The sequence below is a fragment of the Bovifimicola ammoniilytica genome (assembly GCF_025567085.1).
Taxonomy (GTDB): Bacteria; Bacillota; Clostridia; order Lachnospirales; family Lachnospiraceae; genus Bovifimicola; species Bovifimicola ammoniilytica.
On the sequence record NZ_JAOQJN010000003.1, the window covers coordinates 145,723 to 203,393 of the forward strand.

General features: G+C 39.6%; 61 protein-coding genes and 1 pseudogene (2 of these 62 only partly in view). 10 read left to right on the forward strand and 52 right to left on the reverse strand.

Going from position 1 to position 57,671, the window contains the following annotated elements; genetic code table 11:
• On the forward strand, positions 1-150 hold the 3' portion of the coding sequence (locus OCV48_RS04480; protein WP_005602875.1) for a transposon-transfer assisting family protein. It extends 99 nt beyond the left edge of the window; 150 of the gene's 249 nt are visible here — the last part of the coding sequence; the start codon falls outside the window, past its left edge; the stop codon is at positions 148-150.
• Positions 151-232: 82 nt separating this feature from the next.
• On the opposite strand, the gene OCV48_RS04485 is transcribed toward OCV48_RS04480, so the two are convergent.
• Positions 233-658 (reverse strand): LptM family lipoprotein, encoded by a 426-nt coding sequence (locus OCV48_RS04485; protein WP_005602876.1) that lies wholly within the window; start codon positions 656-658, stop codon positions 233-235.
• A gap of 15 nt (positions 659-673) precedes the next feature.
• Positions 674-1,783, reverse strand: a complete 1,110-nt coding sequence (locus OCV48_RS04490) for a hypothetical protein (RefSeq protein ID WP_005602877.1) — start codon at positions 1,781-1,783, stop codon at positions 674-676.
• Between the two features lie 441 nt (positions 1,784-2,224).
• Between OCV48_RS04490 and OCV48_RS04495 the strand changes: the two genes are divergently transcribed.
• The 5 genes from OCV48_RS04495 to OCV48_RS04515 all read left to right on the forward strand — a co-directional run bounded on the left by OCV48_RS04495 (position 2,225) and on the right by OCV48_RS04515 (position 5,732).
• The gene (locus OCV48_RS04495; protein ID WP_015561002.1) at positions 2,225-2,758 is read left to right on the forward strand and encodes an RNA polymerase sigma factor; all 534 of its coding nucleotides are present in this window, start codon (positions 2,225-2,227) and stop codon (positions 2,756-2,758) included.
• A 4-nt stretch (positions 2,759-2,762) separates the two neighbouring features.
• Positions 2,763-3,695, forward strand: a complete 933-nt coding sequence (locus OCV48_RS04500; RefSeq protein ID WP_015561001.1) for a DUF4367 domain-containing protein — start codon at positions 2,763-2,765, stop codon at positions 3,693-3,695.
• A gap of 48 nt (positions 3,696-3,743) precedes the next feature.
• Positions 3,744-4,355 (forward strand): GNAT family N-acetyltransferase, encoded by a 612-nt coding sequence (locus tag OCV48_RS04505; RefSeq protein ID WP_005602880.1) that lies wholly within the window; start codon positions 3,744-3,746, stop codon positions 4,353-4,355.
• Between the two features lie 137 nt (positions 4,356-4,492).
• A complete protein-coding gene (locus OCV48_RS04510) occupies positions 4,493-4,924 on the forward strand; it encodes a hypothetical protein (protein ID WP_005602881.1) in 432 nt (143 codons plus the stop codon).
• Positions 4,925-5,207: 283 nt separating this feature from the next.
• The gene (locus tag OCV48_RS04515; protein WP_005602883.1) at positions 5,208-5,732 is read left to right on the forward strand and encodes a hypothetical protein; all 525 of its coding nucleotides are present in this window, start codon (positions 5,208-5,210) and stop codon (positions 5,730-5,732) included.
• A gap of 437 nt (positions 5,733-6,169) precedes the next feature.
• Here OCV48_RS04515 and OCV48_RS13960 read toward each other — a convergent pair.
• The 15 genes and pseudogenes from OCV48_RS13960 to OCV48_RS04595 form a co-directional block, all read right to left on the reverse strand.
• A pseudogene (locus OCV48_RS13960) lies at positions 6,170-6,546 on the reverse strand (DUF6483 family protein).
• Positions 6,547-6,634: 88 nt separating this feature from the next.
• Positions 6,635-6,940 (reverse strand): hypothetical protein, encoded by a 306-nt coding sequence (locus OCV48_RS04530; protein WP_015568725.1) that lies wholly within the window; start codon positions 6,938-6,940, stop codon positions 6,635-6,637.
• A 37-nt stretch (positions 6,941-6,977) separates the two neighbouring features.
• Positions 6,978-8,684, reverse strand: coding sequence for a methyl-accepting chemotaxis protein (locus tag OCV48_RS04535; RefSeq protein WP_242648057.1), 1,707 nt, complete (start codon positions 8,682-8,684; stop codon positions 6,978-6,980).
• Between the two features lie 117 nt (positions 8,685-8,801).
• Positions 8,802-8,951, reverse strand: coding sequence for a hypothetical protein (locus OCV48_RS04540; RefSeq protein ID WP_172704798.1), 150 nt, complete (start codon positions 8,949-8,951; stop codon positions 8,802-8,804).
• A gap of 210 nt (positions 8,952-9,161) precedes the next feature.
• Positions 9,162-10,058, reverse strand: coding sequence for a DUF6674 family protein (locus tag OCV48_RS04545; protein ID WP_005602903.1), 897 nt, complete (start codon positions 10,056-10,058; stop codon positions 9,162-9,164).
• A 51-nt stretch (positions 10,059-10,109) separates the two neighbouring features.
• Positions 10,110-10,793 (reverse strand): SpoVG family protein, encoded by a 684-nt coding sequence (locus OCV48_RS04550; RefSeq protein ID WP_005602904.1) that lies wholly within the window; start codon positions 10,791-10,793, stop codon positions 10,110-10,112.
• An 18-nt stretch (positions 10,794-10,811) separates the two neighbouring features.
• On the reverse strand, positions 10,812-11,201 hold the full coding sequence (locus OCV48_RS04555; RefSeq protein WP_005602905.1) for a hypothetical protein: 390 nt from the start codon (positions 11,199-11,201) through the stop codon (positions 10,812-10,814).
• Positions 11,202-11,212: 11 nt separating this feature from the next.
• Positions 11,213-11,554, reverse strand: coding sequence for a hypothetical protein (locus OCV48_RS04560; RefSeq protein ID WP_005602906.1), 342 nt, complete (start codon positions 11,552-11,554; stop codon positions 11,213-11,215).
• Between the two features lie 12 nt (positions 11,555-11,566).
• Positions 11,567-17,713 (reverse strand): helicase-related protein, encoded by a 6,147-nt coding sequence (locus tag OCV48_RS13965; protein WP_306769665.1) that lies wholly within the window; start codon positions 17,711-17,713, stop codon positions 11,567-11,569.
• 155 nt (positions 17,714-17,868) lie between these two features.
• Positions 17,869-18,300, reverse strand: a complete 432-nt coding sequence (locus OCV48_RS04570; protein ID WP_306723541.1) for a TnpV protein — start codon at positions 18,298-18,300, stop codon at positions 17,869-17,871.
• A gap of 726 nt (positions 18,301-19,026) precedes the next feature.
• Positions 19,027-19,395, reverse strand: a complete 369-nt coding sequence (locus tag OCV48_RS04575) for a hypothetical protein (protein WP_005602908.1) — start codon at positions 19,393-19,395, stop codon at positions 19,027-19,029.
• A complete protein-coding gene (locus tag OCV48_RS04580; protein WP_005602909.1) occupies positions 19,392-19,610 on the reverse strand; it encodes a DpnD/PcfM family protein in 219 nt (72 codons plus the stop codon). Before OCV48_RS04580 ends, OCV48_RS04575 begins: the two co-directional genes overlap by 4 nt.
• A gap of 29 nt (positions 19,611-19,639) precedes the next feature.
• The gene (locus OCV48_RS04585; RefSeq protein ID WP_006859557.1) at positions 19,640-20,530 is read right to left on the reverse strand and encodes a hypothetical protein; all 891 of its coding nucleotides are present in this window, start codon (positions 20,528-20,530) and stop codon (positions 19,640-19,642) included.
• A 47-nt stretch (positions 20,531-20,577) separates the two neighbouring features.
• Complete coding sequence (locus OCV48_RS04590) at positions 20,578-22,524, reverse strand: C40 family peptidase (RefSeq protein ID WP_394803235.1); 1,947 nt, start codon at positions 22,522-22,524, stop codon at positions 20,578-20,580.
• Positions 22,525-22,599: 75 nt separating this feature from the next.
• Positions 22,600-24,978, reverse strand: a complete 2,379-nt coding sequence (locus OCV48_RS04595; protein WP_008116395.1) for a VirB4-like conjugal transfer ATPase, CD1110 family — start codon at positions 24,976-24,978, stop codon at positions 22,600-22,602.
• A 185-nt stretch (positions 24,979-25,163) separates the two neighbouring features.
• On the opposite strand from OCV48_RS04595, the gene OCV48_RS04600 reads away from it, so the two are divergent.
• Positions 25,164-25,427 carry a type II toxin-antitoxin system prevent-host-death family antitoxin gene (locus tag OCV48_RS04600; RefSeq protein ID WP_014081285.1) on the forward strand — a complete coding sequence of 88 codons (264 nt, stop codon included), beginning with the start codon at positions 25,164-25,166 and terminating at the stop codon, positions 25,425-25,427.
• The gene (locus OCV48_RS04605) at positions 25,424-25,756 is read left to right on the forward strand and encodes a type II toxin-antitoxin system RelE/ParE family toxin (RefSeq protein WP_015560996.1); all 333 of its coding nucleotides are present in this window, start codon (positions 25,424-25,426) and stop codon (positions 25,754-25,756) included. The genes OCV48_RS04600 and OCV48_RS04605 overlap by 4 nt, the downstream gene beginning before the upstream one ends.
• A gap of 27 nt (positions 25,757-25,783) precedes the next feature.
• Here the strand turns inward: OCV48_RS04605 and OCV48_RS04610 are convergent, their stop codons facing one another.
• The 31 genes from OCV48_RS04610 to OCV48_RS04760 all read right to left on the reverse strand — a co-directional run bounded on the left by OCV48_RS04610 (position 25,784) and on the right by OCV48_RS04760 (position 53,824).
• A complete protein-coding gene (locus tag OCV48_RS04610; RefSeq protein ID WP_005602918.1) occupies positions 25,784-26,296 on the reverse strand; it encodes a PrgI family protein in 513 nt (170 codons plus the stop codon).
• Positions 26,297-26,310: 14 nt separating this feature from the next.
• A complete protein-coding gene (locus OCV48_RS04615; protein WP_005602919.1) occupies positions 26,311-26,721 on the reverse strand; it encodes a DUF4313 domain-containing protein in 411 nt (136 codons plus the stop codon).
• A 12-nt stretch (positions 26,722-26,733) separates the two neighbouring features.
• Positions 26,734-27,576 (reverse strand): hypothetical protein, encoded by an 843-nt coding sequence (locus OCV48_RS04620; protein ID WP_015520989.1) that lies wholly within the window; start codon positions 27,574-27,576, stop codon positions 26,734-26,736.
• 54 nt (positions 27,577-27,630) lie between these two features.
• Complete coding sequence (locus OCV48_RS04625) at positions 27,631-28,008, reverse strand: hypothetical protein (RefSeq protein ID WP_005602927.1); 378 nt, start codon at positions 28,006-28,008, stop codon at positions 27,631-27,633.
• A gap of 301 nt (positions 28,009-28,309) precedes the next feature.
• The gene (locus OCV48_RS04630; RefSeq protein WP_118413431.1) at positions 28,310-30,475 is read right to left on the reverse strand and encodes a VirD4-like conjugal transfer protein, CD1115 family; all 2,166 of its coding nucleotides are present in this window, start codon (positions 30,473-30,475) and stop codon (positions 28,310-28,312) included.
• 6 nt (positions 30,476-30,481) lie between these two features.
• Positions 30,482-31,600, reverse strand: a complete 1,119-nt coding sequence (locus tag OCV48_RS04635; protein WP_054356194.1) for a PcfB family protein — start codon at positions 31,598-31,600, stop codon at positions 30,482-30,484.
• Positions 31,600-32,004 carry a hypothetical protein gene (locus OCV48_RS04640; protein ID WP_005603511.1) on the reverse strand — a complete coding sequence of 135 codons (405 nt, stop codon included), beginning with the start codon at positions 32,002-32,004 and terminating at the stop codon, positions 31,600-31,602. The genes OCV48_RS04635 and OCV48_RS04640 overlap by 1 nt, the downstream gene beginning before the upstream one ends.
• A gap of 9 nt (positions 32,005-32,013) precedes the next feature.
• Positions 32,014-33,207 carry a hypothetical protein gene (locus tag OCV48_RS04645; protein ID WP_118092894.1) on the reverse strand — a complete coding sequence of 398 codons (1,194 nt, stop codon included), beginning with the start codon at positions 33,205-33,207 and terminating at the stop codon, positions 32,014-32,016.
• 30 nt (positions 33,208-33,237) lie between these two features.
• Positions 33,238-34,686 (reverse strand): relaxase/mobilization nuclease domain-containing protein, encoded by a 1,449-nt coding sequence (locus OCV48_RS04650; RefSeq protein ID WP_243442207.1) that lies wholly within the window; start codon positions 34,684-34,686, stop codon positions 33,238-33,240.
• The gene (locus OCV48_RS04655; RefSeq protein ID WP_008116418.1) at positions 34,673-35,005 is read right to left on the reverse strand and encodes a plasmid mobilization protein; all 333 of its coding nucleotides are present in this window, start codon (positions 35,003-35,005) and stop codon (positions 34,673-34,675) included. The genes OCV48_RS04650 and OCV48_RS04655 overlap by 14 nt, the downstream gene beginning before the upstream one ends.
• 4 nt (positions 35,006-35,009) lie before the next feature.
• Positions 35,010-35,540 carry a multidrug transporter gene (locus OCV48_RS04660; protein WP_118413432.1) on the reverse strand — a complete coding sequence of 177 codons (531 nt, stop codon included), beginning with the start codon at positions 35,538-35,540 and terminating at the stop codon, positions 35,010-35,012.
• A gap of 370 nt (positions 35,541-35,910) precedes the next feature.
• The gene (locus tag OCV48_RS04665) at positions 35,911-36,894 is read right to left on the reverse strand and encodes a DUF3991 and TOPRIM domain-containing protein (RefSeq protein WP_118092891.1); all 984 of its coding nucleotides are present in this window, start codon (positions 36,892-36,894) and stop codon (positions 35,911-35,913) included.
• A gap of 4 nt (positions 36,895-36,898) precedes the next feature.
• Complete coding sequence (locus OCV48_RS04670) at positions 36,899-37,438, reverse strand: JAB domain-containing protein (RefSeq protein WP_008116423.1); 540 nt, start codon at positions 37,436-37,438, stop codon at positions 36,899-36,901.
• Positions 37,410-37,538 carry a hypothetical protein gene (locus OCV48_RS04675; RefSeq protein WP_008116427.1) on the reverse strand — a complete coding sequence of 43 codons (129 nt, stop codon included), beginning with the start codon at positions 37,536-37,538 and terminating at the stop codon, positions 37,410-37,412. Before OCV48_RS04675 ends, OCV48_RS04670 begins: the two co-directional genes overlap by 29 nt.
• 9 nt (positions 37,539-37,547) lie before the next feature.
• Positions 37,548-38,546: a DUF5688 family protein gene (locus tag OCV48_RS04680; protein ID WP_015520973.1), complete on the reverse strand. Its 999-nt coding sequence runs from the start codon at positions 38,544-38,546 to the stop codon at positions 37,548-37,550.
• A gap of 247 nt (positions 38,547-38,793) precedes the next feature.
• A complete protein-coding gene (locus OCV48_RS04685) occupies positions 38,794-38,967 on the reverse strand; it encodes a hypothetical protein (protein ID WP_022154432.1) in 174 nt (57 codons plus the stop codon).
• 5 nt (positions 38,968-38,972) lie between these two features.
• Positions 38,973-39,413: a hypothetical protein gene (locus OCV48_RS04690; protein ID WP_005603533.1), complete on the reverse strand. Its 441-nt coding sequence runs from the start codon at positions 39,411-39,413 to the stop codon at positions 38,973-38,975.
• An 11-nt stretch (positions 39,414-39,424) separates the two neighbouring features.
• A complete protein-coding gene (locus tag OCV48_RS04695) occupies positions 39,425-40,345 on the reverse strand; it encodes a ParM/StbA family protein (RefSeq protein ID WP_014081288.1) in 921 nt (306 codons plus the stop codon).
• 509 nt (positions 40,346-40,854) lie between these two features.
• Positions 40,855-41,313 (reverse strand): flavodoxin, encoded by a 459-nt coding sequence (locus OCV48_RS04700; protein ID WP_262559057.1) that lies wholly within the window; start codon positions 41,311-41,313, stop codon positions 40,855-40,857.
• Positions 41,314-41,358: 45 nt separating this feature from the next.
• Complete coding sequence (locus OCV48_RS04705) at positions 41,359-41,991, reverse strand: flavodoxin family protein (RefSeq protein ID WP_006427000.1); 633 nt, start codon at positions 41,989-41,991, stop codon at positions 41,359-41,361.
• Positions 41,992-42,009: 18 nt separating this feature from the next.
• Entirely contained in the window at positions 42,010-42,897 is an 888-nt protein-coding gene (locus OCV48_RS04710) for an aldo/keto reductase (protein ID WP_262559061.1), read from the reverse strand.
• A 117-nt stretch (positions 42,898-43,014) separates the two neighbouring features.
• The gene (locus OCV48_RS04715) at positions 43,015-43,941 is read right to left on the reverse strand and encodes a prolyl oligopeptidase family serine peptidase (protein WP_147591269.1); all 927 of its coding nucleotides are present in this window, start codon (positions 43,939-43,941) and stop codon (positions 43,015-43,017) included.
• A 17-nt stretch (positions 43,942-43,958) separates the two neighbouring features.
• Entirely contained in the window at positions 43,959-44,420 is a 462-nt protein-coding gene (locus OCV48_RS04720; RefSeq protein ID WP_262559064.1) for a DUF4405 domain-containing protein, read from the reverse strand.
• A gap of 135 nt (positions 44,421-44,555) precedes the next feature.
• Positions 44,556-45,446 (reverse strand): LysR family transcriptional regulator, encoded by an 891-nt coding sequence (locus OCV48_RS04725; protein WP_147591377.1) that lies wholly within the window; start codon positions 45,444-45,446, stop codon positions 44,556-44,558.
• Between the two features lie 23 nt (positions 45,447-45,469).
• Positions 45,470-47,134, reverse strand: a complete 1,665-nt coding sequence (gene rlmD, locus OCV48_RS04730) for a 23S rRNA (uracil(1939)-C(5))-methyltransferase RlmD (protein WP_147591270.1) — start codon at positions 47,132-47,134, stop codon at positions 45,470-45,472.
• 238 nt (positions 47,135-47,372) lie between these two features.
• The gene (locus OCV48_RS04735) at positions 47,373-47,834 is read right to left on the reverse strand and encodes a 2-keto-3-deoxygluconate permease (RefSeq protein ID WP_147591271.1); all 462 of its coding nucleotides are present in this window, start codon (positions 47,832-47,834) and stop codon (positions 47,373-47,375) included.
• 141 nt (positions 47,835-47,975) lie between these two features.
• Positions 47,976-48,221 (reverse strand): DUF4366 domain-containing protein, encoded by a 246-nt coding sequence (locus tag OCV48_RS04740; RefSeq protein WP_147591272.1) that lies wholly within the window; start codon positions 48,219-48,221, stop codon positions 47,976-47,978.
• A 107-nt stretch (positions 48,222-48,328) separates the two neighbouring features.
• Positions 48,329-50,542, reverse strand: a complete 2,214-nt coding sequence (pcrA, locus tag OCV48_RS04745; RefSeq protein WP_147591273.1) for a DNA helicase PcrA — start codon at positions 50,540-50,542, stop codon at positions 48,329-48,331.
• A gap of 32 nt (positions 50,543-50,574) precedes the next feature.
• On the reverse strand, positions 50,575-51,645 hold the full coding sequence (locus OCV48_RS04750) for an SPFH domain-containing protein (RefSeq protein ID WP_147591274.1): 1,071 nt from the start codon (positions 51,643-51,645) through the stop codon (positions 50,575-50,577).
• A gap of 188 nt (positions 51,646-51,833) precedes the next feature.
• Complete coding sequence (locus OCV48_RS04755) at positions 51,834-53,033, reverse strand: hypothetical protein (RefSeq protein WP_262559068.1); 1,200 nt, start codon at positions 53,031-53,033, stop codon at positions 51,834-51,836.
• 104 nt (positions 53,034-53,137) lie between these two features.
• A complete protein-coding gene (locus OCV48_RS04760) occupies positions 53,138-53,824 on the reverse strand; it encodes a PspA/IM30 family protein (RefSeq protein ID WP_021983841.1) in 687 nt (228 codons plus the stop codon).
• 213 nt (positions 53,825-54,037) lie between these two features.
• On the opposite strand from OCV48_RS04760, the gene OCV48_RS04765 reads away from it, so the two are divergent.
• Positions 54,038-54,673 carry a DUF1836 domain-containing protein gene (locus tag OCV48_RS04765; protein ID WP_147591275.1) on the forward strand — a complete coding sequence of 212 codons (636 nt, stop codon included), beginning with the start codon at positions 54,038-54,040 and terminating at the stop codon, positions 54,671-54,673.
• A gap of 104 nt (positions 54,674-54,777) precedes the next feature.
• Here the strand turns inward: OCV48_RS04765 and OCV48_RS04770 are convergent, their stop codons facing one another.
• Positions 54,778-55,065 carry a YerC/YecD family TrpR-related protein gene (locus OCV48_RS04770; protein WP_021983839.1) on the reverse strand — a complete coding sequence of 96 codons (288 nt, stop codon included), beginning with the start codon at positions 55,063-55,065 and terminating at the stop codon, positions 54,778-54,780.
• 35 nt (positions 55,066-55,100) lie between these two features.
• The gene (locus OCV48_RS04775) at positions 55,101-55,841 is read right to left on the reverse strand and encodes a phosphatase (protein ID WP_147591276.1); all 741 of its coding nucleotides are present in this window, start codon (positions 55,839-55,841) and stop codon (positions 55,101-55,103) included.
• Positions 55,842-56,109: 268 nt separating this feature from the next.
• Here OCV48_RS04775 and OCV48_RS04780 point away from each other — a divergent pair, with 268 nt between their 5' ends.
• Complete coding sequence (locus tag OCV48_RS04780; RefSeq protein ID WP_021983837.1) at positions 56,110-56,310, forward strand: cold-shock protein; 201 nt, start codon at positions 56,110-56,112, stop codon at positions 56,308-56,310.
• Positions 56,311-56,533: 223 nt separating this feature from the next.
• On the opposite strand, the gene hslO is transcribed toward OCV48_RS04780, so the two are convergent.
• Both hslO and OCV48_RS04790 read right to left on the reverse strand, forming a co-directional pair.
• Positions 56,534-57,412 carry an Hsp33 family molecular chaperone HslO gene (gene hslO, locus OCV48_RS04785; protein WP_147591277.1) on the reverse strand — a complete coding sequence of 293 codons (879 nt, stop codon included), beginning with the start codon at positions 57,410-57,412 and terminating at the stop codon, positions 56,534-56,536.
• 162 nt (positions 57,413-57,574) lie between these two features.
• Positions 57,575-57,671: the 3' portion of a class I SAM-dependent DNA methyltransferase gene (locus OCV48_RS04790; RefSeq protein WP_147591278.1), read on the reverse strand. 662 nt of this gene lie beyond the right edge of the window; the window shows 97 of its 759 coding nt (coding positions 663-759); the start codon falls outside the window, past its right edge; it ends in the stop codon at positions 57,575-57,577.

Below are 57,671 nucleotides of genomic sequence, written 5' to 3' on the forward strand. Positions count from 1 at the left end.
AGAACGATTGCGGCGATTTCCGACGCACTGCCGGATATGGACGCAGCTATGCGTCCGCTGGCAGAGCAGACGATCCATAAACTGCAAAACATAACCGACGCAGCATTTGAGGAAGCGCAGTTCACCATGACGCTTTCAGACGCAGAGTAAAAGATGACGCGGGCGCGGCAGCCGATGATGACTGCTGCGCCCCGCGTTTTTTGTGCTAAGCTGTTTCCAATCGTAGGGATTGTTAAAAGTCAAGCCGCATCTTAGATAAGTTTGCCCAAACACCAATGATGTCAGAAGATGTAAAATAATAAAAATCAGAAGTTTCAGATTGTAGGTATCCCTTTTTTGTTGCAATACCAATGTAAACAAGTTCGTAATTCGTCCCATCTGAAAGATCAAACACGAATTTTATTGTACTACCGTCGTTAGTAGAATCTGAATTTGCATCTTTCACAGGCAGCTCAGAAAAAAACGTATATAGGTAGTCAATATCCGCTTCTTCTGTTAGCGTTTTTTCCTTGGTGTCTGCCTCTGAGTTAGAATAGTACGTTTCAATTTTCACAACATCTGATGCAGAAAAAGGAAAAACAATATATTCTTTCTTTCCACAACCAGAAATTCCAAATATAATTGCCATTGCGAGAAAAAATGTAAAGACTTTCTTCATACTTAACTTCCTTTTTTAATTTAATACAAACTGTGTACTTGAACCGACTAAACCACCGTCTAATGTGACGTGACTGTAACCAGACCATCCGTAATGGACAATTAGTTTAGTAACAAGCCCGCTTGTTGATGTTCCATAAGCGGTAACTGCATGAAATACTTTTCCACGACTTTGAACTTGCCCAGGAGAATCAGGAAAATATCCGAATACAATTACTGGACGGTTTCGACCAACTTCTGCAAAAATATCGAAATTTGTTACATAGTATGTTGAAGTTGCCGCAACTCCATACTCATTGCAATAGTCGATTAAGACATCTCGAATAGTTAATCCCCAAGAGGAATTCGATTTTCCATAAGAGAGTAACTTGTCTTGCAAAGTGTTTCCAGTAGTTTTTAAATTACCATTAGAATCAAGGAATGAACTGTCAATGACATTTCCCTTAACTTTATGCCAGTAATTCAAAATCAAACACGCTGCTGTATATCCACAGGTGTTATTCTCGTTTGCAGGATAAATTGCATTTTTGATATATTTGTAGTTTGGAATATACTTATTTGTTGCACGTGCTGAAAAATGAGATTGCAGTCTATTAACACTTGCCCTCGAATTTAGATTCGTTTGCATAAGGGCTAATACTTCTGTATCTTTCTGTGTACGAGAGTTTTGTAATGCCGTATCAAATGCAGATTGTAAAGAACGGCATTCAGCAAAAGACATATCGTATTCGTTATGAATTACTGTGTGAACAAATTTATCACCCGACAGTTGATAATAGTTAAGGGGTCCAAAGTAGTATAAGTTTTCTGAAAGTCCCAAATATGGAGAAGGCGAATCTAATGCTTCTTCCAAATACTTGCCTGATTGTGGGTCGAAAATCATATATCCTGTATCACCCACTTCGACAAGTTCAAAATGATTATCACTTAGATCCGACAGAATCTTTGTTGTCAGAGTAACATTTTGACCTGTTTCTGCAGCAATCTTAGCGTTATGAATGATTTGATGCTGATTCGCACTGACCAACCAATTATCTGCATTAGTCTCAGTTTCCATAGCAAAAGCGGTGGCACTTGTCGAAAGCAATAATAAAGAAGCAAGCAAAACACTTAATATCTTTTTCATTATAAGTCTCCTTTCACTTAATTATCTGAAAACATCCTGCTTTGTCTTTCCTAAATATGCGCATAGCAATATTTCATGTATAAACTATGCGCCTATCCTGCTGATTTTAAGTCGCAGCCTCCATAGTGGGCAGGAGAAATAAGCAGCCCCGCGCATAATCCTATGCAGAGTAGTAACCTGTGTCATCGCTTATTTCACCTCCTGTCGTGTCCTTTTACTCATATAACGGTCAAGATCAAAAAAAGGGACAAACTTTTTTGAAATTATTTTTGATTATTTTTGATTCATACCTTGTTAATGGGTTGCCACTTTCCTGCGCAACATTCTTGTGGTATAATTTGAAACAAGCAGACGCTGTAACGAATACCCATAATGTGCAAGAATAAATTTACTTGCTCACTTAGAATGGATGGCTGCAGGGCTATCCATGAGGAAACTTATATGATGATACTCCTATTTAGTGTTTTGAATGATGAACAACGTGCGCTGGTAGAGCGGATATTCCATGAGCATCATATCCACTTCCAGCGCATTTCGTTTAATATTGTGAAGTCAGAGGAAGCCGCAGAGGATGTCGTGTCCACTGCATTTATAAAAATCATGGACAACATCGAAAAAATTTCTGATTTACCCTGTCCCCAAATGACCGCTTTCTGCGTTACCATAGTGAAAAATGCTTCTATTGACGTACTACGTCAATTACAACAGAGTGTTCACATTGATTACTGGGACAATATTTCGGACGAGGACACGGACGATATTGAAGATGAATGTATTCACAATGCAGATGTACATAGGCTGACTGAGGTAATAGATCAGCTTAATCCCGATGATCGGCATTTTATCTATCTTCGCTATACGCTGGAAATGGGATATAGAGAGATTGGTGAATTGCTGAACATTTCGGAGGATGCCGCAAAAAAACGTGGGCAGCGGCTCGTCAAGAAGCTCCAAAAACTGTATGAGGAAAGGTGACGATATGGATATGAATTGGCAAACCATGCTGCATGAAGCAGCAAATGCCAGCTTTGAAAAGGATATAGAAGTTCGCTCTGCCGCCGATAATGACGCCTACTCCTGTGTAGATTTACCGAAAGCAAAGATCCGAGAATTAAGCGAAAAGATTCTGCACTTGCCGCATCAGGGAATTGTTCTATTATTTAGTAGATACTGCTTCCGGCTATCTCCCCAAGAAACTGAAAAGTTTTTCCAAATGAAAAATGCAAAGGGTCGCTTCCGCTTTTACCGTGAACTACTTTCTACAAGCATGGGGCTTAGCTCGGAGCAAGTGATTTCGGATGCTTCTCTCAATCGCGCCTGTAAAATTGCTATGAAAGACTATTTACGCACGGAGCTAAAAGAGGATGCTGCTGTAAGTAGTACCGGAAAGAGCCGAACGCATATTGTGTTCAGACGGTTCGGCAAAGCTGTTGCAGTCGCAGCAATTACCATAACCCTGTTGTTCTCAACGGCTATGGTAACTAATGCAAAGATCAGGGAAAAAGTGATTGCGTGGATAGTCGAGACATTTGAAAAATACAGTATCTTTGAACTGCAAAGCGACGGGGAAAACACAAAGCCCGATTTGCAGAGCTATAAGCCTACCTATCTTCCCGACGGGGCGGAATTGAAGAATACGGTTGAACAGCCGGAAATGCTTGCCTATGAATATGCCATCAACGAATCGAGTTATTTTAATATTCTTCTTAGTAAATCAGATACAAGGATTTACGCCGACGCAGAAAATACAGAAATTGAATCGTTTGACAAGGATGGTGTGATTGGCTACTACTTCAAGAAAGATGATTTGAATTATATTTGCTATGAGCGGGATGGCGATTTCTTTTCTATATATGGCTCTATTGATATGGACGAACTGATAAAAATTGCCGCTGGTATAACAACAGAATGATATACTCATCTTAGCTGAACAAATCAAAATTTCAGGAGGTATAATAAAATGTCAGACGTATATGAAAACTGTCCAGCTTTTGAAAATGATAAATTTCTACTGAGGTTTTCGCAACTTGATGATGCCGAGGATCTTGTAAGCGTGTATAGTGATAAAAATGCACTACCGTTTTTCAACAGCGATAATTGTCATGGAGATAATTTCTATTATCCAAATGAAGATCGAATGAGACAAGCTATTAAGTTTTGGCTTAGTTCCTATTCATCCAAATGGTTTGTCAGGTGGACAATTATTGACAAAGAAAAGCATGAAGCTATCGGCACGATTGAAGTGTTTCATCGTAGTGCAAACGACAACTTTAATCATGTGGGTGTTCTTAGACTTGATTTGAAAAGTGAATATGAAACTTCAGAAGAAATTTTTACAATTATGAATCTTATTGTACCACCTACATTTGATTTGTTTGAGTGCGAGGAAATAATTACAAAAGTTCCTGTTTATGCAGTTGAAAGAATTGAAGCAATGAAAAGAGTAGGATTTAAGAAGTCAACGAAGCTGTTGGTTGGGACAATGGACGGTTACGCTTATAAGGATTATTGGACAATTAACAGAGGAGTATATATCCCTCTGGATGATTTGGAAGCAAAAGAAAAGGCGTGACCGAAGTCGCGCCCAATCTTCCCCATTGCGGGAGCATTTGCAAATACTGTTTTATGGGAACACGAAAGCATTGTCCCTTTTTTCCTCCTTGTGCGTTATATGGGTGATACCAATAATGCACAAGGAGGATTTTATTTATGAAGAAAAAAGAAATTGTCACATTGGCACTAACTACCGCTCTACTGATGACCGCTCATGCCGTACCCGCATCGGCGGCATCAAATGCGCCTGAGAGTATGTCGCAAACAGGTTCGATACAAACCATTACTCCCCGATGGGAAAGCACCAATGTTGTTGTCCCGTCTATCTCAATCTCTGGCAAGCAGATTTCTGTGTCGGTATACATTTCACCAAAAAAATCGACGACATCATCCGTAGGTACCCTCTATCTGGAAAAGAAAGTTGGGAATGGTTGGACACCCGTCACCTCATGGTCGATTGATGGAACTGGATCGGTTAGCATTACCAAAACTTACACCGGCACAATGGGTATTACATACCGCACCAGAGTAGTTGTCACAACTGGGGTAGACAAGATTGATGCAACTTCTACCGAACGCACCGTCTAAAAAATTTAGAAAAAGATTGTCCCTTTTTCTGTGTCTGTCCGTTATACAAGTAAATCCACAAAACAGGAGGTGAAATAAGCGATGGCAACGGTAAATACTTTATGGGAGCATTTGTGTGGGTCTGCTTATTTCTCTTGCCCACTATGGAGGCTGCGACTTAAAATCAGCAGGACAAGCGCATAGCTTATATAGTCGATGTTTAGGTTATGCGCTGCCGATGGTTTTATCTACTAATTTTCCATGCTCTCAATGGGCATTGATACCAAACGAAAGGAGTTAATCTATGAAAAAAGCATTATGTGTCCTGTTATCCGTTGTTATGCTACTCTCCATGAGTGTTACCGCCTTTGCCGCAGATACAAAAGGAGCACCGTCGCAAACATTACCATCTTGGCTGCCTGATGATGCACCTGCGCCTGATCCAAACTCCGAGATTTCTATTGTTCACTTTTACATCAATGAGGATGGCGAAACTATTGTTTATGATCCAGAAACGGAAGTCATTCCTTATTCAACAGCATACGGTGATGCAGGAACAGCAGCCATTTATTGGGTTAACCGTTCACAAATTTATTGGGGCATTACTTCTTATACCAAAGGACTTATGACTTTTGCAGGAGATGTTACCACGAATCGTGGAGGATTTTACTTGCTTGGAGATATTGAGTTTGACGGAAGTGCTTCTGGCAACATCATGGGAGTAACAACAAAGCGTGGAACCAATACGGCAACACTCAGCGGTTTTATGATTGATGCTAAAGGAGTTTCTTTTACCGCACCTGATGTATCATCTTCTCTGACTTATTGATTATGTCTGTACTTATTATCGAGGAAAAGCCACCTCATTTTACAGATGTGGAGTTTGAATACAAAGGAATTGAATTTAAAGCACAAATCTGTCTGTTAGACACCGGAAAAGTGATGATTTCTTTTCGTGTACCCAAAAATGAATTAGAGCAAAACCTGTGTAAAGGTTTGCTTAATTCTCGTGGTACAAAATTGGATATAAAAATAAATCATTTACCAATGTGTGCAAACGTAGATACTTGCTCCTTTGCAATTCTCAAAGGCTCATCATTATTCTCCGATTTCAGCATTACTGTCGAGAACAATCTGATTCTCAGAGAGGATAGTATCTGACCTCAAATTTGTAATCTTCCCTCTGGCAGAAAAAGGCTACGCCCGTATCAGCAGTAATGCCGATACGGGCGTTTTTAAAAAGGTGAATTTTTATAATATTACTCATCATTTGAGCAAATAAAGCAAATCGCTATATCCCGACTTCATAAGTAATTGTTTGAAACCAGAAAGCACTTCTTCTTTTGTATAATTGTTGTTTTCCAAAAACTTATTATCTTTTTCACTAAGGTACTGATAAAAAAGAGCCACCTCTATTACCTCGTTATTGTTTGTATAGTCAATGCTATCTAAAAGTATGTTCTCTGCTTCGTTAATTTTTCCTAAATCAATCATATCAAGAAATTTTTTCCCGATACTTCATACTTGTTTTCTTTTTCAAGTTCAACAGAAACATACTCTTTCCCAAAGGCTAATGAAAATAATACTCTAACCATTTCTTTTATCATTCGCATGATGTAATCTTTCTCATCGGTAAAATTCATTTTTCCATCTCCTTAAATGCCATTCTAATTGTTTGGGACATATAAACTAACTGTATTGTAAATATAAGTCGACTTATAAAACTGAAATTTACGAAAATCTCTTTTGAATCTTATACAACCATATCCCAGCGACAACAGCTATAAATAATATAAACACAACCGCAATAGAAATGGCATAATCTTTCGGTAATACAACTGCAATTACTCCAGATAACAAAACACAAATTCCTATCAACAAAACAGGCTTTCCTAATGCTTTCGCATATCCATTTTTGTCATTTGTGGTTTCAAATACTTTACCATGAACAGAAGAGTAATTTCCTTTTAACAGAGAAATACTAAAAAATATGAGAAGAGCAGAACTAAACCACATCATTATACTAAAACCTATCATAATATATTCCTCCATCAATTATTTGTTTCGGGAATTCTTATTGTCTTAATTTAAATACCGAAACCATACCGCTAAGTGTTGTAGCCTGAGCTGTAAGTTCTTCACTCGTCGCTGATGTTTCCTGTGCCGCAGCCGAATTATTCTGAACAACTTCAGCAATTCTTTCTGCGGTTGCCTCTACCTGTTCCATACTGTCTGCCTGTTCAATGGAAATTTCTTTTATCTTTTTCGCACTGTCTGCAATCGCCTGTATGCCATCCACAACTTCTCTCAATGAAGTTGAGGCTTTCTCTGCATACATATTTCCATCTCCAACCTCATGAATAGCCGCTTCAATAAGTGCTTTTGAATCCACCGCTGATTTTGCACTCTGTTCTGCAAGGTTTCTGATCTGATCCGCAACAACAGCAAAACCTTTTCCGGCTTCTCCAGCTCTTGCTGCCTCAATCGAAGCATTTAATGAAAGAAGATTTGTCTGGCTTGCAATATCTTCAATCTGTGTGATAATTGCTCCTATCTTCTCAGAGGTTTCATTTATGCGTGACATAGCCTGCACTAATACTTCCATATCTCCACGACTGCCTTCTGCAATCTCCGCATACTTATAGGCTTCATCGTAAGCTGTTCCTAATTCTTCTGCTGTTGTTTTTATTCCGCTTGTAAGTTCATTGATAGTTGCCTGCATTTCCTCAACCGATGCCGCCTGATCCGTTGCGCCTTCTGCTAAAGACTGTGCCGCTTCTGCAAGGTTTGTGGAACCTGTAAGAACCTGCCCCGATGCATCATCTACCCCTCTTACAGTTGTATCAATCTCCTCATTCATTTTTCTTATGCCTGTCAGCAAATCGGTAAATGCTCCTGTATATACTTCCTCACACTCTGTATCAATCGCAAAATTACCTTCTGACATTTCATTTAACATTCTGCCAGAATCTTTAATTATAACTCTAATTCTGTCTGACATTGCAGATACACCAGATACAAGTTCCTTAATTTCATCCTCAGACTCAACCGTTGGAAGTGGAGAATCTATGTCACCCTCTGCAAATGTAATAAATCTGTCCTTTAATTCATTTAATGGTTTTTCAATGCTCTTTGATATTGCAACGGAAAGACTGTTTGAATAAATCGTTGATACTGCAATTACAATTATTATAATTGTCAATGCAGCTATCATAACCGTTCTCAACTGTGCACGTTTAGCGTTTCCAAGTGAAATATTCAAAGCCATAAGTTTCTGTAAAGCATCATCCAACGCCTGATACTTTGGTGCTGCTTCATCGGTCATCATCTGCTGAGCCTGTAATGATTTCGCAGTATCAGTCGTTGCACCGACCTCAATTACTTTTGCATCCACTTCCTTATACTCTGCCCATGCTTTATCAATAGCGTCCATGCAGGCAGTTCCCTCTTTTGTTATCATTGTTGGGCGTATTTTTTCCAAATATTCCTCAAACGATTTAACAGCCTGTTCATGCTGTTCTTTCATACTTTCAATGAGACTATCTGAATCATAACCTACAATACCTCTTGAGGCAGCCCTTACTTCCGCTGATTCATTCATTGCCATAGCAATGTCTCCCTGTGGATACGCATAATTATCCAGTATCGTTCCATAGTTGTTTATCGTATAAAGCATAATCACTACAACCAGTGCTGATAATATTCCAAAAATGAGAATAATCTGTCTGAAAGATTTTTTCAGTCGTGCACCAATCTTCATTTTGTTAAGTTTCTTAAACATTTGTCTTGTCTCCTTCCTAATGGATAAAATGGTTCTTTGTTGTCCCATCAATATGTATATACAAGTCAATATATGACCGTACATCAAGGTGGTTTCAATATAAAAGGCACATTTCAATTATGCACTAACGCATAACCAAAATGTGCCATATACAATCAGATCATGCCAAAAGAAAACAGACTTATCCTGTCTGTCTGTCTGTCTGTCTGTCTGTCTGTCTGTCTGTCTGTCTGTCTGTCTGTCGAGATTATATGTATCAGCCTGCATATATGCAACCCCTTTCTGTGTTTTTTCATATAAAATTTGTTACTTGCAAAATTTTATACATAACCACAGTCCATCTATCTTACTCAAAGGATAACTTATTCCTCGATAAATTACTCGCCATTTCTTGCATTTTTTTATATTTTCGCCATTTTTTGCCTGCTATTAAAACAAATAAAAAGGACGCAGGATTTTACTCCCACGCCCCTAAACTTATCTGGCTTTATCTTCTCTGACTTTTGGCAGCTCCTTCCCTGCCGTTTCCTGCTTTGCCTCCGATGTTTTTCTTGCCGCAAAAGCATCTGCATTATACTTGTACTCCTGTGGTTCAGCTACCATCGGTGAGTAGATGATCTCTCTTTCTGTATCCGGTGCTTTCTGTTCCTTATCCTTTGTCTGCTCCATACGCTTTTCCTTATCAAACTGCACATTCATAGCCAGATTATCCAGCTTATCAATCGAGGCATCCAGATGCAGCTCCATTGATACAAGCAGTTTTTTCACTGCTTTCATAGGGGCAAGCACCGCCTTTGTGAAAGGGTGTTTCTGTTCCTTCTGTGAATAATCCACCTCCGGCTTATCTGCAAAGGTATGGAACGCATTGTTTACGATCTGACCAGCTTCACGGAGTCCCTTTGCAAGAAGTGCTATCCTTGCAATATCCCTGTCTGTAGATACAATCATATCTTTTACCGCTGTTCTGACATTGAGAAGTCTTTTCTTAATTCCTACAAATTCTGTCACCCTGTAAAGTGCCGCCCTGCCCTTTGCCTTTGTTTCATCAACAATATTCTTGGCAGTAGATTTTACCTGTACTTTTATCTCAGATACCTGTGACTTTATCTGCTCACATCTGGCATTGAGTCGCTCCTGTGCTTCTGTTAATGCTTTTTTTGCATTATTGATAAGGGTATCTTCCTGCATTTTCTTGATCTGGTCCTGCATACTGGTAAGTTCTTCTGTCATAGACACAATCTTTTTTTCCAGACCATCCACATAGGTGCATATCTCAAATACATCATTTGCCTGTTCTTTCATAGTATTCTTTTTTAATAAATCGAGAAGTTCTCTTATGATCTCCTCATTAGTAAGTGTCTTTTCTGCTTCCATCTGCTTTTCCTCCTTATAAACAGGGCAGCATATGCCGCCCCTTAGCCTTAATTATCGAAAGGGTGTATCCTTTTTATCCCTGTCGGGATTTCCGTGGTTCTGTTCGGCATTCTCCCTTGCTTTTTCGTTGCTCTTATCCTTTGCTTTCTCATATTCTGCAATAATCTCATTATAGAGCTTCTCCCTGAAATCCTTTGTGACCGGATAGCAGACATCCTGATAAATCGGTTTGCCGTGCTCGTCCACCTGCTTTGTTTTATAAGAAGGCATTGATACAAAGATTTTCTCTTTGCCCTGAAGGATGTTTACATTATTTACAATGAAGCTGTTTTCAAAGTAAATACGGGCAAGTCCCTTGATATTACTGCCTTCCCTTTCATAAGGTGTTACCGTCACGGAAAACTCCGGCATTTCCTGAGTTTTTCCCTGTGTCTGTGTTTCTGCTTTCTCCGGCTCCCTGATTTTTGCATAAGCCTCAAGGATATTAGTATAGAGTTCCTCACGAAACTCTGCCGTGATAGGATTGCATACATCCTTATAAATCACGCTGTTTTTCTCATCACGCTCATTTGAACGGTATCTTGGCATTGATACAAAAAGCTCTCCCTTTTCCTTATTTTCAAGGATTGCGATATTGGTAATCTTGAATGAATCACCAAATACCACGGTCGCAAAACCCTTGATATTGCTGCCATCTTTTGCTCTTACCTCGTTTACCTTAATTGAATACTTCATACGCTGTTCCTCTCTTTCTTATACTTCTGAATTATCATTGTTTTCTGGTATGATAAGCTCACACCAAAGCTGTTCTATCTGTTCACAAGACAATCTGCCATTTAACCAGTTGCCAAGTGTAACAACCATTCCGTCCTGCTCATAGTAGAGCCATTCCTGTGTTTCGATGTTTCCCTCATACACGATAGTCACATCAAAATCAGGCATAAATAATCCTGCCTCCGTATCCCAGATACAGGCAACTCCCTGTCTGAGTGTCAGATTCAGCCTTTCGACATACACAGACCAGCCGCTTACGACAATCTGAAAGTCATCATCAATCTCTGCAATATCATCCTGAGTGTCGATCAGCTCCTCCATTTCCGATACTGCTTCTTCTATCTCCCCCAGTCGGTATCTCTTATTCATCTGCCGCCTCCTTATATCTGCACCTGACAATAAAACGCATTGTTCCCTGTCCCGGCATTCAGCATTTCACTTCCGGTTTCTTCCATTACCGGGTATCTGATATCTATTCCCGGTATCTCAATAATGCCGATGATACTGCCTTCTTTAAGAATGGCTTTCTCCTCTTTACTAACGGTGGTTTGCTCTTTCTCAACCTCTGACCTTTCATCCTGCTTCTCCTCCAATGTCTGCTCAAATTCATTTATGAGCTGGTTCGTGTTTCTCTCTCCGGTTGTACACCAGAAAAAAGAGACTGCCATAATGGCAATCCCTGCTGTAATCAGTAGTCCTGCGACCACTTTCCTTATGCTCATAGAGTTTCACTCCTATCTTTTCCTGTTTCTGTCTGGCATATAGATTCCCTTATCCTCTGCAACAATACCCGCATTTTCTATTCTGTCCTCAGACTTTTCTTCGTCCGGTCCGCCAAGATCTGCATCCATAGCCTTTGCGTTCTCAAGGTCAAGCTGGGCATTTAATTCATACTGCCTTGCAAGTTTTTCTTCCAGTTCTGCACTATATGCAAACGGCTTATCATACTCCGCCTTTGAAGCCTCAAGGTCATTCTGGTACTGTTCAATCTTCTTTTCCAGAAAATCAACATTTTCATGAAGTCCGTTGAACAGGTTCTCCAGCTTTACCATACTTCCCACCGGACTTGTGGAAAGTTCTGCCTTGTATTCCGTCTTTCCACGAAGCACCATATAGTTGATACTGAGGAAATTCTTTTCCACCAAAAGCTCAAAGCCGTGGAACTTACCGACTGGAGTGGTTTCGCCTGTCTTACATTTGCTGATTGCTTCAAGCATTACGGTTCCACCATCCACTCGCTCTGTATAAGTTGCATTGCCTATGGTAATGGCAAAGTCCGGGTTATCAATCAATTCCTTATCCCTTGCCTTTATATCCTCCCTTACATTGGCAAGTTTTTCTGTCGCAGTTTTGATGAGTTTTGGATATTTGATCATAAAATTATCCTGCAATCCGTATCTCTGATTATCATACGACGCTTTTAAGAGCTTTAATCTCTGGACATCATTGTCAACCTCCATCTTTTCCCTGATTAAAGGGTTGCCTGTCGCAACCGCCTTAATCTCCGCATAAGAAAGTGTTGCCTCATCAATGTCCTCACAGCTTCGGCTCACTGCCTTGCTTGTCATAACCTGACTGATGAAACGCTGCTTGTTTTCCACAAGTGACCAGTTGTATGCATCAAAGGTTTGTTTTGTAACATATCGGTAGATTGCCACCTCATCGTTTTTATTTCCCTGTCGGATACCTCTGCCTTCCCTCTGTTCAATGGAAGAAGGCTTCCACGGGCAATCGACATGGTGCATTGCAACAAGGTGTGTCTGTACATTAACTCCGGTTCCGCACTTATCTGTCGAACCGATAAGGACTTTTTTCTTACCTGTCCTCATTTCCTTAAAGAGTGCATCCCTCTGTGCGTCTGTTTTTGCATCGTGAATAAATGCTATCTCCTCCGCAGGGATACCATATTGGATAAGTGACTCCTTCAGATAATCATAAATCGTAAAGTCCTTGTCCGGTCCCGGTGTTCCAATATCCGAAAAAATAAGCTGACAGCCTATATGACCATCAGCATTTCCTTTTACATATTCTTTCCAGACATTTTCCGCTACCTTATTGAGCTTTCCGTCCGGGTTGTTCGGTGCGTCCTTATCAATCAGTCTTGCGTCTGTTCCAAGAAGTCTTGCTTCGTGCGTAATCTTTAAGAAGTTGTCAACACTTGGATCAACACCCCCGCCCCTTATCCTTTCTGCCCTTACAACAAATTCTTCCATTACCTGCTTCACATACCAGTCCGGCTCCGACTCCACGATGATAGGCTTGCCGCCACGCAGAGCTGGCACATCAAGGTCAAGCATATCCGCTGTCTGCACATCGGCAACCTCACGGAAGATGTTCATAAGCTCCGGCAGATTGGTAAACTTATTGAACCTGCTCTTGAAACGGAAACCACTGCCCTCAACCGTAAGCTCCAGTGCCGTTGTTACTTCTCCAAAGTTAGCCGCCCACGAGTCGAAATGATGAATTCCCATCTCCTCAAGTGCCGATTTCTGCAAATAAAGCTGCATAACATACATCTCACACATTGTGTTGCTTATCGGTGTACCTGTTGCAAATACAATTCCCCTGCCATCATTTATCTCTGATAAATACTGGCATTTAAGCTGCATATCCGTTGACTTTTTAGCCCCACTACTGCTGATTCCCGACACATTATTCATCTTTGAAAATGTGGCGAGGTTCTTAAAATTGTGTGCTTCGTCTACCATAATAGAGTCAACACCCAGCTCCTCAAAGGTAATGAGGTCATCTTTCCTGCTCTCATCGGTCAGGGATTTAAGCTGTTCCTCCAGCTTTTTCTTCTGGCTTTCCATCTGCTTTACGGTCCAGCGTTCCCCGTTCCGCTCCTTCATATCATCAATCGCATAGGTGATCTCATTTATCTGTTCATTAAGCATTCGCTCCTTTCTCTCTGCCGAAATTGGAATTTTTTCAAATTGCGAGTGCGACATAATGATGCAGTCATAATCGCCTGTCGCAATCCTTGACACAAACTGCTTTCTTCGGCTCTTTTCAAAATCACGCTCCGTTGCAACCAAGATGTTTGCTGACGGGTAAAGCCTTAAAAATTCACTTGCCGTCTGCCCGATAAGCGGCTTTGGCACTACCATAATTGTCTTATTGGAAAGTCCGAGTCTTTTCTGTTCCATACACGCAGCCATCATTTCAAACGACTTTCCGGCTCCGACGCAGTGGGCAAGCAGGGTATTTCCTCCCATAAGGATTCGTGCCACCGCATTTTTCTGGTGCGGTTTTAATTCAATCTCAGGGTTCATTCCTGGAAATTGCAAATGGCTTCCGTCATACTCACGCAGGCGGATATTATTGAAGGTTTCATTATAATATTCCACATACTTCTGTCGGCGTTCCGGTTCTGCAAACAGCCATTCCTTGAACTTCTCCTTGATCATATTCTGCTTTTCCCTTGCAAGCATTGTCTCATTCTTATTGACTTCATAATGGTACTTGCCATCACCGTCATCAATCCTGTCCCTGACAGTGACTGTTTTTAAGTTCAGGGTATCCTCAAAAATAGAATAAGCGTCCATTCTGCTTGTACCATAAGTTTTCGTTGCAGCCACGGAATGTTTATCCATACTTTTATTTTCAATGAACCATTCCATACTCATTTTATTCAAGTGTACCTGAATACCGGAATTATAATACTCTGTTCTGATTGCCCTTGCCCTCTTTGGTGTATTAAGCAGCTCATAGATAAACTGCTCATAATCAAGCGGCTCAATCCAAGTTGTACCAATCTTTACATCAATATCCGAGGCTTCAATCCATTCCGGCTGAACTTCCTCTAGGGCTGCGGCATTGGCGGCAAATCTTTCTGCCTGCGGATTATCGGTATCCGCCGCCATTGCCTTTGCAACACGCAGCTTATCCCTTACATTTCCCGACAGATATTCGTCTGCTGTCTCCCAGCCTGCGTCCGGGTTATTTTCATTGTAACGGTCAGGATTAAGAAATATAATTCCATCGAGTTCCTTTATGAGAGTATCCCTGTCTGTTTCATAAATGGAGAGCATATAAGGAATATTTACATATCCAAACTCATTGACCGATACATTAAGAGCCTCAACTGCAGTTTCTACCCTGTCCACCACGGACTTTGCTTTAATCGTCTGCTTATAAAACATATCAGCCTTCTTCACCTCCCCGTCCTCATTTACTTCTTCCAGACTGCAAAGAAGCGGATAATCGCTGTCATCCCTGAACGCTGTACGGTTTGCTTTGGAAGTGATTGCTCCATACTTTCCAACGAATTTATCATATTTTACATTCAAAAGCTGCTGTTTGTCTGCAAGCTCCTCATCACTACAGCCCTCCATCTGGATATCAATCAGCTCTCTTGTTATCTGTCTGATTTCATCAAGGCTCTTAATACGCCCCTCCGCTGTCGGTGATACTTTCTGCCTTACCATCTCTGAATTTTCCCTGTAGTAAAGTTTTCCTTCAAAGAATGTGTAAGTATAATTTCTGACATCCGGATCAGCGGGAATGACTTCCTCTGTCTGTTCCTCATTATCTGCCAGTCTCTCAAAATCTGTCATCTGTGCTTTGATGTTACTGATTGCCTTATTGAGTGCTTCATACAGATTGAAGTTCTCATCATTATTCACACAGACGGTATATTTGCTGTCCTGTCCGAACATCCTTGTATCATACTGCATTGTACCAAGCATCATCTCCGGGTGCTCTGCAAAATAGGAATTGACTGCTATGCCATCACCTGTGACACCAAGATGTACCCAGTCAGGCTCTATATCAATTTTTCGCTCTCTTTTCTGTAAAAAAAGAATGTCCGCAGTCACCTCAGTTCCTGCATTATCCTTAAATGCAGTATTCGGAAGTCGGATTGCTCCCACAAGTTCTGCCCTCTCAGCCAGATACTTTCGTATAGTCGGATTGCTCTTATCCAGTGTTCCCTTTGTGGTAATCACTGCAACCATACCTCCCGGTCTTGCCTGATCGAGTGCTTTTGCCAGAAAATAATCGTGAATACGGAAGTTATACTTGTTGTACTTTGGATCGAATATCTTATAATCTCCAAATGGCACATTTCCCATAACAACATCAAAGAAGTTATCCGGATATGTGGTGTTTTCAAATCCTGTAATACTGATATTGGCATTCTGGTAAAGCTGTTTTGCTATTCTTCCCGATATGCTGTCCAACTCCACTCCGTACAGCCTGCTTTGCTGCATTGGTGCTGGCATACTTCCGAAGAAATTACCGATACCCATAGACGGCTCCAAGACATTTCCGCCTTTAAACCCAAACTGCACAAGGGCTGAATTGATACACGTTGCAATCTCCGGCGAAGTGTAAAAGGCATTATTTACAGTTGCTCTTGCCGCACTGTATTCCTCATCGGAAAGAAGCTCTTTCAGTTCTGCATACTCTTTGCTCCACGCAGCATTATTCTCATCAAATGCCTGTGACAAGCCTCCCCAGCCGACAAACTTTGATAAAACAGTCTGCTCCTCCTGTGTTGCAAGTCTGTTTTCTGCTTCAATCTGCTTTAGTGTACAGATTGCATCAATGTTCCACTGGTATCTGGTCTTTGCACCACCCTTTTCTGTTTCCCACAGGTTATAATGGAAATTGAGTTTTGTCTGGTCTTGTGTTTTTTCTTTTCCACGCAGACCTTCCACTGGCGGTAATACTTCCTGTGCAGGTGTTTCAGGGGCAGCCTCCTGTGGTTCGGTATCCTTCTGTGGAATATCTGCCGATACATTCTTATCCTCATCAGAAATTATACGACCATCCGTGTCAATCTTGGTATTCAAGCCATATGCAATCGCCCGTTCTCTGGTTTTAAGACGGCTTTCTCTCACACTGTCCTCAATATCAAAGAACTTGCGGTAAACAGGATTCATCTTTTCCCTGTCAATCTTATTTTTTATGGTCTGATAGATTGCCTTCTGGTCCTCTCCACAGTAAAATGGCTGTTTTACCATATAGGATAAGATTTCATATACCTCACGCCATGATACGGTATCCCCTGCCCTCTCTCCATTTCTGTTTTTGTAGCTTACTTTCACATCTGCACTGCTTAAAGTGTATTCTGTGAGTCCATACTGATTATTGCAATATGCCTTTCTCTCACCCTGAACATTTCCCATCGCTATCTCACAGATCAGTTCCAGCTTATTTGGCATAAATGCAAAATCCGATTGCACCACATCCATAAGGAAAGCACGGAATGGTGTGTAACAGCTACATTCTGACACAAGTATCTCAATGGCATCTCTTAAATCTTTATCCATTGCAGCTACACGGTCAGCATAATCAATCGGCTTGATATACCGTAACTCAGCCGCCTTTCTGTTTACAGCATAACTGTCAGGCTCATCAGGAATAGCATAATCATCAATTTCTGATTTCTCCTCCTGCGTATCAACTTCACGGTACTCTGCGTCAATGACTTCATCATCTTCACGAAGTCCGTCCATTGCAAGCTCATCAATACGAGGTGTCTCCGACTGGTATTCTCCGGTAAGGATAAGTACACCGATTTCCTTTTCGACATTCTTCCACGAAACGTATCCTTCTACTTCTCCATCTTCATCTTTCCATTGGATACGAAGTCCCGAACCGTGAAATGTGTCATACCCGTGCAAGCCTAGACCGTCAAGCGGCCAGCTTGCACCCCCCTGACCATATTCTGCCTTGATACGCTTTGCTCTGGTTCCTGCGTCTATCTCTGTCTGATAGATTTCACACACCCTGCCTTTTCCACCGACAAAGCCAGTTCCTTTCATAAGTATCTCTTTTACATACTCACTTGGTACACTCTCTGCTTTCTTTGGATTAAGGTAATTATATTTTCTGGCAAGGGCAGCCTTTTTATCCTCCTCGAACTGACGCATAAATTCATTGTGTCTGGTTTTCTCCGGCTGCTTCACACCAAAACTTGCCTGCCCGTTTTGGTCGAAAAAAAAGGAAGCCTGTGTATATTCGGCTTCCTTACTGACACCCAATGAGTTAATCTCATCAAGCTCTCTATTTAATTCTTCCTGTGTTTCTAATGAAACTTCATCACGATCTGGTGGAGCACTACTTCCTCTGCCTGCATCTTCGCCTGCTCTCTTATCTTCCACATCTCCATTGTCGATGACGGATTCTGTGGCTTGTGCTTCATTAGATACTGTTCCTCCAACTGATCGTAAAGCTGGTTTGCTTCCTCCTCTACTGCCGACATCTTCTCGTACATCTTCCCGAATCTCATCAGTGTCTTGTACCTTGCCGGTTCGTTCTCCAGAAGATACTTCATTGCCATTCTCCCGTATCTGCCCAGCTTCGTTAAATCCTCTGTCTCGTCCGGCATTGTCAGCTCCGGATACAGCAGTCCGTCCACTTCCTTGTAAGTCATTGCTTCTAACATATGATATTCTCCTTTCGCTCTCAATCGTTTGTAAATTCCTACTAAATTCTCTAAGAACACTACAGGAGACATCGCATACAAGGGAACCAAGACGGTAAACTATCTCCTCATCTTTGATATTTACAATCTGACTGAAATCCTGTTCTTGCACAGATAAGTCAAATCCACATCTCGTCCCTACAGCATACATAACACTGGAATATACTAACTGCTCCATATCGCTATCCTGCTGTAAGCCCTTGCGTTTTTCGTTGAATTCCTTTATCACACTACCTGATAGCTGCATTAGTTCGGACATTCTATCCCCGAACTCCTCTTTTATTATATTCCAAACATTTGTTCCTGTAAACTGTTTTAGCGTATTTTTTAGTGATTCCCTGTCATCGCTTTTATACCGCTCCATCTGTCCTTCCGATACCAGAAAGTCTGCATAACTTTTCAGGTTTTCCCCCTCCAGATCCCAAGTCAGCTTCACATTCTTTCCGCCTGTATCACTGATATCGAAAATATATCTCATACGGGGATTAAGTGCCCTTGAGGGGAAGATAGCACAGCCCTTTGCTCCACGCTTTACATATCTTCCCACTTTCTTCCAAGTGTCATAATCTGCCATAAGGGTACTTTTCTCCGGTGATCTCTGAGCTGTTACCATAACGATATTATCAAATTCATAGCGATATAACTGACCAGCAACTTTTAATACATCTTTCCAGTTCTTTTCAGAACGGGTGATGTTGCTGATTTCTGAATCATATATCGCTTTGACCTTCATATCAACACTCATGTGTCACCCTCCTTTTACTTCAGTAATTCTGCAAACATTTCCTTAAAGAGCTTTGACTCCTCCCCGTCAAGCTCAATCACAAATTCTGCATCAACCGCCTGTCTATCACATTTGCCCTTTCCTTTTACAATCTTTCGCATAATCCTGAGAAGCACATAACACTGCTTTGACTTGGCTATGCTCTGCTTAAAGGCAAGTCCGTCGCTGTCAGCCGACTGCTGTGTCTCATAGACAATCACATTCAGCTTTCTGCTGATTTCCTCAACTTTCTCATATGGAATACTGACAGACGATTTTACCTCTCCCGGTCTTTCCCATTCCTTATGAAGTTCGTTTAATAAAAATTCCATATCCTTAATAACTGCTGTCTGCTCATTTTTCATCGTGTCTTTCCTCCATTTTCCTTTAATGAAGAAGGGAGCTGTTCTTCGCTGTATGGCGAAAAATCAACTCCCTTCATATCCTCCGCATCAAGGACTATCTGTTCTGAATAATACATATCCATTGCCTTGTTTATGGCATCGTCAAGTGACTCTGCCTTTACTGTCTCTACCCTTGAGAGAACTTCTTTTATCTCAATATCAAATTCTTTTTCCATTCGATATCAGCCTCCAATTCCATTTTTCCTCATCGGCTCTTTTTTTCTTTTACCTGTCTTTCCTTAAAACCTTCATCATACTTTCCATCTTCAAGCCTGTCATAAAAATATTCCTCCTCTATCGTTCCAAATTCCTTATACATCTGGTGCAGGAAATCATTCTGCATATTTTTTGGAATATCATCATCCTTTGACAAATCCTGATAAAAATAAAACTTCTGCTTGAGTTTCGCCCTGTAATCATAAACATCTTTTATCTTTTCAGGTGTCCCGTATTCTCTTTTATATGCCTTAAAGTTGGTCTGCGAAAGTGTGGAACCAAGATAAATCCCGTGCTCCCACGATACCCCGATCGTTGTGTTATCCTTAGTTGGCTCCTCGTCTTTCGGATATCGCTTATACTCTGTTGCTCCAAGAGCAATCGTGAGAGAGCCGCTTTTCATATCCATTACCACAAGATTGCGTGGAGATAATGCTTCCAGTACCATATAATCGTGGTCATTAAAATTATGAAATGTCTGCCCTCTTTCAAATGTCCTGTCGCATTTTTCATAATGCAGGATAAAGTCATCTATCCAGCCTCTATCCGTCATTCCAATCTCATCCATCTTTGTAATACACTCTGGGGAACTTGTTGCCTTATCAAAGTAAAATTTCTTTGAATCGTTATAATATCCTTGCAAAAAGCGTCCCAGTTCCACATCATCTCTACAGAATTTTGCAAAAACTGTAACATTTGCTGCCCTGTAATACTCTGTAAAACCTTCCGCAAGCGTTCTTCCAAGAAGCAGCATCTGATCTGCAAGCTCTGACATATCATCAATGGCAACGAACTTCTTATAATCTTCCAAAGTCATAAGCATATTTCTTTCTGTTCCCTTATAATTCTCCATTACAAGAATCATATCCTTTAAATCCATTCTTACCTCCTGTCCCAGAGAGGACTTTCGCCCTCTCTGCCAATTTTCTATGGTCTGCCAATTACTACAATCTTTCCGACACTTGCCACATCACGGTAAACTACGCCAACTCTTTCATTCAGGGCTTCTACCACCTTTCCATTGCCGACATATACTGCCACATGGCTGATATTCTTATATCTTCCGTTGTTTGTGAAACTGTAAAAGATAAGATCACCAGGCTGCATTTCATCATAAGATACGGTCTTTCCTGCTTCATCAAGTCCCTGTGCTTCTGCCGCTGCTGTAGTTGCTCCTCCATAACTGATATTCACACCTGCATCCTTCCATGAATAATACGCAAGTGAACTGCAATCATAATAATTGCCACTATCTCTTAATTCCTGACTGTAAGGATAACCCACTCTGTGAAGGGCATAAGAGCAGACTGCTTTCTGCCTGCTATCTGTAATACCACTGAGGATTGCATTTATTTCATCCTCTGTCATGGAACTTACTCCGGGGCTTCCACCGCCTCCACCGCTTCCACTTCCAGCATATCCAAGCTGTCCCATAAACTCAGGACTCATGATCTGCTCAAGCATTTCTACCTGATCAGAATCAAATCCATAAACGGAAATCATATCTCTGTATGATTTGAGCGTAACATTTACATACAGTACCGACTTCGTAACAGTTGTTACATTGCCATCTGCGTCTGTTTCCTCCACATCTTTTGTTCCACTACTTGTAGTATAAGAACACATATCATTTACTACAGTCTGCAACCACCCCTTTGATATATCATTCATAATTGTTGCAGTATCGCCTACACCATACTTGACCATGTAGACCGCCATAATGTCGTAGTAGTTACTTGGATTTTCATCCATTCCCTCATAATCTACATACACCAGTTCGCCAAAGTCATATCCGGTATGTTCATTCACTTTGGTATTCACATCACGGTTAAATTCAGACACATAAGCACTTGTAACTGTCTGCACTGTATCTCCTGACTCCAGCGGCGGTAAAAATAAGACAAATGGTGAATTATAAAGAATCGCTATCACAGCAATAACCGGAACTGCAACGATTACCACTAAAAGAACCAACAGAAAAAGTACAAGTCCGATAATCGGAGCTGCCGCCTTTATCCAGAGAACTGCCTTTTTTACAATCAGATCTTTTACCAGTTTTACAACACTGTCCGTCTGATTTTCCTGTTCTTTCATCTTATCCAGAAAAAATTTAATCTTTCTGCTACGGTTCGCTGCTTTCACATCCTTCGCCTCAATAGATACACCCGTGGCATAGCCTGCCGCCATGCCGACTGCTGTACCTGCTCCCGGTGCAACCGCTGTACCTGCCGCTGTGGTTGCCGCTTTTGTCGTAGTTTTGGCAGTTTCTTTTGCAGTGTTCTTGGCAGTTTCTTTCGCTGCTGTCTTTGTCGTGTCACCGGCAACCTTTTTTGCCGTATCACTGGCAGCTTTCTTTCCCATCTTTTTTGCCAGCTTCTTTCCTGTTTCTACCTTCTTGATACGCCTCTTTGCTTCGGCTGCCGCTTTCTTTCTGAAAAGTGACGCTCCCCTTGAAGCAGTTCCCGTAACCGGACGGCTTGCTTCATATGCAAGATAAGCTGCCTGTGACACTTCCTGCCCGCCTTCCACCTGCTCTGTAACTGCTCCAGTCGCAAGTGCTCCCGTTCTTCCTGCTATATGAAGATTGGTATTCTTCGTCTTGATAGAAGTATTGGACTCCCGTATATTTCTCTTAAATTTTGAAGGTTCCTTTTCTTTCTTCTCTGCCTGATGAATGGTACTCTTACGATAAGACTTCTTTTTACCTGTATCATTTATCTTTGCACTAGCAATTTTCGGACCACGCTGTACAGTGTAAATGTTACTGCCCTTAATTTTAGCTTTCTTCGGTTCATGCATATGAATCTTAGCTTTTTTCTTAGTGTGAATGACCATAGGCTTGTCATCCACTTTTTTTATCTTCAATGTTCCCACCTTCTTTCTGTATCCTTAAAAAAGGTAAAAAGTAGCCATCCGGAACTTAGTCCAAATGGCTGATACATTGCAATTCTAATCAGCAAATTTTGCCTCCCTTTTCTTCTGCTCCGCAATCTTTTCGTGGATATTGGTGTTATACAGTCTGTAAAGGTCAGTGTCCTTGCTGATCTGATTATCAAACGGAATTACCACGGAACCACACTTGATAAGTCCCATTCCCGATGCAGTATTGGTTACGAAACGAAGCTGTGCCTCTGATACACCGATAACCTCTGCCATCTTGGAACTGTCTGTATTCGCCTGCTTTAAGAGTGCAACAAACTCAGAGTTTGCAAGCATTGTAGTGGCGGTGTAGTTCTGTAAAAGGTCCACGACGTTCTGGGTGATACCCGTGCACAGTCCACCTTGTTTCCTCACCTTCTTCCAGAGCTGCTGTAAATATTTTGCAGAATACTCCGAATTAAGCAGGACATGGAACTCATCAATATAGAGCCAGGTTGCCTTGCCTTTTTGCCCGTTTTCTACAATTCTGTTTTGAATAGACTCCATCATAACAAGCATTGTGATAGGACTAAGCTCCGTGCCTAAGTCCCTGATACCATATACTGTGAATCGGTTATCTACATCAACATTTGTCTGGTGGTTAAAGATATTGAGGGAACCATTTACAAAAAGTTCCAAAGACAATGCGATATCCTTTGCTTCGTCCTCCGGCTGTTCCATAAGGATATCGTAGAAGTCACTCATTACCGGAATATACTTTTCCCTGCCCCTTGCGATGTCGATATACATCTTTCTCACACAGCGGTCAATGATTGATTTCTGTCTGGAATTTAAGCTGTCCCCGATACACTGCTCACAAAGACCAAGCATAAATTCCCCTTTTTCCCTTATCATTCCCTTTGAATCATTCGGATCAAGACTCCACACATCCATCTCAAGCGGATTTACATAGTTGTCCGTGTATGTGGACATATTTACCACGGTTCCGCCATAAGTCTGTGCAATATCAAAATATTCGTTCATCGGATCAATGACGATAATCTCATCATCCCCCGATAAAAATACGCTACCCATTTCCATCTTACAGAAGAATGATTTGCCAGAACCCGGCACTCCGAATACAAAGCCATTTCCGTTGATGAGCTTCTTTCTGTTACCGATATTTACATTCTTACTGATCTGGTTGATACCGTAATAATTACCTGTGCTGTCATTCAGTTCCTGCACATTGAACGGCATAAGCACCGCAAGCGACTGGGTAAGAAGGGTACGCATTGTTTCCACCTGTCTTACACCAATCGGAAGTGCCGTGTTGAGTGCTTCCCTCTGCTTTAAGTAGTGTGTATCAATCGTACAACTGTTACGTTTTCCGATTGTTTCTACTGTTTCGCAGACACTCTCAAGCTCCTTCTTACTTTCTGCCATAAGGATAATGGTAACTCCTACAAAGAAAAGACACTGGTCATTCTCACGAACATCATCCATAATTGCCTCAATCTCTTTTTTCTCCGTTCTCTTTGCATAAGAGATTTCTGTGGAGAAGTCATTGTTCTTATTACGGACTCTCTGCTGTTTGATAATATCCGACTCAATACCAAGATATTTCTTCTGAAGCACCTTTGTGGTCAAATCCTTTGGCACAGGCACTACATCAATACTGGTAATGGAGTGTACCGGAAGGGAAGTAATCTCATTGATAAATCTGTCAGATAAACTGCTGGGATACTTCTTAATGAAAAGTGCCTTGCAGTATTTACTCTCGTCCTCAAAATGGTCTGGGAAATATTTCACCATACCATTACATAAATCATTCTTAAAATCTGCTCCGACCTTCTTTGCCTTTTTGATATCAAAATCAAAACTGCCCTCATCGCCAAGATGGTAATAGTCATAGAGCACTTTCAGCCTTTCATTGCCATTAAGCGGCACAATCTCCGCCCCAAGCTCAATGAAAGCCTTGTGTATTGTTGCCTCAAGTGTGGCAAACTGTGCCTTTGCCTCCTCAAAGTTCTTTCTCTCAATCGTGATCGTCAGGTATCTTTCCTGTTCAATCCCCTGTCTGCCCTCAATAATCTTCTCCTCAATAATGTCATTGTAGATTCTTCGGTAATTATTGAAGCCATCGTTTTTTTCTGTAATAAGAACCTTATCACGGAGATCCTCCATATTTTTGTTCTTATTGTTAATCGTAATCTTATAATTACAGTCCAGCGAATTTAAGAATTTGCAGTATCTTTCAAAAATGCCGATCTGCTCATCCTCCGTTGCCGTTGTGTAATTGATGTCCTGAAAGCGGTAACACTTGGAATACTTATTCCTGCTTACTTCAAAAATACCGTTTTCAGCCACCGCCATAATCTCTATGGTTTCCTGAATGGATTTCGGTGTCTTGTACAAAGGCTCACTTGCCTTTTTCAAGAGCTTAAATCCGTCCGTAAATAAACCCATTGTCTCTAACCTCGCTTTCTTATCTGTGAAAGCCCGCCGGGAACATCACCCAACGGGCTTGTTCCCGACCTCACGGTCAGATACATATGAATAGTTGTGTTTATCCTGCTAACACTAATGGTATATCCATTGACTTCATAACAAAATTTGTGTATAATTTTGTTATCAAATAAGGAGGTGTTTTTATGCCAGCAATCAAATCAAGTGCTGATTTAAGGAATAATTACAATGAAATTTCTACATTTTGTCATAATTATCCTGAACCAGTTTTCATCACGAAGAATGGAAAAGGCGACCTTGCCGTTATGAGCATTGAAGCCTACGAAGAACTGACCAGCCGCTTTGAACTTTACAGCCAGATCAAGGAAGGAATGGACGATATTGCCACAGGCAACACCAGACCATTTTCCGAAGCTATGGCTGATATCAGAAGCCGCCGCAGTCGATGAGCTATCAGGTTCATATCACTTCCACCGCAGAACACGATATTATGCGTGCTGCGGATTACATCGAATTTACCCTCAAAAATCCTGATGCCGCAGATAATCTGTTAGATGCTGCGACTGAGCAGATAAGCTCACTAGCCGACCTGCCACAGAAGTTCCGTCTGGTAGATGATCCGGTACTGGCAAGCTGGGGCATTCGTTTTGTGATAATCAATAATTACCTTGCCTTTTATACGATTGATGAAGAAAAGCAGACTGTAATCATAGTCCGATTTCTCTATCAGAAAAGTAACTGGACTTCCATTCTTCGACAGGGATTTTCCCTCATTTAAGGAATCTGTTTTTATGCAGGTTCCTTTTTAGTGCATTGCTTTATAAGCAGCCACACCCGCTACCGCCAGCACAAACACGGCTGCCAGTCCAAACATCATGTTTCTTGTCTTTTTCTTCATTTCTTCAAATTCCTCCTGTTTCTTTACTGCTGACTCTGATGTTGTAATCTCTGATTGAGTTTTTTTACCTTTCTTCTTTACCTGTCCGTTCTGCTCCATTTCAAAAGCCTTGATAATCGGCTCTCCCTCAGTAGATACATAGGTAAGAGCCTTATTTCCAAACATAAAATGCAGTTTCTTTCCCATATACTCGTAGAAATTCATTCCATTAAAAGAATAAAATCCTCCAAGTGCTATCGGAGCTACACACGGAATCGCCACATAAGCAGAACCCGTAAGACCAATATATCTATAAAGAAGTAATACGATACCGCCACCGACTATCACACTGGCAATAGAAAATACAAGCTGTTTTGCTGTAAGTCCCATTGCCACCGATTCCTGATAACGGTCAATGTCTTTGTTTATTTCAATAACCATTGTCCTCTGCCCCCCTATCTTGCTAACTCCTTTGTCTCCGGCTTTCTTGCCATACCGATATTTGCCTCATACATATCCATTCCATCCGGACACAGTTCTCTCAGCTTATCGACATTGAACAGATAAAGAGGATATTCACAATAACCACTCCTCTGTGTAAATCCTGTAAACTCCCCAAGCTCATTTTCTGTGATGAATTTCTCAATATCCGGCATATCATTCACATTCAGATATCCGCAGTAATTCGGTGCAGCAACAGACAAATTTACGGTCACATCACCAAACGGCTCATCGTATCCATCTTCATTACACATAAGCCCGATATACATTGCCTTGTTATTCATATACTGCTGAATATCGAGTGTTACCTGTGTCTCCCCGGAAAAACTGGAATTATAAGTCACCTGTTTCTTTTCATTATCCATAAATGCCTCCTTCTATAATCCGAATGCCTTACTTGTAAGTGTCTGTGCTCCCTTCACACTTCCAACCGTCATTGCTATGGTAAATGTCATTTCACACAGATAAATAAGTGTCTGTGCCCAGTCTGCATAACTTCCCGTAAAGGAAGGCAGCCCTGCATTGATAAATGCATTGCATACCACAATCGCAAGTGCCATTGTTACCGCCTCAAACACACAGGATAAGAAATACTTACAGTAAGTTGACATCGTATGACTTACCATTCTGTTTCCTGCCATTGTAGAGCAGGCGATTGCTCCAAGCGGCACAATGATCAATATTTTTAAGAATCTGAAATACACGGTGTAAATGATAAAGAAACCACAGATAATAATGATGATTGCAAGCAGTGCCGTAAGGATCAGCATTACCAGACTTTCACCAAATCCAAGTTCCTTAATAACATCTGCCTGTGCACTGTCAATGGCAAGCTGTGTTGTTGTTCCTGCCGAAATAAGCCCTACCAGATTTCCGATGGAAGTAAAAAATGCTTTCATAATCGTGACATTATTGGCAACAAACCATTCTGCAAGTCCTAATCGGATAAGCATACGCAGGATTGATTCAAACCTCATTTCATCTTTCACATCTATACTTTCCGAACAGAAACCGATAACAAAGAACAGTACCACAAGGGAAGAACCAACCGCTACAAAGATTGGCTCTATTCCCTCGATGACTGCCCACGGACCACCGCCCTTAAAACTGACGGGCGATTGTCCAAGCATTGCAAAAACCAAAGATATCTGATTATTCCAAAATCCAAACATAGCTTCAAGGAGAGCAAGTATTTTGTCTCCCAGCTTAAAAATATCCATACCTGTTATTCACCTCTTTTCTTCTATTGCAACAGGGATTATTTTTTCCCTATCTTAGAAGCCTAAGAAAGTGAGTACAGTAGAAATACCTGCCATGATAATACCTGCCACAACTCCCTTTAAAGCTGAGTTCATAGTAGATGAATCCTGCTGCTGGTATGCCTGTGCAAATTCCATAACATTTTTTGCAAGGATAATGACACCGACTGCACCGATAACTGCGATCACAAGCGTTTTTAAGTTCTCAAGCGGCTGTGTTACTGCCGAAGTGCCTCCTGCCGCAAAGCAGGTAGTGCTCATAAGCATTACTCCCATAATGGCTCCGGATAATGCCGGAACAAATTTTCTCTTAAAATGAATAAATCTCTGCTTCATACCTTTTTCCTCCATCTGATTGTTGTTGGTTGTCGTAATAATCTGTTCTTTTCTCATATTGGTTGTCTCCTTTTCGATAAAAAAATAGCCAGCAGGGTTTATCCCTAACTGGCTGTTAAAAGTTGCTTTATATGATCAGGCATAGCCTGTTGTAATGATAAAATCGGGCTTTCCCCGATATGTTTTGCTGCGACCACCTCCTTTCAAGGTACAAAAAAACACCTTAACCATAATTGGCTAAAGTGCTGTGTGAATTTGATATTAAATTATTTGTAAGCCCAACAAATTACAGATTTACGAAACTCTTTCATTCCGCATAGGCACATTATACCACAGTTCCTGTGCCTATGCGACGCCTTTACTGATTCTTCCAGTATGAACTCATCTTCTCCACCGTCACTTCCGGATAGAAATAAGTAAGAATCGTTGCTTTCGGAACACCTGCCGCAAGTGCTTTCTTCACTTCTTCTTTCTGCTCTGCGGTGTATGACCAGTGCATCATTCGGTTTGTGATCGTATCCTCCCACTTCGGCTTCTCCCTCTCAGGATTTCTTACCGGCTGTCTGTCTGAATCCTCCTCTTTCTGCGATTCATCGGCATATTCAAGCTCATTTGCCTGCTCCCCGTCAATTTTTGCTTTTTGCTCTGCCTCATCCTGCATAGAAAATCTTCTGTTCAGTTCCGCATCTCCAAGCATCATAAACTGCTCATAGGTCAGTGTATCAATATACACATTCTCTCCCTTATCCTTCATTTTTTCATAATGCTTAACGGCTTTTTCCGATAAAATCTCAAATGGTGGTCCGATAATACGATCTGCTCCCTGTGTATTATGGACATACGCTTTTCCTTTTCCGTCCGCTGTCTGATTAAACATCGGGTGTCGGAATGGAATATACTTATTGTCCATTATCGGATCAAAACCACGGATAAAAATAATACATTTCTTATTATCCAGCTTTCTGACCTCATCGGGTGTAAACAGTTCCCTGCCTAAAACATCATAATTTCTTGATGAGCTTCCCTGTCTGCCCTTTGTCTCACCGCTTGATTTTTTATCAATTGTCCCCTTGCCCAAAAGCTCCGAGACATACTTGTGTGTACTCTGCTCATTGCCTCCAAGATATATGAAGGTATCGCAGTTGCCGGGGATTGTTTCCCAAGTATCTTTGAAAAGTGCCTTTAGCTGGGCGAAATTCTGAATGATGATAATACTTGAAATCTCCCTGCTTCGCATTGTCGATAACAACGAACAGAAGTCATCAGGCAATGCGACATTCGCAAATTCGTCTAACATAAAGGTGACGTGAATTGGCAGTCTGCCACCGCAGTTAAAGTCTGCCTGATAGTACAATTCCTGAAATATCTGTGTGTACAGCATACCGATAATAAAGTTATAGGATTTATCACTATCCGGGATTACACAGAACAGTGCTGTCTTTGTCTCCCCATCTCCATTGACTCCAATGCCGATATCAGACAGGTTCAGTTCATCTTTGGAGAGTAGGCGTAAAACCTGCTTATTTTCAAGAAATGCAAGTCTTGAGTTTGCACTGATGATAATGGAACGGACAGTATCTCCGGCACCCCTCATACATTTGTTATACTGTTTGACTGCCGGGTGGTTTGCTCCAAGCGGCGAACTCTCCTCTAAAAACTTCATACGGACATCCAGCTTTGAAGCCTTTCCCGGTTCCTTAACCTCTGCTTCTCCAAGCAGCTTCAAAACTGTCTCAAAGTTTCGCTTTGCAGGCTGCACCTCCAGCCACACATAATAAAAAATTGCCTGTAAAAACAAGCCTTCCGCTTTCTCCCAGAACGGATCACTCGGTGTTGAGCCTTTTGGTGTGGTATTACTGATAAGATTGGTAATCAGCTTCACCACATCAGTTTCCTCTCTGATATAGGAAAATGGATTGTAACAGTCTGATTTATCCATCTCCAAAAGATTGATAACTTTTACATTGTACCCGTTATCCTTTAACATCTGCCCACAGCTTCTTAATATCTCTCCCTTTGGATCGGTACAGATAAAAGAACAGTTATGCGGCATCTGCATAAGATTCGGTTTTACTTCATAAAATGTCTTTCCTGCTCCGGAACCGCCGCAGATAAGTATATTTCCATTGAGCTTCAGCTTTCGGAAATCCAGCGACATTTTCACATTCTGACTGAGTATCCGGTTGAAATTCTCATCTTTATCCGCCAGTATCTTATTGACCTGCTTCGGATTTTCAAATCTTGCTGTACCATATTCTTTGCCGGGCATATAGTTTCTCTGGCTGGTGTAATACATAATAATAGCCATTGCATAGATACATAATGCAATGGCTACTGCGTTTACTGTATTTGAATTGTAATAATTGGCAAAAGGAACTGCACACACTTCATTGAACCTGTTCATAAAGTCATTAAAGGCGATCCCTTCTGTCCATGCACCATTTATCAGATAACCAAGATACCCGGATAACACTGCACCCACTAAAATAAATATCAGTGACGGTTTTTTCTTCGTTGTCTGCATAGGCTCCTACCTCTCTTTTCTGGTAGTAACCGTTTTCTTCTTTGTGGTCTTTTTCTGTTCTTTCTGAACCTTTTCATATCGCTCCCTGACAGATGATTCTACCTTATCATAATGCGTATAAAGTTCGTCTCCCTTTTTCGTAGTTACCACACGGTTCTGCTCATCATAGAGTTTGTAATCTTTGCTGGTATCAAGGAATGTGAGCATTGTCTTTCCATTATGGATATCCATAACGTTATCCTTATGCAGCCACACATATCTGACATCTTTTCCCCATGTTCCCGGAACTCTGGTCTTTACTGCATGGTCGTTTTCTTCTGCAATAAGTTTCTTACTGATCGTAACATCTGACAGGTTCGTATTTTTTGAGGCAGATATTGCCCGCATTCTGTCCGCAAGGCTCTGATACCCTCTGATCCGGTTAGTGAAAGCCTCCTTATCCATCATTACCTTGTGTGTACCATCCTCACTCCTGCCGCCAAGCACCCCGATTGTCTCAAGCTGTTTTATTACATTTTCTGCCTGCTCCCCATTGATGCTGAAATTCTCCTTGACCTGCTCCACACTGATAGCCTGTTTTTCCATAGCAAACATTCCAACTTTTTCAATGAGTCCGTCTATGGCAGAATTTACCTTATCCCCTTCTACCGTGTGGCTTTTCTCGTTTCCCTGCTGTTTTCTCAAAAAATCCATCAGCTTGCCTAGGGACTTTTCATCTCCATTCTTCAGATAGTCATCAAAGGTGGCAATCCTGCCAAATTTCAGCTTCTGTATCATCATATTCACACGGGGAACTGCCTCTGTATGAAAGATGACCTCACTCATACCGTCTGTCTTGTTACAGTCTGGAAGAACCGAATACAGGATTCCGTATTTCTTTGCCATTCTCTCAACCTTTCTCATATCTTCCGTTTTAAACTGCAATACCTGCAAATCCCCGCCCTTTAAGAGCAGCTTTCTCATAGATGTTTTTCCCAACGACTTTTCATAATCAAGCATCCCCTTTAAAAAGTCGATTGCCTTCTGCATGGCGGCAATACCGCCACTGCCTACTTTCATAGCAATCTCTATCCCGTCATATGCGACACGGATAATCTGTACCGCTTCCTGAATTTCCTCTGCCATTATCGCACCTCCGCTTTCTCTCTTATTGTTGTCCTTATTTCTTCCGCCTTTGTACTGCGGATTTCCTCTGCTGAAACATCAATGCCATATGCTGTTAAAATATCAGACAGATGACTGATTGCTTTTTCCTCCTCTATCCGGTACATCTCAAGTGCCACAAGCAGGTTTTCGACCTGTTCCACCCACGCAGGCTTTATATCGTACTTTGACCTGTATGTGACCATAATCTCCTCGGACTGTACCTTATCCGTGGAATGTGCCAGAGCTTCGATCAAGGAAATCGTATCTTCCTTACTGCCGCTTCGGAAAGCAAACTGCACCACAAAGTTTTTTTCTTCTTCCGTGAACTCGTGTTCCACACCGTTCATCCCTGTTACCGCCTCATTGACTACTGCTAAATTCATAAGTACCTCCTAACCTGCCATACTGTTTTCAAGCACGGCAATCTCAATAATCTCTTTCATCTTTTCCGCTGAGACATTATTATTGATAAGTTCCACAAGCTGCCCTTCTGTCAGTCCCTTTTCTATGGCACTTTTTATCTGGACAAGCTGTGCAGGCACAAGATCACCGCTTGCAACCAGCTTTACAATGTCAGCTCTTGACTTCTTTTTGAATGAAAATCTGGCAAAAAGTGCCGCAATGCCGCCATTTGATTTTCTTTCTGTACGCTCAACTGGAAGATGCTGGATTACACGCCCGGCAGAGTCCGTAACAGGTATCTGATAATACACGGGTATTCCATTGTACATAGGTGGCACTGCCTGTGAATCTGCAAGTGTTTTCACTGTTTCCTTATTATCAGTAGCTGCCAAAACCTCTGACGGTCCAGCCTTTTCCTCTTTTTCCGCAACCTTCTGATCATCAGATGCCGCACTCATAATCTTATCCTCAAGAGATTCTATCCTGTCTCTCATACGCTCCATCTCCTTGTCCTTATGCTCAATGCTATCTCTTAATCTTGCAATCGTGCTGCTTGCCTTATTAAGTTCATCCTGCTGATGGCTGATAATTCCATCCTTATCCTCATTTTCCTTTACAAGCCTTTCCGTGACTTCCTTATCTTCCTTTAATACTTCAACATCGGATAATTTTTTATTAAGGGCATCGTATCTTTCCTCCTGATAGTTGATTTTCTCCACTACCATTTCCATCTGTGCAATCAGTTCTTTCACATACTCTGAGTCCTGCGTATACTGCTCCGCAGCCTTTGAAAGCTGTGCCAGAACTTCTTCATATAATCTTCTCATCACAACGGGCTTCTCTCCCCTTGCCACAGCTTCCTGTATGGTTTCAACCGGAACTCCCTTTTCATAAAATTCCAGTGATACCTTCATCTGATTGCCGGAGAGCTTATTATTGTGAAGGATATTAAAAAGTTCCTCCGGAATCTCCTTATGCAGACCTTCCGATAACACTCTCATCTGTCCGATGTTAAAATTCTTATCCAGATACTTTTCCGTCTGCTCCTGCGTAAGTCCATCCTCAAGATCACTTTTTACAAGCCCGTACACCTCATCATCGAAATTCATTTCTTTTCTCAATGACTCAATATATCTGGCAATCTGCATATTGCTTAACGGCTTGTCATTCAGATTTTGTTCCATATGCTCCTCCTAACTGCGCAAAAAAACAGTCTATCTTACTGGCTGCTCTTTTCTGTCTCTTATAATCTCCCTGTTGTATTCTGTCTTTCTTCCATCTGAAATACTGTCCGGAATCATGCTGTTTAATATTGCCTTACCCGTATTCAGTTCCCTGAATACAACCTTTTCTTTCGCACACACTTCTGAATACTCCTCTTTGTAATGTCTTCTTAAAGCCTGCACTTCCTCAAGCGAATATCCCTGTGCCTGTAATTCCTGCTCCAGTGCCACCCACTTCCTATGCTCATCTTCAAAGAAGGTATCCCCAAGCCTGTATGACTGCTCTGCTGGCTTTAAGTTTTCCATCTCATCAGCCGCAGTAAAAAGTTCCCTGCTCCTTTCCCTTGCTTTATAAATCCGGCTCTTTTCTGCCGAAGTCTCTTTTTTCTTATCCGTAAGAGAAGCTATCGTCCCCACAAGTTCTTCTGCTGAATGGATATTATGCCTTGCAAGGAACAAATACTGTTCCTGCAGCTTGTGCATTTTACGGATATCCTCCCTGTACTTCCATACCTGACTGTATGGTCTTTTTTTGAGTTTTCCCACCCGGTACAGCTTCGCATAATGCTTTTTCTGAAGTCCTGACAAGCCTGCCCTGCGGTATCTTTTAACTCTGCACTTTACAATGGAAACTTTCGGTATATCCTGTTTACTCTTATAAAACGCAATATCCTCTTTTACAATCCTGTCCCGGATTGCTTCCTCACAATACATATCCCCAAGAGATTTGCACCTTCTGAACCTTGTCATACCCTGTGGCTTGATTGCCAGATGTTTTCCCTGCTTTATCTGGTATCCCTTTTCAGACAGCAGTTCGAGAAATTCCTCATAGTCCTTCGCCTGCAAAATACAGGCATCCAAGTCTCTTTTTATCATATCGGACCATACAAAATTACCCTCCCTGTACTCACTCCATTCCTTATAGCTTTCGTGCTGCCTCTCCTTTTTCTCATCATCCACATCAATAATGGAGAGTCCATATTCCTGACACAGCCTGTTCGTGATAGGCTGGATATACTTTGCCCAGTCCCCTTTTTCGTAACGGTACTTTTTACCGTCCACAAAACTCACGCTGTTAAATACGATATGGGAATGAACATGGGCTGTATTATCGTGTACCACAAACACCGCTTCGTATGACTTACCAAGATATTCCTCCACAAATTTCTGTGTAATTTCAAATGCCGTATCCGGATTTACCTCATTTTCCTTAAAGGAAAGTATGATATGATACCCCTGACGCTTATCAATCTTTCCAAAATTACGCTTGGTTTCCTTCATCTGCTCAAATGCGGTATCGACCTGACAGTTTATTGCACCCACCAGTCTGCCATCCTGTGTTTTGTCCGGGTTCATCACATAATCAAGTGCCCGCTTTAAATGTTTTCCGTGAAAATGCCCGCCACAGTCTTTCATATTAAGGATTTTACTGATTGCCAATCTGCACCACCGCCTCATTTACTTTCTTGTTCAGTTTACGCATATAGGCAACAAGCTGTGTTTTATCCTCTTTGGAATAAAGTCCTGCATTGTTATTGAATACGATCTGATTGATATTGATTCCAATACGGTTCACCTCATTGATAAGCTCTTTTAAGAGTTTCCTGACTTCCGGGTAATCATTCGGTTTCTGGCTGATGAGCAGTCTTAAATAATCTGCTTCACACATTCCGCTCTCCCCTGCCTTTTTTGCAAGCAGTTCTGCCTCCTGCGGCATAAGACGGAGCGTTTTCCTGATACAGTGGATTTTATCTGCCATACGCTCACCTTCCCCTCTTATCTGTACTGTAATCCTTTATTCCTTGTGCTATCGTGGCTGCCGCCTTTTCCAAATCACCCTTGCCCTCCAGATTACTGATAACCGCTTCCACCAGTGCCGTTGCAACAGCATCAATCTCCTTTGCATGACTGGTTTTATCAAATAATCGGTCTAACACCCTCTCATCTGCCTTTAAACTGTCATACTTTTCCTGAAATTCGCAATATTCCTGAAAATCTTTCGGATCATCTTTCTTTGCCTCTGCGTGAAGTATCAGATCATAATTCCACTCACACACCTTATCAATCACATCATCTATCGGAAATGGCTCTATCTCACCGTTTTCCTCTGCCATATCCTGTCTGTACATCTTCCCCTCTGCATCCGTTCCGATTGCATAATCATGTCCTTCCATATAATTAAGAAGAAGTGCAGCATCTTCTATCGAAGGGTTGATTTGCTTATCATATACTTCTGCCCAGGCAATCAGTTCCTCTGGTTCTGAAAAAAGTGTTATTTCCCTGTTCTCTGCCACCTTGCACCTCCTTATCCGTGTTTCGTAGATATTCACTATGGCTCCAGTCACCGGTAAGTCCCCGGCGACTGCTAGATACGCATTAGAGACATCTCTGTCCTAATGCCATCTAGTTAGGGGAACATTCCCCTAATACCCCTGCAAAATATAGAGTGGTGGCACTTTGTTCCACCACTTTTGAATATAACCACCGCTTTTTACCACCATTTCCGGTAAAAACCACCGCTTTATGCCACCACTTTTTATAATTTATATTCATAGGAAAAAACAGCATCGGAAAGTGGTGGTACTTTGTTCTATCACTTTTTGAAAAAACCACCGCATTGTTCCACCATTTTCCGTAAAAACCACTGCTTTTTACCACCACTTTTTAATGGCACTGTCCGGCTATGGTCATCTGCTCCTTTTTCTCATCTGCAAGATTAAGTTTTGTTGCAACAAGCCATTCATTGTAATCCTTATAGCCTGCTGGTGGCGGACAGTCCTCAATCTCATAGCCCAGTCCATAGTATTTTTCCATAAGTTCTGCGGCTGCTTTCCTGCCCGGTGAATCCCCATCAAGGCAGAAACGGATAAAAGAAATCTGTGGGTGTTCCCTGAGAAAAGTTTCAAGCGGGGCATCTGCAAGCATTCCAAGAGCCAGCTTATTTGATTCATGGTCGGCAAATATATCCACATAGCTCATAAGGTCGATTGCTGCCTCGAATACAACAAGCTCTGTACTGTTTACATTCACCACATTAAATCCATAGTTCTTATCATTCCCCTCCACATCACACTTGAATGATTTTCCCTGTTTATCAAATACACCACGCATACTTGCAAATCTGGTTACTCCATTCTTGTCATTTCCTTTAAAGACAATATTGTGATAATGCCTGCTCTCATATATGAGATTTTCCTTTAAAAACAGTTCTATCACTGCCTTACTGATTCCACGCTCATTGTTAAGATAGGATATCAGGTAGGAATTATCCCCTGCTGGCTGCGGAAGCACAAAAGGCTTTCTTTCCTGTGGCTGTTTCTTTGTGACCTGATGAACAAGCGGCTGCTTTCCCATGCTTTCAATTCTCCGGTATCCGGCAAAATCCAAGAGCCAGAATACAGCCTCTTTTACACTCATTCCGCCAAATACACGGAGGAAATCTATCTGTGAGCCGCCATTGTTTCCCTTATCAAACTGCCTTGACCATCTGTACCAATGACTGCGGTCATAGATACGGATTGAGTCCATTTCCTTTAAGGTGTGATATTTTCCAATCCTCTTTACGGTATAACCGAGGCTTTCTGCAACGGCACAAAGATCTACGCTCTTTGCTATGGCAAGTTCCTCCTCTGTAAATCTTCCTTCCATACTCTCACCTTGCCTTTCCCTGCTCTGCCACAAGCGGTGACTTAATATCAAGGTTCCTGTAATCCGTACTGAGTGTAATTCTTGGATTATCAATCATTCCCTTTTCCTTGAAACTGAAGAAGGCACGGTTATCCCCTCCCACGATGATATGATCCAAAAGAGGGATTCCAATAAGCTCACACAGCTTATTCATACGGTCCGTCATCATCGTGTCTGCCTTGCTGGGAAATATATTTCCCGACGGGTGGCAGTGGATCAACATCATACTGGCAGCATTACTTAAAATACTTGCTTTAAATAATTCTCTTGGGTGTGCCATCGCTTCATTCAGCGAACCGACACTTGCAAAATGCACATTGATAGGCTTTAAGTCGGAGCTGAGATTTACAACACACACCACTTCCCTGTCGAACTGGCACATACAATCCCCCATTACAGCAGCTACTTCTTCCGGCTTGTTAAAGGACTGCTCCGAATAAATCGGAGCCTCCTTTACAAGCCTTATGGATACAACATCAAGTTTGAAGTCGTTCTTCTCTGTCACAGGAATCCGCCTCCTCTCCAAACTCAATACGGATAATAAAGTCACCTTTCTGGCTGTTTATAAGAGCAATCAGTTCTTCTACGGTAAGTTCCTGCTCCATAACTGCCTCCTATCTCGCTTTTTCCTTTGCGTCATATACAAGCTGCGGCTCTGCAACGATACCATCAAGGCTCTTGTTCGGTGTATCTGTTGCAAGCGTGAGTTTTCTTAAATCTTTATCATAGTGATACACCTGATTGGAAAGTCGTTCTTCCAATGCCACCTTCTGCATATTCACCTCTGCCACCATCTGTGCAAGCTCCTCCGGATCTGTCAGTTCAGTGGACACCGCAAGAACTTCGTGCACACTTGAAGGCAGGATATACAGATCACTTTCAAGGTTTTCTGCCAGTTCGTGAAGCTCATTCTCATAAAGCATTGATACTGCACCGTCAATTCCCCTGTTATTGGAGATTATCCACAGAGTCTGCTCCGGTGGAACTTCCCTGATCATCATCTCTGCTATCTCCTCCGGCATCCCGTCACTTAAAAACATCTCTTTCATAACATCATTCATATTTCTTATTCTTGGCGGTAAGATTCTTCTTGTGTTTTCAGCCGCATATTTAAAAAGCTGCTCCTCATTCATTCCAAGTCTTTCCGCAAGGCTGTTCGTAACCTTTATACTCTGAATACTTTCAGCATCCGCATTTATCACAAGTTTATAGATAATGGAAAGATCCTGAAATTCTCTGTGTGGCACCTGCTCCAGAAATGACCTGTTCTGTTCCGTATTGATAAGCTGGAATACTACCTTTTCATTGGCATCTTTGTATAAGCTGTCAACATCAACAACTTGTGGTGTCTTTGCAAACTCCATTGCCATAAGGTCACATGCCGCCATCAGTGTTTCCTCCAGATCACCACAGTTCTGATATTTCTCATACATATCGTTGATATAAATAGTAGGAGAAATATTAGTATCTTTGCCTCTGATACTGATACCGTCATAGGTCATATTTACCTTTTCCACAGGCATAACTACAAGCTCCATACCTTTGAAGTTATCCGGCATATAGTCCATAAACTTCTCTTTTACTACTTCCTTAAAAATCTCATAATTCATCATATCTGCTTATCCTCCAAACAAAAAAAGCGGGGGAACATAAGTCATTGGCTTACATTCCCCCGCAAGGTTGATTGTTTTTATTTTCTCTTTGATATACCCATCAGCTCATTCCGGACAATCCCGTATTCTGTGCATTTTAACCTCCTTGATTATAACAATTTCTTAAATTTAAAGAAATACTTCACAAGTCTTCTGTTTTTCCTGTAAGCAGGAAAGAAGCCTTTTACCTCCATAGTCTCACCTCCCCTCAAAATGTTCCCATTCTTACGAATGAAAGAAATACTCTTGCTACCAGACAGAATAGAAGAAGAACTAACCTGACAAATCCCAAGAACAGCTTGAATGCTCCAAGAACAATTTTCAGCATCCACTTGAGTAGCTGTAAAACAGCGGTTCCTACGGCTCCTGCAATTCTTCTCATAATAATCAATCTCCTTTCAACATCCATCCCATTGCCAATCCTGCAACATCTGAATCATTCATAACATCTTCTTCCGGCTGTTCTTCCATATCTTCCTGTGGGTTTGCAATCACTACCGGCTGGCTGTTCTTCACTCCCGCCAAAGCTCCCCCAAGTAAAGAAATGACCTCTTTTCTTGCCTCACTCATTGCAGAATACTCAATTTCCTTTTTTATCTTTTCTATCTCGTCCCTCGTTACAAACTGTTCATATCTCTTTTCCTCTTTGGAGGGAATATCATCCTCTCCATAGTGGTCAATATAAAACTCACAGGCTTCAATCAGGAACTGATTCTTTGACTTATATATCTTTGGATTAAGCCCCTTTATGACCTCATTGATTTTAGCGTGTTGAGGATTGAGCAGATTCAGTCGGAATGTGCTCTCCATAATATGCCTTCGTGCCATATGACTACCCCCTATGCAAGTCTCTTAGCAGTTTTCAATCCCATAATGGCAAGCTGTTCATATCCTCTGGCATTTGCCTTTACATCAAGGATATAAGAGATATTCTTTGCTTCGTGATTGCTGAAATTCTTCATTACCACTGCCCCGCCACCTACAAATACAATCGGTGTAGTTTTAAGGTTATAACCAAACTCACGGATTGAGTTATATACCTTTTCAACAAAGTCCTCTATCTCAGCCTTGATAATCGCAAGGTATTCATCATCTATATCAGACCTGCCATATCGCATAATATTCTGGATTTCTGTTTCATCAACTTCCCCATTGAGCTGTCTTACACACTGCTCATTGATAGAACGCATACAGGTAATAAGTCCTCTTGGCACAGTAACACACTTTGATTCGTCCGGTGACTTGTTAATCACGGGCATAATATCTATTGTCCAGCTACCGATATCAACAACCAGCGTTTTCTTTGCCATAGTCGGTATCTTGTCAACCACAGCCGCATAGCACTGTGGGAATACCGCCACATCGTCAATCTCAATATGGTATGCTTCATTTTCATATCTGAAATCAACACGCTTATTCTTGGTCAGGTATTTAATAAAGTTATTTCTCTCTGCTCCAAATCGGGTAAGTGGAAGTCCTACTGCAAGAAATACCTTTGCATCTGACAATCCTCTTTTCTTCAATTCCTTTGCGACTGCTGCCAGTGTCAAAAGATAAAAGCTGTCATCTTCAACCTTTGTATCTTTCACTTCCTGCCTTACTGTTCCAATCTTGTAATACTTACCGTCGTACTCAAGAACATCTCCAAAAAGTGCCGGAGTAGTTGTAATCTCCTTTACCCCTGTGACAAATACCTGAGTTACGGTTTTCATCATTGACCAGCCGTGATCAATTCCTATTACCTCTAACTTGTTATTCATTTTTCTGTTCCTCCAAATCTTACTAATTTTGTTCATACAGCTACCCGTACCTTTCGGTTTGTGTTTCTATCCTATTTTCCTTGTCTCTGAAAGATCTGCCAACGATTTATATTCGATCACACTCTGCTCTTGCTTTCATAAGACAATACTTCCATATACAGCCACCTCTCTTTTTGCGAGATGACTTACATTCAGACCAAATCAGCTTCTTTTCTGCCATCTCCTGCTCATTTCCAATAAAAAAGGCAGGACAAACAGCCAGATACACTTTTCAGTGCAAAGCTAATTTAGTCCTACCTAAAATTATTACTATTCAATTTTCACCTCTCTTGGGTACATAAAGCACACTCAGCCCATGAATCTGAACTGCTCTATGTAATGGTCATATTTCGGATTGATATGTCAGCGCTGCCCTATCCTGTACCGATTTAAAGGTATAAAAATAAGGACTAAATTAGTTCCAACCCCTTGATTTTACTGGGTTTCTTCTAACTTGTCCCAATTATAACTCAAGCACCAATATATACCGTATCATATGAATCCCAGTTATCAACTGTTGTAGACACCAGTTCCACATCTCTTAAGCTCTCATCATCATGTTCTCTTGACACCCTGCTGTCATCATCTGTCCAGTCAAGATCATCATCTGTATATGGCTCCATAGGCTCTATTTCAAACAGATCTGCCCCTGTAATTTTTGCTATCTTTTCAGCAACATCTTTTGTATTTCCTGAAGCTGAATAATATACAACCAATGTTTTTCCATTTCCTGTTGATGTATTTTCTGTTGTATCTGTAGTGTTTTCGGAATTTGTATCCGCTTCTTCATTTCCAGACTGATTTGTACTTGCAGACTGGCTGCCATTATTAGAAGCAGACTGGTTTGTATTGCTTGCTCCACATCCTGCCATCAAACCGATTGCCATGATGCATGTTAAGAGTACTGCTGCTATTTTCTTTGTTTTCATTCTAAGGTTACCTCCTGTCGTATAAAATGTTTGTCACGCTAATTTCTATCGGATGAAATTGGTAAATACAAAATCCGGTGCCTTTGGCATTTCAATTCCCATTTTTGTCGCAACATTTTTGCAGTTAATGAAATATGCCATATTGTTTCCAAGGATCTGCATAACCTGCATTCCTTCGAGGTCCTGTTTTACTTCATCCGGATTCGTCCCATGTACCATATTCCAATATCTCGATGTAATGATCGGCATCTGCATCAGACCAAAATATTTATTTACCTGGTCCCATGTGGCCGTTGTTCCGGCCCTTCTTGCTGAAATTACCACAGCGGCAGGTTTCAGGCGGAATCTGTCTCCGCCACCGTTTAAATCGGCATAAAAGACTCTGTCCATAAAGGATGTGATTGCACCGCCTGCACCACCCCAGTGTACCGGAGTTCCAAATACGAATCCGTCATAATCCCCTGCTATTTCCAGAAATTCATTCACGATATCATCCAGGATGCATTTATTTTTTTCCTGACATTTTCTGCAGGCAATACATCCTGAAATCGGCTTATTTCCAATCCAGAAAATATCTGTACTTATACCATTTTCATTTAATGCACTGGATACTTCACAAAGAGCTGTATAAGTACAGCCATTTTTGTGCGGACTGCCATTGACAAGTAATACTTTCATTGATTTTTCCTCTTATGCTTACCAGTTCTTTTTTTCTTTTGAACTGTCATTATTCTTTTTTCTTTCCTCAACCATCTTCACGAACCATTCCACCATATTCGGATCCTGATGCGAGAAGAAGGAGCTTGTCTTCTTGTCCAGTTCTGCAATAGTCTTCATATCTTCGTCAGAAAGTGTGAAATCAAAAACATTAAAGTTTTCTTCCATTCTCTCAATGTGTGTTGATTTCGGAATAACCACTATCCCTCTCTGAATATGCCAGCGAAGCATAACCTGTGCCGGAGTCTTCTGATATTTTTCTGCAATCTCTGCGATGACAGGATTCTCAAAGGTGCCTCCTCTGCCCTCACCGAATGGTGCCCATGCTTCTAACCGAATATCATATTTGTCTGCCCATTCCTTCATCTCTTTCTGTTGATTGAAGATGTGGGTTTCCACCTGATTTACCATAGGTTTAATGCGGTTGAATGATGCAAAATCAACCATTCTGTCTACATAAAAGTTGGAAATTCCGATTGCTCTGATTTTTCCCTCATCGTACAGATCTTCCAATGCATGGTAAGCACCGTAAGCATCTGAAAATGGCTGGTGAAGCAATACCAGATCCAGATAATCTGTCTTTAACTTTTTCATGGATTCAAGAACTGATTTCTTTGCTTCTTCATATCCATAATGTTCAACCCACACCTTTGTTGTAAGGAAGATTTCTTCTCTTGGAATGCCTGACTTTTGGATTGCATTCCCAACCTCTTCCTCATTAAAATAACTCTGTGCTGTATCAATCGCCCGGTATCCAACTTTTAAAGCATCAAGCACACATCTTTCACATTCCTCTTTTGTTACCTGATATACGCCATATCCCAGTATTGGCATTTTTACACCATTATTTAATGAAATATATTCCATTGTCGTATCCTCCTTGTTTTCTTTCATTCATTTTACATTCATACTATAATACTGATAGATTCCTTTGAGAAGTTTCGATAAGTTTTTCAGTCTTAACCTTTCGGTTTATTCTGGTTCTTACTGATTGAACAGCCATCCCATAATTTCTTTGTCACGACAAAACAGATAGCCACCGCCATGCTGATAAGTGACCGGTGTTCCTTCAAAGTAATCTTTATCTTTTACATCCAGTACCACCAGTTTATCAATCTCTGATTCCGATAATCCCTGTTCTTTGTAAAGCTCATGTATCTGCTGGTATGCCTCTTTAAAAGGTTCTGATCCATAGTATTCGTCGCTTTCGCCAATCACAAAATATACCGGCGTTTTCATCTCCACAACCAGCTCATATGCACCATCCCACTGAGAGCTGCACATAAGTGCCGCTGTATATAATTCCGGCTGCTTTGCCAATACCAGTGACAGGGTTTCTCCTCCTCCGGAATAACCATTAATATATACTTTCGATGGATTAATAATATAATGCGTCAGAAAATACTGTGTCAGTTCAATTGTCTGATCTGCTGATGTCTGTCCCCAGTCATTTAACTGTGGAGCTACAATAATCATATCGGTAATATACTTCTGTGCTTCAAATCCAAAATCTTCTGTCCGGATATTTTCTCCCACGCCCTGAAAATATAATCCCTGATATCCGGGTAATGTTACATATAGTGCATATTCCTTTGTCCCGTCATATGCATCCTGAATATATACATTGTAATGAATGTCCCCTTCATTTGGAGAATGAAGAACATTATCCAGGAGGAAGCCCCGGTATTCTTCGCTTCCCGGCGTAACATTTTCCAATTCATCTCCGGATGTATTTTTTTCTGTATTTTCTTTTTTCTCATCTGTCTTCTGCTGTACGGTCTGTACCTGGTTTATTATTTGTTGATTCTTCTTTTCATCCCTGCCAGGTTTTGAAAAGTAGATATATACCATGATTACCATTGCTAAACTAACAACTCCAATAATTGTAAGTACTAATTTCCGCTTTTCCATAAATACACCACCTTCTTTCAGTATGAACCTTTTCGTTTTCCCTTACCTGTTTTCTTTAGAAACACTCCACTATAATATCCAATAAATGCTATCAACATCATTACTGCCAGATAATCCAGCTGAAAAGGAAAGATCCCCTTTTCATAATCATAAAATACAAAATGCATCCTCATAATCAGATAATCTCCTATCTGTCTCCTGTAAAATGCATATAAACCATAACCTGCAATTGTGGTTGCGACAGATCTTGCTGCCCATGTTCTGATGACGGATGGATATTCCCATAATCGTCCTGCCATTGCTACCGCTATATTCCAATGAAATCCGAGATGTAATGACATCACCACCAGTCCCCAGTATGCGCAAAACATATGTATCTGTCTGGCTGTTATATATGTTCCGGAAATCTTTATCCATTTAAATATGTGATTTGACAATAATATTCCACTTATCATGGAACCCATTATAAGAATAAGCATTCATATTGTCTTTATCTGCATATAGTATCCTCCATTTTCACTTCAGCTAAAGTATAACAAAACGAGACTCCATTAGAAGTCTCGTTTTGTTATTCAGTATTAACCTTTAGGTTTCTACTCGCATGTATTCAATTTTTATTTTACCTTGTTAATAGCATTTATCAGCTGCTTAACCTTAATGGACGGTTTTTTCGAATGAAGAATTCCAAACGGCATAGTATAATCCCACTCTACTGGAATGATTCTGATCAGTGGATGAACACTTTCCCAGCTCTTGAATGCCAGTAATACCTCATTATTGTTTTCGCATCGGTTAAATGCTTCTACATTGTACAGATTAAAGTCTACAATATTGATTTCAGGATGATTTTTCATCATATCATCCCTTAGCATATCGCCATAATAACTCCATCCTCTTTTCATGAGCATAAGATTTTCTCCAGCCAGATCATCAAGTGTAATTTTTTCTTTTTTTGCCAGCCTGTGATGAATTGATACCGCCACACAAAATGGTTCTCTTGAAATCTCAGTACCATCACAGCCTCTGAGTTCAAGCATTGTTTCATCAAAGATTCCAGCTATCACATCAATATTCTTTCCCATATTAGCCAGTATCTCTCTTGCATTCTCTGGTGTATTTTCAAATGTAATCAATTTAAACTTCATCTCCGGATATATTTTCTGTATCTTAGGCCAAAGTTCCACAAAAACTTCCGGTGGCGTCATCGGAGATATTCCAACACGAATGATTTCTTCATTATGATTCATTGCTTCCTGCGCCCGTATCAACGATTCTTTTGAATATTGAATCAGATATTTTGCATCCTGATAGAGCGATTTACCAGCTTCCGTAATAATAAGACCTCTGTGTGTTCTTTCAAATAGTTGCAAATTTAAGCTGTTTTCCAAAGAATTTATCTGTTTAATAACCGCAGGTGCACTTATATATAATTCTTCTGCCGCTTTACTAAAACTTCCAGCTTCTACAACGCAGATAAATGTATCAAGTTGTGGATTATACATCATGTAATTCACTCCTCTTTGTAATTTTAAATCATCTGAAATGCTTTCAGTGCCCCAATAATTGCCTTTTCTTTCTCCTTCGGACATTGTGGTTGCTTTGCTCCCTCTGACCTAGGAATATTAAAATTCTCCGCTAATTCAATTCCACACTTTCTCTTCACCTGTGTAATATACAGATTAGATACCTTCATCCCATCATTATACTCTGCAACATACTTCTTTATCTCCTCATAAGTAGCCTTGCTCTCAGCCGCCGTTAAATCCGTCTCGTCCATGTCAAGTCTCACATTCACATGATGCTTCGCTTCGTGGAGTTTGGACAATAAACATACTGTCTCCACGTGTGGTGTCGCTGGAAACATGTCAACCGCACACACTTTCTCCACCCTATATCCTCTTGCTGTCAGCACCTCTAAATCTCTTGCAAGTGAAGTTGGTTTGCAGGAAATATACACCATTCGGTCTACCCCATAATCAATAATCTTCTCCAAAGCCTTTGGATGTATTCCATCTCTAGGTGGGTCCAACACAATAAGGTCGGGTTTATCCTCAATATCATCGATAACCTTAAGGACATCTCCGGCGATAAATTCACAGTTATCTAAACCATTCAAGGCTGCATTTTCCTTGGCGGCTTCTACGGCTTCCTCCACGATTTCTACTCCTATTACTTTCTTGGCAACAGGTGCAAGCATCTGCGCAATCGTTCCTGTTCCGCTATATAAATCGAAAATCAGCTTGTCCTTTGTTTCTCCCACAAATTCTCTTGCTTTTTCATAAAGTTTTTCTGCACCTAGCGAATTAGTCTGGAAGAATGAAAAAGTAGAAATCTTGAATTTTAATCCTAATATTTCTTCATAGAAGAATTCACTTCCGTATAAGACCACTGTTCTGTCGCTTCTAACCATATCTGCGAGTCCATCATTATATATATGCATTATTCCAACAATTTTACCACTGACCTTAAGCGCTAAGAGTTCGTCAACTAATTCTTGCAAATCTAATGAAAGTGCTGTCGTTGTTACCAGACTTATCGTGATTTCTCCTGTTTTAACTGCTCTTCTTACTAATAAATGTCTTAAATATCCCTCCTTAGTCATTTTGTGATAAAAAGCAATATTTCTTTCTTTAAAATAAGCTAAAACCGTAGTAAGAATCATATTGTAATCCTGATTAACAATCTTACAATTATCAACAGTCACAATATCATAAAAGCTTCCTTTTTTATGCAATCCCAGTGCCAAATCTCCACCTTTACATTCATCACCAAATGAGAATTCCATCTTATTTCTATATCCAAATTCGTCAGGACTTCCTATTATTCCCTGAAATTCATATGGTTCACTGATCACACCATCAATAATCTTCTTAACCATATCACGTTTTAATGCTAATTGATTGTCATAACTTAGATTCTGATATGTACAACCTCCACATACTCCAAAATGTGGACAGGGTGCTGTCCTGTTTTCTAACTCTGACTTCTCTATAACTTCTAATAATCTGCCTTCGCATTTACCTGAACGTTTTTTATTTACAAGAAATCTTACTTTCTGCCCTGGAAGAGTTCCTTTTACGATGACTGGAACTATGACCTTATCGCCATCACGTTCTTCCTCATAATGTATTATGCCTTTATTTGGAAATGTAATTTCATCAACTGCCCCTATATATTCCTGACCTTTTTTCATTGTTTACCTCGTTTCTATATCATTTAACATCTAATAATTATATCCTACATTAGAACATAATATCAACCTTTATTTTCACACTTCGACACATATCTGATTATTTCCTGTATATTAAAAATACTGACAAAAGATTTCTCTTCGGTCAGTATTGTATGTATTATCAATTTGTTAAATTTTTCCTACTAATTAAATTTATCATTGATTTAGTCAATTTTATTTTATAAACTCATTTTCTCTACTAATTCAATTTATCATTAATTTCATCAATTTTATTCTTCTTAGATGGTTTATCCTTACCTAAATCAGGTATAAATAAAATTCGAAGTGCTAATGCACCACCACCAAATATTAATACAAGCATTAATACCATTTCATATAATGTTGAAGGTATCCATCTTAATTCAACTGATGAAATAACACCAAATACAATAAATAATGCTCCTAATATTGTTACAAGTTTTCCTGCAAAACTCTTTGGAAAGATTACCCAGATAACAATACCTAAGATTAACGGAATAACAACTAGTCCACCTGGAATACCTCTTGAACCAAATATTCCAAAGCTTCTATACATTCCACTAAAGTTAAATCCGGTATCTACTCTTATATGTGTTGAAAAAAGATATAATCCACCACAACACATCAAAATTCCTAATAACAAATATAACAACTGTTTTCCTGCTGAATTTCTTTCATTCATCTTGTTTTCATACCTCCGTAACCTGTAAACTGTTGATTTAAATTTCATTTGTAACCATTATAACTTATCGCAACACATTCAAACAGCTATCGTTTTACACGATAGCCGTCCTATTATATTGTATTATACACAATATAGCTTTTATTCCTCATCTTCGTCAAGGAAGTCTTCTTCAAAGTCATCATCTTCAAAATCATCATCAAATTCATCTAAATAATCTGGTTTGAGATGTTTATAAATGCCATATGCTACAGCCGCAAGTGCAATCACCGCACCTATTACTATAAGGATACAACATACCTTTTTCTTCTGCTTCTTCTCTTCTTCCTGTTTGTTGATGATATTGTTAAGTTTAGACATACTAATAAGATTTTCGAGTTTATCCATAAGTTCACAACCTTTCTTTCGCTCTTACGAACTTTATTGTAATAGTATACCATCTTTAAGTAATTTTTACTACACTTTTTTCAATTTACCTGCAATCTAATCTTATATTACACTTTTTTCAATTTTGCAAATGAAGCAAACATTTTCTTTGTCCCTGCAGTAATGAAATCAACTGTAACCTCGTAATCTCTGCCACCATCAGTTATGTCTATTACCTGACCTACACCGAATTTCATATGTTTAACAGTATCACCAACTGTATATTCAAGTTTTTCCTGCTTTTTAACTGTATATTGTTTCGTTTCAAATGGTTTAGTATTAAATATAGGCTTGGCATTCGATTTTGCAGACGGTTTTACAAACCCATCTTTCGTTGAAATATTATCCATTGAAATATTTGTATCCATGATTAATTTAGGTATCTCTTTAACGAATCTTGATACTTTTCCATAATATGTTTCGCCTCTTATCATTCTTACCTTGGCACAGGTAATTGTAAGGCTTTCCATTGCTCTTGTTATTGCCACGTAGCATAGACGTCTTTCTTCCTCTAATTCAGTTTTATCATCTGAATTGATTGTCATATAGCTTGGAAATAATCCGTCCTCCATACCACATAAGAATACTTTAGGAAACTCTAATCCTTTTGCACTGTGAATTGTCATCAGAACTACATAATCACTGTTTTCGTCTAATCCGTCAATTTCCGCTACAAGTGCAACTTCTTCTAAGAAACCACTTAATGTAGGATTCTCTGTTTTCTCTTCGTAATCAACAATTTTACTGAAGAATTCATTGATATTATCAATTCTTCCTCTTGCTTCATCTGTATCTTCTAATTCTAAATCTCTTACATATCCGGTATCTTCTAAAATAATTTCCATAAGATCTGATACCTTGCCATATTCGCTTTCAGCTCTTAATCTCTGTATAAAATCTACAAACGGCTTTACTTTAGAAGCACTTCTTCCTAAAATAGCCATCGCATTCTCATTCTTAAGTGCATCATAAAAGCTCATATCGTTAGCCTCAGCAAATGTCTGGAATTTATCGACTGTCGTTGCGCCTATTCCTCTTTTTGGAACATTTATTATTCTCTTTACAGCGACGTTATCTCGTCCATTGTCAACAGTTTTTAAATATGCTATCAGGTCCTTGATTTCTTTTCGCTGATAGAAATTCTGTCCGCCAAAAATCTTATATGGAATATTCTGTCTTATGAAATTCTCTTCAAGCACACGCGACTGTGCATTAGTTCTATATAAACAAGCTATATCGTTGTAACTAAATCTTCCATCTCTGACATATCCATTAATTTCATCAGCGATATACTCTGCTTCCTCATATTCATTTCCTAATTGCTTGAATATAATCTTGTCCCCTGCTTCTTTATCAGTCCACAATGCCTTACCTTTTCTCGCTGTATTGTTAGCAATTACGGCATTTGCAGCATCTAATACCATCTTAGTCGAACGGTAATTCTGCTCTAATTTTATAACCCTGGCCTCTGGAAAATACTTTTCAAAGTCCAGGATATTGGCAATATTAGCACCTCTGAACTTATATATTGACTGGTCATCATCACCTACAACACATAAGTTTCTATACTTTGAAGCTAGTAATTTGACTAATAGAAACTGTACTGTATTAGTATCCTGGTATTCATCAACCATAATATACCTGAATCTCTCCTGATAATTCTCAAGCACCTCTGGATTAGAACGGAATAACTCAACAGTTTTAACAAGCAGGTCATCAAAGTCTAAGGCATTACTTCTTTTTAATTCTAATTGATATTCCCTGTATGCTTCGATAATATTCTTCTTGCTGTAATCTCCTGAATTCTCCAATGCATAATCTTCTGGAAGCAGCATCTCATTCTTAGCCGATGAAATAGCATTCAGAATAGCCTTTTCCTTTGTATATTTTGTATCAATCTTTAATCTCTTACATATAGTCTTTATCACCGTTTTCTGGTCATCTGCATCATATATAGTAAAATTATTATCATAACCTAATCTGTCAATATATCTTCTCAATATTCTTACGCACATAGAATGAAATGTACTTACCCATATACTGTCTGAGCCAAAGCCTACGAGATTATCTACTCTTTCACGCATCTCACCTGCCGCCTTATTAGTAAATGTAATGGCAAGAATATTCCATGGCTGTACGTGCTTCTCTTCTATAAGATATGCAATTCTGTGTGTAAGTACGCGGGTTTTACCGGAACCCGCACCGGCTAAAACAAGAAGCGGTCCTTCTGTACAGTAAACCGCTTCTTTCTGTCTGTCATTAAGTGAATCGTATATACTCATTTTCTTGTATTTCCATTCCCATACAATATTAACTAAATTAATTTAGTTCCACAATTTGAACAGAATTTTGCTCCTTCTGTCTTAGTTCCACAGTTAGGACAGAACTTAGGTGCAACTCCACCCTCCTGTGGTGCTGCCTGCTGCATCTGCTGCTGGTTTGGCATCTGATTTGGTGCCTGACCGTTCATCTGCTGTCCCTGGAAATTAACACCTGACATAGATTGCTGCATATTGTTCATAGGAGCCTGCATTGAATTAACCATCTGCTGTCCCATCATCATACCCATCTGCATACCAGCCATTGTATTAGCCATTCCAGCCATATTGTTAGCTGTTCCGCCTGCATTTCCATTATTTGACATACTGTCAACCATAGCCATCTGAGTATATCTTCCCATATCTCCGACCATACTCTGTGATGCAACTTTTTCCTGCATTCTCTTAACAGTTTCAGGATAATTAAAGCTCTCAATGTTGAATGCCGTGATTGTAATACCTAATTTGATAATCTCCATATCAAGGTCTTCTTTGATACCGTTACCAATATCTATTGCATTAGCCTGAAGATTAAACATATCTTTACCCTCTTTTGTTATCCACTTCATTAATAATGGATTGAGAGTAGATGTTACTCTTTCTTTAACCTCATCAACTAAGAACTGCTTCTTGATACCTGCAATCCTCTCGATAAATGTATCATAATCACTTATCTTACAACTGAATGTACCAAATGCACCGATTGGCATACCTCCAGGTAATCCCGGTGCCTGTATATTAATAGGATTCTTTGTACCCCATCTGAGTGTAAATTCCTTTGTATTAATGAATAATACTTCAGCACGTACACCACTGTTAAAACCAAACTTAATTCCTTTTAATGTTGAAAGGAAGGGAATAATCTGTGATTCAATATCAAAGCTTCCCGGATCTCTAAATATACCTTCGACCTTACCATTATACATAAATATGGCATCCTGGCCCGGTCTGATAATTAACTTACTTCCTTTTTTAATCTCGTCATTATTCCACTTCCAAAACATAATGTCGTTTCTCTGCTCTTGCCATTCAACAACATTTGAAAACTGATTTCCAAAAAGTCCCATTCTCTTCCTCTTTCTGCGGCGATAATATTATGTTTTTGTGTCTGCACCGCTGACACTTTATCTGATAATTCAATATATGTATTTCAGAAATATTCTATTGCAAATGCTATTTATCTAATAAAGCATTTACTTAAATACATTTTATCATATCATAACTATATTTTCTATAATTATATTTTTATATATCTCTATAATATTTCGATATCTTCATCAATAACATACTCATAACCTGACATCTCTAAATACTGGTTGTCATCATATGTTCTCTCAATTGAATATCCTGTTTCCATACCATTTCCATAGACTGAATTGTCTGAATTGTTCTCGCCTTTCATATTCAATGCAATAAGGAGTGCTACAATTGCTGCAATTATTGCTACAATTATACCTATCTTAACAGGACTCTTTGGATAACTTCCTTTAATTTTTCCTGTCTGTCCATTAACTAATACAGTATAATTTTTATTTGCATATGTAAATGCTGTAGAATATACAGGAATCAATATGTGCTTATATGTCTCGTCACGATAATCCGGTGCAATTCTTACATTTCTTACTTCATCATAGTGCTTTCTTACGTCTTTTCTTGCAAGTTCACGCAATTCATTTTCCATAATGTTATTAGCTTCTCTATGAGCATCATCTAATGAAACTGTATAACATTCTGCACCATATCCTGATAAATATTCAGGAGAATATGAAACAAGCTGCTTCTTAGTATCATATGGCTCAATTCCTTTTAAAAGTGATTCTTTAAGATTCTTAGAACCTCTTACCTGAACGTCATCAAAGAACTCCTTTACACGTCCATGTGTATTATACCAATCTGTCTCTGTTCTTGTCTCTGTTTTTCCATCATCTTTCTTAACTTCTACTTTTCGGTGCTTACCACCCTCAGCAGAATAATCACATACTACATCGGCATCAAATGTCCAATATGGTATGTACACACCCTGTATCTTACCATTTTCATACAGATGCTTAAGTTTACCCGGTGCTAACCATCTTCTGTTAATCCATTTATTAAATGTTTCCTGCACCTTATGTTTATCAACTTTAAAAGGTACTATGCCATCTGGAACAATTGCTGCTTCCTGCTTCTCTGCCAAAACATATTTAGCTCCACAATATGGACACTCTGTTGCTGTACAGTCAGGTGCTACTTCAACCTTTGCTCCACAACCTTTACATTCCATTGTAGATGTCTGTTTCACTTCTACAGCTATAGTTTTCGCTACTCGTTTATTAAATTCATGTTCTATAATTTTCTTTTTATCATTTACAATATTAACCTGTGTGTCACAATTAGGACACTTTAAGGATTGTGTCTTTACGTCAAATTCCATAACCCCGCCACAATTACTGCAATAATAAATATTCTCTGACATTTTCATATACCTCATTTCTCAGTATTTGGTAGATAAATTTAAAAAAAGATGCCTACCACACCACTAACGGTGTGGCATATGTAAGGCACCTTTTCTATAAAATATTACATTCCCATTTTTGCTTTTAATGCTGCTAATTCATCATCAACGGCTGGTGCAGATGCTGATGTTGAATCATATTTTGCTGCAAGGTCATCAAGGCTGTTATCTTCTGCTGATGAATTTAAATCTGCCATTGCATTGGCTTTATCAAGCATATTGTCTGCTTTAGCTTCCATTCTGTCAAATGCTGACATGCTTCCCTTAACGCCTTCAACACTTGCGCCAAGTTTGTTAATCTTCTCCTGTGTCTTAGCTGCTGCAATCTTTGCTTTGATTGAGTCTTTACGTGAATTAAGTTCTGCAATATCCTTGCATAACTTATCATGCATCTGTCTCATCTTTGTTGCATTAGCTGATGCTACGTCATAAGCCTGCTGTAAATTTGCCTGCTGTGTAGCTAACTGTGCTTTCTTAGCAAGGAACTGTTTCGCATCTTCATCATTGCCTGCAAGTACAGCTTTCTCTGCGTACTTCTGATATTTATCCATCTCTGCTGTACATTCATCTAACTGTCTCTTGCATCTCGTCTCTTCAGCCATAACTGCTGCTGTCTCTGCTTTTACTTTGCCAAGGTCACTTTCCATATCTCGAAGATATTGATCAATCATCTTCTCTGGATCTTCTGCCTTATCAAGTAATGCATTAATGTTTGCTGACATAATGTCTTTAAATCTAGATATAATTCCCATTTTCATTCCTCCTATGATATGAAAAATTTTTGTCGAATTATTATTCGCCTGTGATACATATTATACAGTATATAAAAATAAAAGTCACTATTAAATATTTAAAAAAATGTCGTTTTAGACTTGTCATCTAGTTTTTAATACTATATAATCTTTATTGTGTAACCTCGTAGACGGTCTTAGATTATAACGTATTTGAAAGGTATGATTTTTACTATGATAGATTCAGAAAAATTGCTAAATGATATCATTTCCAAGCTAAATATTATTGACGACGCAGATATTCCGGCTATAGATTTATATATGGATCAGGTCACAACGTTTATGGATAAACATCTTAAAAACAATAAGCGTTTTGCTGATGACAAGATATTAACTAAAACCATGATTAATAACTATGCCAAAAACGACCTGCTTCCTGCTCCAGTTAAGAAAAGATACTCAAAGCAGCACGTTATACTGCTTATTTTTATATACTACTTTAAGAATATATTATCAATTAATGATATTAAGACTATATTAGGTCCTATTTCGGAGAATTATTTCGACGTTAATTCACCTATTTCTCTTGAAGAGATATATTCAACTGTTAAGAATTTAGAAAACCAGCTTACTTCTGATATAATGAATGATATTCAGAGTAAAATTAATTTATCTGAAGAAACTTTTGCTGACAAATCCGATAAGGATAAAGATTTTCTTCAATTATTCTCATTAATTGTATCACTTAGCTTTGATGTGTATATTAAAAAACAGATGATAGAAAGCATTGTCGATAAGTTAAATGCAGCAAATGAACACACTTCCACAAAACCTAAGAAAGATAAGGATAAAGACAAGAAAGAAATTTAAAAAGCTGGTGCAGTAAATTAACATTCAAATGAACCTTGTTAATTTACTGCACCATAATATTTTCTATATAAGGCAACATTTACCTGTCAACATTATTTTTTACACTATTTTTCCATTCGTTCTAGCACAATTGCATATCCGTCATTACCATAATTAAGCGAACGGTTTACCCTGCTTATAGTTGCAGTCGATGCTCCTGTCTCTTTAGCAATTTCCTGATATGTTTTCTTCTCTCTTAACATCTTCGCTACATCAAAACGTTGTACTAAAGACTGTAATTCGTTAATCGTGCATATATCCATAAAGAAATTATAACATTCTTCTTCATCTTTAAGAGTTAAAATTGCCTTAAATAAATCGTCCATTTCCTGGTTTCTTATTTTTTCACTCATAATCTTCTCCATTTCCAAGCGACTTTTAATAATCTCTATTTACTTCTTTTATATTTTCCAAGGTATTTTCTCAATTTAGCAATATGAAAATTCATCACAAGTTCATTATCAAAATCTACCTCGTCCATTACATCATACGCACGTTCATTTAATCCGACAATATCTTCTGAATGTGCATCACTTCCAATAACTACAGGTACCTGGTATTTCTTACATAATTCAAGTATGGTCTTGTCATTTTCTCTTGTATTCTTTCGGAAGCCACTTGGGTTCAGGGAATTATTATTAATCTCTAATAATGTACCATATTCTTTTGCAGCCTTAACTACCTGTTCATAATCAAGTGGAATTCTACCATCATCCGGATGTCCTATTATATCTATTAATGGATTCTTAATGGCTCCTATTATGGACTTTGTATTCTCTTCTATCGTTCCTGGAGTATATCCGATGTCCGAATGTATACTTGCTATAACTACGTCCATCTGTTTAATCAATTCATCACTCATATCTACATTTCCATCATAATCTATGATATTGAGTTCTACACCTAATAATAATTCTAATCCATCACCATAATCTCTTTTGGCATTTCTTAGATTATTAAAGTAAAATTCATGGCATGTTCCCGGCATCGTCATAGAATGTTCTGTAATTCCAAGAATTGAAAGATGCTTTGCCTTAGCTGCATTTACCATCTCGTTAATCGTATTATATGCATGTCCACTTGCAACTGTATGTGTATGCAAATCTGCAAGATAATTAAGTTTCTCCATATACTACTCCATTTCTATATGAAATATTTTGAAATTATTCCTTATCATATTGCTTATTAATTAAATTTAGCACTTTAGCAATTTACATTATAACAGTTTAGCATTATTCATATAAAATTTCAAGTGCAAGGCCCTATATATCCTCTTAAATATGCACAATTTTAACAGGTAATCTTCGTGCAAGTTTAAATTTGACACTCCCTATAAAATATGATATTCTATATGAGGATTATTTTATAATCCAATTAATTATTTCGGAGGTATCACAATGAACAAAGGTACAGTTAAATGGTTTAACAACCAAAAAGGTTACGGATTCATCTCTGATGAAGAAGGTAATGATGTATTCGTTCACTACTCAGGACTTAACATGGATGGCTTCAAGTCTTTAGAAGAAGGCGCTGCTGTTGAATTCGAAGTTGTTAACGGTGCAAAAGGACCTCAGGCAACAAACGTAACAAAATTATAATCAAGAAGTATAAATGGTGTGCCTTTTTCATAATATATAAATTTCGGTTTTTTTATTTTGAATTAGCTCTATTGTTTAACAACATGATTACTAAAAGCTATCCTCTCCGGATAGCTTTTTTGTTCTCTACTGCTTCATTATCATTACTGATTCAAAATTCCTCATTATTTTTTTATATTTCTTTATATTCTTTTATATTTCCTTGTATTTCCTTGTATCTTAATTATTTAATTGTATTCAGAATTTCTTGTAATTCATCTACACTGAATTTATAATTATGATTACAGAAATGACAGTTCACTTCAATTTCCTTACCATCATCTATCATATCTTTAATCTCTTTCTTACCAAGACTTACTAATACTTTTCTGACTCTTTCCTTAGAACAGTCACATTCAAAACCTGTAGGAACTTTGTCTAATATTTCTACGCCGAGTTCTCCTAATACCTTATTTAAGATGTCCTCCGGTGTCATTCCCTGTTCAAGCATTGAAGTTACCGAAGTAATCTTAGATATCTTCTCCTCTAACACTTCTATAATCTTCTCATCAGCAAATGGCATTAACTGGATTATAAAACCACCTGCACTCTTTACAGTATTATTTTTCTCCATTAGTACACCTAAAGCGACTGATGATGGGATCTGCTCAGAAGCTGCGAAATAATATGTCAAATCTTCTGCAACTTCACTTGTAGTAAGTGCAATCTGGCTTGAATATGGCTCTTTCATACCCAAATCCTTAATCACAGTCATTGTACCGTAACCGATGGCTGCACCAACATCTAGTTTGCCTAAATAATTAGGTGGAATAATAACGTTAGGATTACCCGGATAACCTTTAACATATCCTTTAGAATTAGCAGTAACGGTAAGTCCGTTAATAGGTCCGTCACCTTTCATCATAATTGTAAGTACGTCATTTTCACCTTTCATCATTGTTCCCATCATTGCAGCACCGGTTAATAATCTTCCTAATGCTGCTGTCGCTACAGGGCTTGTATTATGTGTCTGTCTTGCGAATTCTACCATTTCCCTTGTAGTTGCAGCAAATGCTCTTATCTGTCCATTTGCTGCTGTGGCTCTAACTATATAATCTTTCATAATAATCTCCATTCCGCAGGCACAACGTGCCGGAGGAATCGCGAGTCAAATTTCAAATTTGGCTCTGCGATAGATGCTATTTGTGGTGCCTGCGACACAAATAGCTGTGTGAAAAATAATCGCATCAGCATTATTTTTCACACTATCTCCATTCTTCTATATTCAACTTACTTTCTTGCCTTTTTCTCTGGCTATCACATATATTCTTTCACTGTCTTTTCTCACTGCATTTTTAGTAAATGCATCATAAGACGTTACA

Coding starts and splice junctions, on each gene's coding strand:
- OCV48_RS04485 (WP_005602876.1), bottom strand. CDS start 658: ATGAAGAAAGTCTTTACATTTTTTCTCGCAATGGCAATTATATTTGGA.
- OCV48_RS04490 (WP_005602877.1), bottom strand. CDS start 1,783: ATGAAAAAGATATTAAGTGTTTTGCTTGCTTCTTTATTATTGCTTTCG.
- OCV48_RS04495 (WP_015561002.1), top strand. CDS start 2,225: ATGATGATACTCCTATTTAGTGTTTTGAATGATGAACAACGTGCGCTG.
- OCV48_RS04500 (WP_015561001.1), top strand. CDS start 2,763: ATGGATATGAATTGGCAAACCATGCTGCATGAAGCAGCAAATGCCAGC.
- OCV48_RS04505 (WP_005602880.1), top strand. CDS start 3,744: ATGTCAGACGTATATGAAAACTGTCCAGCTTTTGAAAATGATAAATTT.
- OCV48_RS04510 (WP_005602881.1), top strand. CDS start 4,493: ATGAAGAAAAAAGAAATTGTCACATTGGCACTAACTACCGCTCTACTG.
- OCV48_RS04515 (WP_005602883.1), top strand. CDS start 5,208: ATGAAAAAAGCATTATGTGTCCTGTTATCCGTTGTTATGCTACTCTCC.
- OCV48_RS04530 (WP_015568725.1), bottom strand. CDS start 6,940: ATGATAGGTTTTAGTATAATGATGTGGTTTAGTTCTGCTCTTCTCATA.
- OCV48_RS04535 (WP_242648057.1), bottom strand. CDS start 8,684: ATGTTTAAGAAACTTAACAAAATGAAGATTGGTGCACGACTGAAAAAA.
- OCV48_RS04540 (WP_172704798.1), bottom strand. CDS start 8,951: ATGCAGGCTGATACATATAATCTCGACAGACAGACAGACAGACAGACA.
- OCV48_RS04545 (WP_005602903.1), bottom strand. CDS start 10,058: ATGGAAGCAGAAAAGACACTTACTAATGAGGAGATCATAAGAGAACTT.
- OCV48_RS04550 (WP_005602904.1), bottom strand. CDS start 10,793: ATGAAGTATTCAATTAAGGTAAACGAGGTAAGAGCAAAAGATGGCAGC.
- OCV48_RS04555 (WP_005602905.1), bottom strand. CDS start 11,201: ATGAATAAGAGATACCGACTGGGGGAGATAGAAGAAGCAGTATCGGAA.
- OCV48_RS04560 (WP_005602906.1), bottom strand. CDS start 11,554: ATGAGCATAAGGAAAGTGGTCGCAGGACTACTGATTACAGCAGGGATT.
- OCV48_RS13965 (WP_306769665.1), bottom strand. CDS start 17,713: ATGCGTCAGTTCGAGGAGGATAAAAAGGCTGCCCTTGCCAGAAAATAT.
- OCV48_RS04570 (WP_306723541.1), bottom strand. CDS start 18,300: ATGTCTCCTGTAGTGTTCTTAGAGAATTTAGTAGGAATTTACAAACGA.
- OCV48_RS04575 (WP_005602908.1), bottom strand. CDS start 19,395: ATGAAAAATGAGCAGACAGCAGTTATTAAGGATATGGAATTTTTATTA.
- OCV48_RS04580 (WP_005602909.1), bottom strand. CDS start 19,610: ATGGAAAAAGAATTTGATATTGAGATAAAAGAAGTTCTCTCAAGGGTA.
- OCV48_RS04585 (WP_006859557.1), bottom strand. CDS start 20,530: ATGGATTTAAAGGATATGATTCTTGTAATGGAGAATTATAAGGGAACA.
- OCV48_RS04595 (WP_008116395.1), bottom strand. CDS start 24,978: ATGGGTTTATTTACGGACGGATTTAAGCTCTTGAAAAAGGCAAGTGAG.
- OCV48_RS04600 (WP_014081285.1), top strand. CDS start 25,164: ATGCCAGCAATCAAATCAAGTGCTGATTTAAGGAATAATTACAATGAA.
- OCV48_RS04605 (WP_015560996.1), top strand. CDS start 25,424: ATGAGCTATCAGGTTCATATCACTTCCACCGCAGAACACGATATTATG.
- OCV48_RS04610 (WP_005602918.1), bottom strand. CDS start 26,296: ATGGTTATTGAAATAAACAAAGACATTGACCGTTATCAGGAATCGGTG.
- OCV48_RS04615 (WP_005602919.1), bottom strand. CDS start 26,721: ATGGATAATGAAAAGAAACAGGTGACTTATAATTCCAGTTTTTCCGGG.
- OCV48_RS04620 (WP_015520989.1), bottom strand. CDS start 27,576: ATGGATATTTTTAAGCTGGGAGACAAAATACTTGCTCTCCTTGAAGCT.
- OCV48_RS04625 (WP_005602927.1), bottom strand. CDS start 28,008: ATGAGAAAAGAACAGATTATTACGACAACCAACAACAATCAGATGGAG.
- OCV48_RS04630 (WP_118413431.1), bottom strand. CDS start 30,475: ATGCAGACAACGAAGAAAAAACCGTCACTGATATTTATTTTAGTGGGT.
- OCV48_RS04635 (WP_054356194.1), bottom strand. CDS start 31,600: ATGGCAGAGGAAATTCAGGAAGCGGTACAGATTATCCGTGTCGCATAT.
- OCV48_RS04640 (WP_005603511.1), bottom strand. CDS start 32,004: ATGAATTTAGCAGTAGTCAATGAGGCGGTAACAGGGATGAACGGTGTG.
- OCV48_RS04645 (WP_118092894.1), bottom strand. CDS start 33,207: ATGGAACAAAATCTGAATGACAAGCCGTTAAGCAATATGCAGATTGCC.
- OCV48_RS04655 (WP_008116418.1), bottom strand. CDS start 35,005: ATGGCAGATAAAATCCACTGTATCAGGAAAACGCTCCGTCTTATGCCG.
- OCV48_RS04665 (WP_118092891.1), bottom strand. CDS start 36,894: ATGGAAGGAAGATTTACAGAGGAGGAACTTGCCATAGCAAAGAGCGTA.
- OCV48_RS04675 (WP_008116427.1), bottom strand. CDS start 37,538: ATGGAGCAGGAACTTACCGTAGAAGAACTGATTGCTCTTATAAACAGC.
- OCV48_RS04680 (WP_015520973.1), bottom strand. CDS start 38,546: ATGATGAATTATGAGATTTTTAAGGAAGTAGTAAAAGAGAAGTTTATG.
- OCV48_RS04685 (WP_022154432.1), bottom strand. CDS start 38,967: ATGAGAAGAATTGCAGGAGCCGTAGGAACCGCTGTTTTACAGCTACTC.
- OCV48_RS04690 (WP_005603533.1), bottom strand. CDS start 39,413: ATGGCACGAAGGCATATTATGGAGAGCACATTCCGACTGAATCTGCTC.
- OCV48_RS04695 (WP_014081288.1), bottom strand. CDS start 40,345: ATGAATAACAAGTTAGAGGTAATAGGAATTGATCACGGCTGGTCAATG.
- OCV48_RS04700 (WP_262559057.1), bottom strand. CDS start 41,313: ATGAAAACAAAGAAAATAGCAGCAGTACTCTTAACATGCATCATGGCA.
- OCV48_RS04705 (WP_006427000.1), bottom strand. CDS start 41,991: ATGAAAGTATTACTTGTCAATGGCAGTCCGCACAAAAATGGCTGTACT.
- OCV48_RS04710 (WP_262559061.1), bottom strand. CDS start 42,897: ATGGAATATATTTCATTAAATAATGGTGTAAAAATGCCAATACTGGGA.
- OCV48_RS04715 (WP_147591269.1), bottom strand. CDS start 43,941: ATGGAAAAGCGGAAATTAGTACTTACAATTATTGGAGTTGTTAGTTTA.
- OCV48_RS04720 (WP_262559064.1), bottom strand. CDS start 44,420: ATGCTTATTCTTATAATGGGTTCCATGATAAGTGGAATATTATTGTCA.
- OCV48_RS04725 (WP_147591377.1), bottom strand. CDS start 45,446: ATGATGTATAATCCACAACTTGATACATTTATCTGCGTTGTAGAAGCT.
- rlmD (WP_147591270.1), bottom strand. CDS start 47,134: ATGAAAAAAGGTCAGGAATATATAGGGGCAGTTGATGAAATTACATTT.
- OCV48_RS04735 (WP_147591271.1), bottom strand. CDS start 47,834: ATGAATGAAAGAAATTCAGCAGGAAAACAGTTGTTATATTTGTTATTA.
- OCV48_RS04740 (WP_147591272.1), bottom strand. CDS start 48,221: ATGGATAAACTCGAAAATCTTATTAGTATGTCTAAACTTAACAATATC.
- pcrA (WP_147591273.1), bottom strand. CDS start 50,542: ATGAGTATATACGATTCACTTAATGACAGACAGAAAGAAGCGGTTTAC.
- OCV48_RS04750 (WP_147591274.1), bottom strand. CDS start 51,645: ATGGGACTTTTTGGAAATCAGTTTTCAAATGTTGTTGAATGGCAAGAG.
- OCV48_RS04755 (WP_262559068.1), bottom strand. CDS start 53,033: ATGTCAGAGAATATTTATTATTGCAGTAATTGTGGCGGGGTTATGGAA.
- OCV48_RS04760 (WP_021983841.1), bottom strand. CDS start 53,824: ATGGGAATTATATCTAGATTTAAAGACATTATGTCAGCAAACATTAAT.
- OCV48_RS04765 (WP_147591275.1), top strand. CDS start 54,038: ATGATAGATTCAGAAAAATTGCTAAATGATATCATTTCCAAGCTAAAT.
- OCV48_RS04770 (WP_021983839.1), bottom strand. CDS start 55,065: ATGAGTGAAAAAATAAGAAACCAGGAAATGGACGATTTATTTAAGGCA.
- OCV48_RS04775 (WP_147591276.1), bottom strand. CDS start 55,841: ATGGAGAAACTTAATTATCTTGCAGATTTGCATACACATACAGTTGCA.
- OCV48_RS04780 (WP_021983837.1), top strand. CDS start 56,110: ATGAACAAAGGTACAGTTAAATGGTTTAACAACCAAAAAGGTTACGGA.
- hslO (WP_147591277.1), bottom strand. CDS start 57,412: ATGAAAGATTATATAGTTAGAGCCACAGCAGCAAATGGACAGATAAGA.